General features: G+C 62.1%; 29 protein-coding genes and 1 pseudogene. 12 read left to right on the top strand and 18 right to left on the bottom strand.

From position 1 onward, the window contains the following. Positions 1–103: 103 nt before the first annotated feature. Positions 104–484, bottom strand: coding sequence for a VOC family protein (locus GSQ75_RS05615; RefSeq protein WP_158753489.1), 381 nt, complete (start codon positions 482–484; stop codon positions 104–106). Positions 485–934: 450 nt separating this feature from the next. On the opposite strand from GSQ75_RS05615, the gene GSQ75_RS05610 reads away from it, so the two are divergent. Continuing rightward, positions 935–1,630, top strand: coding sequence for a response regulator transcription factor (locus GSQ75_RS05610; protein ID WP_158753488.1), 696 nt, complete (start codon positions 935–937; stop codon positions 1,628–1,630). On the opposite strand, the gene GSQ75_RS05605 is transcribed toward GSQ75_RS05610, so the two are convergent. Further along, on the bottom strand, positions 1,609–3,438 hold the full coding sequence (locus GSQ75_RS05605; RefSeq protein ID WP_158753487.1) for an ATP-binding protein: 1,830 nt from the start codon (positions 3,436–3,438) through the stop codon (positions 1,609–1,611). The genes GSQ75_RS05610 and GSQ75_RS05605 overlap by 22 nt on opposite strands. A 288-nt stretch (positions 3,439–3,726) precedes the next feature. Between GSQ75_RS05605 and GSQ75_RS05600 the strand changes: the two genes are divergently transcribed. Then, complete coding sequence (locus GSQ75_RS05600; RefSeq protein ID WP_158753486.1) at positions 3,727–7,065, top strand: protease pro-enzyme activation domain-containing protein; 3,339 nt, start codon at positions 3,727–3,729, stop codon at positions 7,063–7,065. Between the two features lie 538 nt (positions 7,066–7,603). Here the strand turns inward: GSQ75_RS05600 and GSQ75_RS05595 are convergent. Continuing rightward, positions 7,604–7,789, bottom strand: a complete 186-nt coding sequence (locus GSQ75_RS05595) for a hypothetical protein (protein WP_158753485.1) — start codon at positions 7,787–7,789, stop codon at positions 7,604–7,606. A gap of 905 nt (positions 7,790–8,694) precedes the next feature. Between GSQ75_RS05595 and GSQ75_RS05590 the strand changes: the two genes are divergently transcribed. Next, entirely contained in the window at positions 8,695–9,666 is a 972-nt protein-coding gene (locus GSQ75_RS05590; protein WP_158753484.1) for an integron integrase, read from the top strand. 3 nt (positions 9,667–9,669) lie between these two features. On the opposite strand, the gene mfd is transcribed toward GSQ75_RS05590, so the two are convergent. After that, on the bottom strand, positions 9,670–13,128 hold the full coding sequence (mfd, locus tag GSQ75_RS05585; RefSeq protein WP_158753483.1) for a transcription-repair coupling factor: 3,459 nt from the start codon (positions 13,126–13,128) through the stop codon (positions 9,670–9,672). A gap of 112 nt (positions 13,129–13,240) precedes the next feature. Continuing rightward, positions 13,241–13,846 carry a GNAT family N-acetyltransferase gene (locus GSQ75_RS05580; RefSeq protein WP_158753482.1) on the bottom strand — a complete coding sequence of 202 codons (606 nt, stop codon included), beginning with the start codon at positions 13,844–13,846 and terminating at the stop codon, positions 13,241–13,243. A gap of 200 nt (positions 13,847–14,046) precedes the next feature. Between GSQ75_RS05580 and GSQ75_RS05575 the strand changes: the two genes are divergently transcribed. Continuing rightward, a complete protein-coding gene (locus GSQ75_RS05575; protein ID WP_158753481.1) occupies positions 14,047–14,448 on the top strand; it encodes an MmcQ/YjbR family DNA-binding protein in 402 nt (133 codons plus the stop codon). Beyond that, a complete protein-coding gene (locus GSQ75_RS05570) occupies positions 14,445–14,837 on the top strand; it encodes a VOC family protein (protein WP_158753480.1) in 393 nt (130 codons plus the stop codon). Before GSQ75_RS05575 ends, GSQ75_RS05570 begins: the two co-directional genes overlap by 4 nt. A 60-nt stretch (positions 14,838–14,897) precedes the next feature. Here GSQ75_RS05570 and GSQ75_RS05565 read toward each other — a convergent pair whose 3' ends face one another. The 4 genes from GSQ75_RS05565 to rlmJ form a co-directional block, all read right to left on the bottom strand. Next, complete coding sequence (locus GSQ75_RS05565) at positions 14,898–16,979, bottom strand: alpha/beta hydrolase domain-containing protein (RefSeq protein ID WP_158753479.1); 2,082 nt, start codon at positions 16,977–16,979, stop codon at positions 14,898–14,900. A 175-nt stretch (positions 16,980–17,154) separates the two neighbouring features. Continuing rightward, positions 17,155–18,063, bottom strand: coding sequence for a cation diffusion facilitator family transporter (locus GSQ75_RS05560; RefSeq protein WP_158753478.1), 909 nt, complete (start codon positions 18,061–18,063; stop codon positions 17,155–17,157). Between the two features lie 64 nt (positions 18,064–18,127). After that, positions 18,128–18,640: a Slp family lipoprotein gene (locus tag GSQ75_RS05555; protein ID WP_158753477.1), complete on the bottom strand. Its 513-nt coding sequence runs from the start codon at positions 18,638–18,640 to the stop codon at positions 18,128–18,130. 300 nt (positions 18,641–18,940) lie between these two features. Further along, positions 18,941–19,897: a 23S rRNA (adenine(2030)-N(6))-methyltransferase RlmJ gene (gene rlmJ, locus GSQ75_RS05550; protein ID WP_158753476.1), complete on the bottom strand. Its 957-nt coding sequence runs from the start codon at positions 19,895–19,897 to the stop codon at positions 18,941–18,943. Positions 19,898–20,037: 140 nt separating this feature from the next. Between rlmJ and GSQ75_RS05545 the strand changes: the two genes are divergently transcribed. From GSQ75_RS05545 to GSQ75_RS05530, 4 genes and pseudogenes are all read left to right on the top strand, one after another. Further along, positions 20,038–20,451, top strand: coding sequence for a hypothetical protein (locus GSQ75_RS05545; protein WP_158753475.1), 414 nt, complete (start codon positions 20,038–20,040; stop codon positions 20,449–20,451). 94 nt (positions 20,452–20,545) lie between these two features. After that, the gene (locus GSQ75_RS05540) at positions 20,546–22,273 is read left to right on the top strand and encodes a copper resistance system multicopper oxidase (RefSeq protein WP_158753474.1); all 1,728 of its coding nucleotides are present in this window, start codon (positions 20,546–20,548) and stop codon (positions 22,271–22,273) included. Beyond that, positions 22,270–23,199 (top strand): copper resistance protein B, encoded by a 930-nt coding sequence (locus GSQ75_RS05535; protein ID WP_254058442.1) that lies wholly within the window; start codon positions 22,270–22,272, stop codon positions 23,197–23,199. The genes GSQ75_RS05540 and GSQ75_RS05535 overlap by 4 nt, the downstream gene beginning before the upstream one ends. A 9-nt stretch (positions 23,200–23,208) precedes the next feature. Beyond that, positions 23,209–23,760 (top strand): annotated as a pseudogene (locus GSQ75_RS05530) (cytochrome c); the annotation flags it as partial. Between the two features lie 71 nt (positions 23,761–23,831). Here the strand turns inward: GSQ75_RS05530 and GSQ75_RS05525 are convergent. Next, entirely contained in the window at positions 23,832–24,473 is a 642-nt protein-coding gene (locus GSQ75_RS05525) for an NAD(P)-dependent oxidoreductase (protein ID WP_158753472.1), read from the bottom strand. Between the two features lie 130 nt (positions 24,474–24,603). Between GSQ75_RS05525 and GSQ75_RS05520 the strand changes: the two genes are divergently transcribed. Next, on the top strand, positions 24,604–25,500 hold the full coding sequence (locus tag GSQ75_RS05520; protein WP_158753471.1) for a LysR family transcriptional regulator: 897 nt from the start codon (positions 24,604–24,606) through the stop codon (positions 25,498–25,500). Positions 25,501–25,515: 15 nt separating this feature from the next. Here the strand turns inward: GSQ75_RS05520 and GSQ75_RS05515 are convergent, their stop codons facing one another. The 8 genes from GSQ75_RS05515 to GSQ75_RS05480 all read right to left on the bottom strand — a co-directional run bounded on the left by GSQ75_RS05515 (position 25,516) and on the right by GSQ75_RS05480 (position 35,253). After that, positions 25,516–26,445, bottom strand: coding sequence for a DMT family transporter (locus GSQ75_RS05515; protein ID WP_158753470.1), 930 nt, complete (start codon positions 26,443–26,445; stop codon positions 25,516–25,518). 159 nt (positions 26,446–26,604) lie between these two features. After that, a complete protein-coding gene (locus tag GSQ75_RS05510) occupies positions 26,605–26,823 on the bottom strand; it encodes a hypothetical protein (RefSeq protein ID WP_077442687.1) in 219 nt (72 codons plus the stop codon). Between the two features lie 104 nt (positions 26,824–26,927). Then, the gene (locus GSQ75_RS05505; protein WP_158753469.1) at positions 26,928–29,075 is read right to left on the bottom strand and encodes an AsmA family protein; all 2,148 of its coding nucleotides are present in this window, start codon (positions 29,073–29,075) and stop codon (positions 26,928–26,930) included. A 122-nt stretch (positions 29,076–29,197) separates the two neighbouring features. Further along, complete coding sequence (locus GSQ75_RS05500; RefSeq protein ID WP_254058441.1) at positions 29,198–29,692, bottom strand: phospholipid methyltransferase; 495 nt, start codon at positions 29,690–29,692, stop codon at positions 29,198–29,200. A 230-nt stretch (positions 29,693–29,922) separates the two neighbouring features. Next, positions 29,923–30,390 carry a hypothetical protein gene (locus GSQ75_RS05495; RefSeq protein WP_158753467.1) on the bottom strand — a complete coding sequence of 156 codons (468 nt, stop codon included), beginning with the start codon at positions 30,388–30,390 and terminating at the stop codon, positions 29,923–29,925. A gap of 14 nt (positions 30,391–30,404) precedes the next feature. After that, positions 30,405–31,361: a peptidylprolyl isomerase gene (locus tag GSQ75_RS05490; protein ID WP_158753466.1), complete on the bottom strand. Its 957-nt coding sequence runs from the start codon at positions 31,359–31,361 to the stop codon at positions 30,405–30,407. A 254-nt stretch (positions 31,362–31,615) separates the two neighbouring features. Further along, the gene (locus tag GSQ75_RS05485; RefSeq protein ID WP_158753465.1) at positions 31,616–32,254 is read right to left on the bottom strand and encodes a response regulator transcription factor; all 639 of its coding nucleotides are present in this window, start codon (positions 32,252–32,254) and stop codon (positions 31,616–31,618) included. Then, positions 32,251–35,253 (bottom strand): sensor histidine kinase, encoded by a 3,003-nt coding sequence (locus tag GSQ75_RS05480; protein ID WP_216840612.1) that lies wholly within the window; start codon positions 35,251–35,253, stop codon positions 32,251–32,253. Before GSQ75_RS05480 ends, GSQ75_RS05485 begins: the two co-directional genes overlap by 4 nt. 706 nt (positions 35,254–35,959) lie before the next feature. On the opposite strand from GSQ75_RS05480, the gene GSQ75_RS05475 reads away from it, so the two are divergent. Further along, positions 35,960–37,816, top strand: a complete 1,857-nt coding sequence (locus GSQ75_RS05475) for a protease pro-enzyme activation domain-containing protein (protein WP_158753463.1) — start codon at positions 35,960–35,962, stop codon at positions 37,814–37,816. 91 nt (positions 37,817–37,907) lie between these two features. Further along, a partial coding sequence (locus tag GSQ75_RS05470; RefSeq protein ID WP_216840611.1) for a hypothetical protein occupies positions 37,908–41,705 on the top strand: 3,798 nt, incomplete at its 3' end.

The raw sequence follows: 41,705 nt of genomic DNA, 5'->3' as shown, positions 1-41,705 counted from the left end.
CAGCATCGGCCCGAAAGCTCAGGGCAAGAGCATCAAGCGCCCGGTATTGATCGGAAGTCTCTTACGAATTGTTAGGCGTCGCTTTCATCACTGCAAGAACTCCTTAATCCCAGCGTGTGGCGTTCATTGGAAATCCCGGGCGCTGAACGCGTACAACGCAGAATCGCTGCCCAGTGGGGGCCTGCATCACCACCCAGCGTTCCAGGCGTTCAACGACCTGGGCTCCTAGTGCCTCCAGGCGTGTTACCTCAGCGGGGATGTTGTCGGTTTCAATATCGACGTGGACCCGGCTCTCATGGTCGACGCGCTGAATCTGGACAATAAGCTCATCAGGAGGTGTCGCCAGCATGCGGTAATTGCCGCGAGTCCCCGGATGTTCGGAATCGATCTCGCAGCCCAGCGCATCAGCCCAAAACTTGGCGGCCTGATCAATATCCGACACGCGGCAATCAATTAGAAGAGCGCAAAGACGAGAAGAATGCATGGCGGTCTCTTTAGGATATCTAGGTGTCGAAAGTATGTCCGTCGATGGGCACGGTTGGGCACCACGCTATACGCGCCAGTGCTCCATAGCAACGGATGAGTGCTTCAAGCCCATCTCGGCAAAGAAGTCAGCTGCCCCTTCGCGACCGGCGCACAGCACCCATGCGATTTCGGGATTCGTGCCTGTTGCAGGCTAGACAAGGAGGCGGTCGATGCCATTGCCGCGATGTATTGATGCATAGCTGTTACGGAGGCCGTGAAGAGACCGTGCTGGTGGCACGTGCCGAGTCAGGGGCATGGATTGCCCGGGTCAATCCACGGCAGGCCCGTCATTTCGCCCGAGCGATCGGGTAACTGGCCAAGACCGGCAATTGTGTGCATAACGACAGGAACAGCCCGCTATGCAGTATGGTTCGAATCTGACGGTCTCATTCCTCTACACAGTCAATCCATGTCTGCCGAAACCTTGCGCCTGCTCCTTATTGATGATGATGCTTTATTGCGGGATAGGGTGCTTACGCCGCGGCTCAGGCAATTTGGTTTCGAGGTGATGGCTATCGGCCATGTTGGGGAAATGGCGCAGGCCATCGAGCGACGCAAGCCGGATATCGTGCTGCTGGATATCGGCCTTCCCGACCACGACGGGTTTGCAGTCTCGCGGACCTTGCGAGCACAATTTTCCGATATCGGAATAGTGATGCTGACCGGTCGGTCGGAAACTACCGACCGGGTGCGCGGCCTCAGCGAGGGCGCCGACGCCTACCTGTCCAAGCCGGTGGAAATCGACGTGCTGGTGGCTACTCTGCACAGCGTCGCGCGCCGGCTCAAGCCGTCGTCGAACCCGGCCACGCCCGCGGGCACATGGAAACTCGATTCGGACGACTGGCTGCTGCTCTCACCTTCCGGTGGCCGGGTGATCCTGAGCAAGACCGAACGGCTGTTGCTAGAGGAGTTGATGAGACAGCCGAACCAGGTTGTCGTGCGCGACACCCTCATCGGTGCCATCACCGACGATATCCATGCGTTCGATCCGCATCGGCTGGATTCGCTGATCCATCGCCTGCGTCGAAAAGTGTTCACCGTCACCGGCGAGCCGCTACCTCTGAACGCTGTTCACGGGCAGGGCTACTTGCTGGCGGTGAGCTGACTCGTTTCCATCGCAGACGCATGCCGCCGGGCTGCAGCGGCAAGCACGCGTGCCAGCAATGTCGAAGGGGGAAACGGTTTCGGCAGGCGCTCGCTATAGATGTCCTCCGGCGCGGCAGCCGAGCCGTCGCTGTCCAGGTAGGCGGAAATAAGGATAGCGGGTACCGAGGGCAGGGTATGCCGCAATCGGCGCAGCAATGAGGCCCCGTCCGTGTCGGACATGCGGTAGTCGCATACCAGCACATGTGGCGGCCGCGCCATGTGTTCCACCAGTCGATCCGTTTCCGCGCCGCTGGCCGCCTCGATCACGGCGCAGCCGCCTTTTTCCAGCGCGGAAGCGAGTACGCCACGCAGGCTGTCGTCGTCGTCAATCAGCCACACGCGGACGCGATCCGTGGGCAGGGCAGCAGGTACCTCCACCGCTACGGGGTCCGCCATCGGTAGCTGGATGCGGAAGATCGTGCCGCCACTAGGTGCGCTGTGCACGGTGATGTTGCCACCGGCGCGGTGAATCAGGCTGTAGACGACGCTGAGGCCGAGCCCGGTACCCCGATCGACCGGCTTAGTGGTGAAGAACGGTTCGAAGATACGATGCCGAAGTTCCTCGGGAATGCCGGCGCCGGAATCCTGGATTGACAGAGTGACGGTCGATGCATCGTGCGAGGCGATCGTGATCGTGCAGCGGCCGCCGTCAGGCATGGCATCACGTGCATTGGACGCGAGATTGAGCAGGGCAAGCTCGAACTGGCTGCGGTCGAAGCGTATCGGCAAGCCATTGCGTGACGTATCGATGGACAGATGGACCGAAGAAGGCATCAGCTGCCGCAGCAGCGGCTGGATGTCACGCAGTGCTGAGACGGCATCGAAGGTCTCCGTGTGCGTCACATCATGGCGACTGAAATTCAACAGCTTGCTGCAGACGGCTGCGCCACGCCGGGCGGCCAGCTCTACGCCTTCCAGTGCATCGGCCATCGCCTGCGCATCCTCGTCAGGCGGAAGATCGGGATTCAGGCGATCCCGTTCCATCGCAAACCCCAGGATGATGCCGAGCACGTTGTTCATGTCGTGCGCAATGCCGCTGGCCAGCTTGCCGACAGCATCCATCTTCTGGGCGTGCAGCAGTTGCTCCTGCGTGCGCTCACGCTCAGCGATCTCGCGCTTCAGTTCACGCCGGTGCGCATTCGACTCGGCGAGGCTCTCGCGCAGGGCATTGATGCTGCGATCAATCACGATGGCGATCAGCAGATAGCTCATCAGTGCTCGGCCGGGAAAGGCGATATAGGTTTCCACCGCGACGCGCCACAGGCGGGCATCGCTGAAGATCTGCGGCGGAATCACGCCGATCGCGAACACCAGCATCAGCACGAAATAGGTGGTCCACAGAGCACGCCGCCCCAGCATCAAGCCGCTCAGCGCCAGCACCACGACCAGGGTCAAGTCGACGAAGTTCTCGTGGTAACCGAAGGTGCCATAAGCCAGCGCTGCCGATGCCAGCACCACCCCCACATACAGCGCTACGGCCGGACGAAAGCGGCCGCGGCGGATCAGCCAAATGCCGATCCAGGCCGCGAGCGTCATGGCGACATCCGTGGCCAGGTCGATGGCGATAGCCACGCGCGGACCCGTGCGTGCTGTGTCGTACAGTGTGTCCCTCATGTAGTTCCAGTTGAATAGCAGCAGATAAAGTTTGTTCAACGGCATCCGCAGGCCTTCAAACAACAGCATCCATTGCATGAAGACACCATTGCGCCGATCGACCGGATCGTCGATCGGGATGCGCTGGAACCAGGAAAGCAGTCGTTGAAGCATTACCGCGGGCACTCCGATGGGCCTTCCAAACGTCCAAGCAACTTCCGTGTGCTGGCATGTCGGCGTATCGATACGCCGCAGTATGTCGTTTGAAATTTAGACGTCTAAATGTAGGTGAGAATTGGGTGATCTTACGTGCATAACGCCGTGTGTGACTAACGCCGATCGCTGACTTAAGCTCGAGAGGTCCGCGGAGCTCTATGCACGCAGACATCATCGAAGCTGGTGCTCGTTGACGGGGACAGTCACAACTTCATTTCATTGCACGATCTCTAGTGGGGATATCACATGTCAAGCAACAGGCCTTTACCGTGGCTGGCGGGAGCAGTCATGGCACTGATGGGGATGCTGTCAACGGGAGCGCGTTCCGCTGTCCCTGCGACCAACGTGCCTACCTACGCACCCGATACGGCACGTATTACCGATGCGATCGACAATTCCAAGCTTTCCGCGGTGGTTGGCAGCAAGCCGGCGTTGGCGCTGGCAAAATACGACACCGGCTTGCTGTCCCCGACGCGCACCATCCGCAACGTGACGCTGCTGCTCAAGCGCAGCGCCGGTAAGCAATCCCAGTTCGAGAGCTATCTGGCCCAGTTGACCACGCCCAGTTCACCGTATTTCCACCATTGGCTGACCGCTGCCCAGATCGGTACGATGTTCGGGCCGGCTTCCACCGATATCAGCAAGGTCGAGCAGTGGTTGCAGTCGGAGGGGCTGCATGTCGAGTCGGCATCCCCTACGGGCATGATGATCAGCTTCTCAGGCACGTCGGCAGCGATTGGCCAAGCGTTCCACACCACGCTGCACGGTTACACGGTAAACGGTGAAAAGCATTTCGCAAATGCCACCGAACAGCAGATTCCGGTTGCGCTGGCCTCGGTCGTGGTAGGTGCGGCGTCGCTGGGTAACTTCTTCCCCAAACCGCAGCACACCGACGTGGGCACGGTGACTCGCGACAAGCGCTCCGGCAAGTGGAAGTTGGTGGCGCGGGCCAAGGGAGCTCCACAGATCACCGTGCCGCCGGGCACGATCGATACGCAGACGACGTATGATGTCGCGCCGCAGGATTTCAACACGATCTACAACGTCACCCCGTTGTGGAACCGCAGCACGCCCGTGCGCGGCGCGGGCCAGACCGTGGCCGTACTGGAACGCACGGATGTTCTGCCCGCGGACGTGCAGACGTTCCGCAATGCTTTCCTGCCCGCCGGTGCGAGTGGCACGGTGAACTACGTAAATCCGCTGCAGGCCGCGGGCGACACCAGTTGCCCGGATCCAGGCACCAATGGCGATGAAGGCGAGGCTGCACTGGATACCGAGTGGATCGGCGCAGCTGCACCGGACGCCAGCATCGTGTTTGCCTCCTGCGATGACAGCCAGAGTGCGACCTTCGGGCCGTTCACGGCCGCTCAGAACCTACTTAGTGGTTACTCCACTCCGATGCCCAGCGTGTTCAGCCTGAGCTACGGAGATTGTGAGGCTGCTGGCTTCGTCGACGGCACCGCTACGCAGGCAGGCGACCTGTGGTCGCAGGCAGCCGCCGAGGGCGTGACCGTGTTCGTCTCCACCGGCGACGCCGGTTCGGCTGGTTGCGATCAGAACGAACCGGCGGCCTACCAAGGCATCGCGGTCAACGGTATGGCTTCCACGCCGTACAACGTCGCTGTAGGTGGTACCGACTTCAACGATTACAACAACGAAACCCAGTACTGGAGTTCGTCGAACTCCGCGCTATACGGCTCCGCCTTGAGCTACATCCCGGAGCAGACCTGGAATACCTCGTGCGCCAGCAATACGCTGGATGCGCTGCTCGGTTTCAGCAACGGCGTGGCTGCGTGCAACAGCGCGGCGGGTCAGCAGTATCTGAATACCGGCGGCGGCGGTGGTGGTGCCAGTAACAACTGGTTCCAGCCGCTGTGGCAGGTCGGCATTTATGGTTCGAACAACTACGGGACACGCCTGATGCCAGACGTCTCGCTGTTCGCGGCCAATGGTCTGTATGGACATGCGCTGGTGTTTTGCATGTCCGATGCGAACGAGGGTGGCACCACTTGCGATTACACCAACCCGGACGATGTGCTGTTCAACAGCGCCGGCGGTACATCGTTCGCGGCACCGGCGATGGCCGGTGTGCAAGCGCTGATCAACCAGGCTTCAGGCCAGACCAGTGGCAATATCCTGCCAGCCCTGTACAACATCGGCGTCAAGGAATACGGCACGAACAATTCGCCCAATACCGCGATGCTGACTGCCTGTAATTCCACCAATGGCACCAAGGTCGGCGCCGGCTGCGTCTTCAACGATGTCACCGTCGGTACCATCGATGAGCCTTGCTATGAGGGCACCAACGACTGTTATATCGGCAAGACCCCGCAGGCGTATGGCGTGCTTAGCGCCGGTGGCATCGACCAGCTCGATCCGGCATGGAGCACCGGCGCCGGCTACAGCATGGCCACCGGTCTGGGCAGCATCAACGCCACCAACCTGGTGAATGCACTGACGGCTTTCTACGCACCGTTCAAGAACGGCTACGTCGCGCCGTCGGATTACCTGTCGTCAGCGAACTATGGCGAAGGCGACGGATTCAGCGACATCGCTGTGCTGGAGCCTTACGTAGGCCTTGGCAAAGGTTCCAATAGCTTCTTGCAGCTGGGCATGAAAGGCTCGATCGCCATGAATGAGGTCACGCAGCCGATGCCAGCGGGTTATTCGATCAGTGCTATCGGCAATTTCTTCTCGCCAGCAGCGAGCAACTTCTCCCGCGACATCGACAGCCTGGCGCTGACCGGTCCGTTTAACCAGCTTTACATCATGCTTTCCGATGGTCTGGGTGGCACGGCTAACTACTACGAGGCCCAAGTGGGCACCCCATATCCTGCGGGATGGAGCATCGCCGGCGCCGGCAGCTTCGACAGCGCTGGTACCGACGAACTGTTTCTGGTGAATACCAAGACCGGTCAGGTCCAGTGGCAGCAGCTGGGTTACATACTTTTCTACATTCTGGGGAGCCCGCACTACATCTTCCATTCCACGTTCTCTCCGGTATTCAACGGACCGGCGGGCTTTGTGCCTCGCCTCGCTGACGTCAACGGCGATGGCTACGCCGACATCGTGTGGACCAGCCCGAACCCCAACAACAGCAACGTGTACCTGTCCATCAACAACCAGCAAGGTGGCTTCGTCACGACGCAGATCGCCAACCGTCCAGCCGGCTTCACCCTGTTCGGTGCAGGCGACGTCACGGGCAATGGAGTCACCTCCCTGTTCTGGACTAACCCGGGTGCCAACGAGCTGATGCTGTGGAATATGAACGGCGCCGACATATCGTCCCAGCAGACGCTACCTGTGCCCGCGGGTTACACAATGGTCAGCATTGCAGACTACGACGGTGATGGCCTGGCGGATATTCTCTGGTCCACTGGGGGGATGACTGGAGTCAACATCCCGTTACCCGGTGTCCTGCAGGAATGGCTCAGCAACGGCAGTGGCGGCTTCACCGCACAGGCCGTGGCTGATATGGACGGAAAGCCGGTGATCGTCAGTCCAAATGCCGTGATCCAGGCCAACCGCCTGCAGGGTGGCAGGGTCACCTCCGGCGTCGATACATCCGTGGGTATCAGTCACTAGTTCGGTAAGGCGCAAGCAAATCTGAGAGTGCGAAGGAGCTGGGCGAGCAATCGCCCGGCTCTTTTTCCTTGCGTGAAAGCAGATATGGGTTTGAGTATTTGCAAGAGAGTTTCTACGAAAAAGTGGATACCCGCGGACACTCCTCTCAGCTGGAGCACCTTGAACTTGAGTCAAACGAATATGTGCCAAGCAAACGTGCTCGAACAGTACATCGGTGCACAGCCTGATCGTGGCATTCGCTGCGCGTTATTCGTCTAACGCAAAGAACCTTCAACAGTAGCCAGCGCGGCGCGTTGCAACGAGCAGATGGCCTGGAACGGTCAGTGAACACATGTCCTCAGCGAAACTGACCCGGAAGCAATTATTGCCGCAATGACTTGCGCAAATGCCATTAGGGCAACCCTGCCGATGAGGAGTCCTTCGCCGAACATTTCCATTGGCTGACGCTAGAGTTAAGCGGCGGCGAAGCCGTCCGCCTTGAACGAAATGTTAGGCCGCAACATAGTGTTGAGGAAGTGCGCTGCGGTCAGAACAACGATTAGCTTGGCTTGCGGAAAAAGTAGTACAGCCCAGCTACGAGCATGAGAGCACCGAAGATAACGGCGGCAGACTGACCGGCCTGATACGCAGATGAGCCGCCGGTCGGCGTGCCCGATGTGAACCAGCGGAAGAGTAGTACACCGCCCCACAGAATGCCGATACCACCGAAGATTTTGTTGCGCATTGCCTAGACTCCTTTCTTGCGGCCTAACGCCTGAGTTAAGTGGCGCGCGGTACGCGCGTCCGCTTGGACGAGTAGTTAGGTGTACTGAACGTACACCGCTGCCTCACCGGTAACAGTTTGGATGTTGCTGCATATTGCGGCAACAATTTGCTCTGCCCGCTCTGAAGTGAGTGAACCTGACTCGAAGACAACCTGAAAACCAGACTGCTCATCCGAGAAGGATATCTCTGCCCCTTCAACGGTAATGCGAGTTCCGTGCTCGTTTGACGGCCGGGAAGGAATGTCGGAGGGTTTGAGAACCTCCGAGTACCGCGCAAATGGGAACCCAAACTCGCCGCCTTTCTTGGGGTGGATCATGAATTCGTGCATTGGATACCTAACGCAAAAGTTGACTGGCTGCGGCGCGCAGCGCTCGATTGTCGCGACATCCTATACCCGCAGTCCGGTCGAACGCGTAGTTCGGGAGCGAGAGTGGCGGATTCCGGATGGGTTGCTCGGGCCTCGTCGCTTCCGATGGCGGACCGCAGCGACGATGTCGTGTGTCTGAAACCAGCAAGGCGCCTGTGGCGGCCGGATCAACACAGTTATCCGACCGCCACAGGCGCCTTGCTGAGTATGCGTGATCGCACGGCTTCGTCAATCCGAGTGCTCCGCTGTCTTACGCAGGGGCTTTCCTATGAAACGTGTCCGCCGCTCTTGCTGCCGAACGCTTATTAGACCCCACATCGGGGCATATGCACTGGATGTTCAGCTTTAGGTCGCTGCTCGTCAAGCGAGCAAATCCTACGGATTGACAAGGGTTTGCCGGCTGACGGTTGCAATGCGGCCGGGCGAGGATGGCCTTTGCATATCTCACGGATCGAGGCGCTATGTCTTATGACCCCAGAAACGCAGGAATAAACCGTATGGTCGGTGGTCCGTCTGCACCGCGTTTGCTTGACGAGGTGAGACGTGTGTTGCGGCTGAAGCATTACAGCATTCGCACCGAGACGGTTTATGTGGGCTGGATTCGTCGCTTCATCCTGGCCAATGGAAAACGACATCCGCGCGACATGGGTGAGGCTGAAGTCGAGGCGTTTCTGTCGGGATTGGCGGTGCAAGGCAACGTGGCGGCGACCACGCAAAATCAGGCACTGGCGTCGCTGTTGTTCCTGTACAAACAGGTACTGGGTATCGAACTGCCATGGATGGAGGGAGTGGTGCGGGCCAAGCGGTCGCAGCATGTGCCTACGGTGCTTTCGCGCGACGAGATCACGCGCGTGCTGGCAAGGATGGACGGGCGGCCCTGGCTGCTGGCGAGCCTGCTGTATGGCACCGGTATGCGTTTGATGGAAGCGCTGCGGCTGCGGATCAAGGACGTGGATTTCGGTCGCAATGAAATCACCATACGCGATGGCAAAGGGGGAAAGGATCGACGCACCATGCTGCCGAGGTCATTGGCAGAAGCGTTGCTCCGCGAAATAGAACGCGCCCGCCTGCTGCATGAAGCCGATCTGGCTGCGGGGTTTGGCGCGGTATGGCTGCCGCATGCGCTGGCGCGCAAATATCCGAATGCCCCGCGCGAAATCGGCTGGCAGTATGTGTTCCCCGCGGCGCAACGGTCCCGTGATCCGCGTGACGGGGCCGAACGCAGGCATCATTTCGATGATGCCATGCTCTCGCGTGCATTGAAGACGGCGTGTCGCGCTGCCGATGTTGCCAAGCCAGTGAGTGCGCATACTCTGCGCCATTCATTCGCTACACACCTGCTGGAAACCGGTTATGACATCCGCACTGTGCAGGAGCTGCTCGGTCACAAGGATGTTGCGACCACGCAGATCTACACGCACGTGCTCAACCGCGGTGGGCACGGCGTGCTGAGTCCGCTGGATCGTTGAGGCTCAGCCGGGTCGGCGCGCGCCCAGCAGGATCAGCACTTCCTGCGCGCTGCGGATGCGTTCGGTGGCACCGGGCAGGTCGAGGGTGATCTTCAGCTTGTCTTGGCCGTCCAGCTTGTAGACGCGTGGCAGTTGCTGGATCAGTTTGATGATCAGCATGGGATCGACGTCGGGCTTTTCGCGGAACACGATGCGGCCGCCGTTGGCGCCGAAGTCGAGTTTGCGGATGCCGAGTGGGGTCGCCATCAATTTCAGGCTGGCGATGGCGAACAGTTGCTTGGTGCTGTCCGGCAGCAGGCCAAATCGATCGATCATCTCTACCTGCAGGTCGCGCAGGTCGTCCTCGCTGCGCGCGCTGGCGATGCGCTTGTACAAGGTGAGGCGTGCATGCACGTCGCCGAGGTAATCGTCGGGGATGAGCGCGGGCAGGTGCAGTTCGACTTCGGTTTCGTGTTCGCTGCTGAGGTCGAAGTCGGGGATCTTGCCGGATTTCAGTGCACGGACCGCACGGTCCAGCAGTTCGGTGTACAGGCCGAAACCGATCTCCTGGATCTGGCCGGACTGTTCGTCGCCGAGCAGTTCACCGGCGCCGCGGATTTCCAGGTCGTGGGTGGCCAGGGTGAAGCCGGCGCCGAGTTCTTCCAGTGAGGCGAGCGCTTCCAGCCGCTTTTGCGCATCGGCGGTAATCGACTTGCGGTCGGGCACCACGAGATACGCGTACGCGCGGTGATGTGAGCGGCCGACACGGCCGCGCAGCTGGTGCAGCTGTGCCAGGCCGAAGCGGTCGGCGCGGTTGATGATGATGGTGTTGGCGCTGGGGATGTCGATGCCGGTTTCGATGATGGTGGTGCACACCAGCACGTTGAAGCGCTGGCGGTGGAAGTCCGCCATCACGCCTTCCAGCTCGCGCTCGGGCATCTGGCCGTGGGCGATGCGGATGCGCGCCTCGGGCACCAGTTCTTCCAGCTCACGCACGGTGCGCTCGATGCTCTGCACCTCGTTGTGCAGGAAATACACCTGGCCGCCGCGCGACAGCTCGCGTTGCAGCGCTTCGCGGATCGTCGCCGGATCCCATGCCGAGATGAAGGTGCGCACGGCAGAACGATGTGCCGGCGGCGTGGCAATCAGCGAGAGATCCCGCAGGCCGGCCATCGCCATGTTCAGCGTGCGCGGGATCGGCGTGGCGGTCATGGTCAGCAGGTCGACTTCGGCGCGCAGCTTCTTCAGCTGCTCCTTCTGGCGCACGCCGAAGCGCTGTTCCTCGTCGACGATGACCAGGCCGAGATTCTTGAACTTGATGTCCGGCTGCAGCAGCTTGTGCGTGCCAACGATCACATCGATCTGGCCGTCGGCGAGGCGCTTCAGTGCCTCGTTCACTTCCTTGGTCGACTTGAAGCGCGACAGCACATCGACACGCACCGGCCAGTCGGCGAAGCGGTCGGCGAAATTGCGGTAGTGCTGCTGGGCGAGCAAGGTGGTCGGCACCAGCACGGCGACCTGTTTGCCGGCTGTGGCGGTGGCGAAGGCGGCGCGTAGCGCGACCTCGGTCTTGCCGAAGCCGACGTCGCCGCAAATCACACGATCCATCGCGCGCGGCGCGGCCAGGTCGGCAAGCACGGCTTCGATCGCGGTTTCCTGGTCGGGGGTTTCCTCGAACGGGAAGGTGCTGCCGAATTCCTCCACCAGCTGGCGGTCGATCGGCATCGACTCACCGCCGCGCGCTTGCCGCTGTGCGTAGATCGCCAGCAGTTCGGCGGCGACGTCGCGCACCTTCTCGGCGGCCTTCTTGCGCGCGCGCTCCCACGCATCGCCACCCAGCGAATGCAGTGGCGCGAGTTCCGGCGCGGTGCCGGAGTAGCGGCTGACCAGGCCGAGCTGCGCCACCGGCACGTACAGCTTGTCGCCCTTGGCGTATTCGATGGTGAGGAACTCGCCATCCATGCCGCCGACGTCCATCGAGAGCAGGCCCTGGTAGCGGCCTACACCGTGATCGACATGCACGATCGGGGCGCCGAGGGTGAGCTCGGTGAGATCGCGGATGATCGCTTCCGGATCGCGCGCAGTGCCGCGGCGACGCTTGCGGTCGCGCTCGCTGCGCACGCGCTCGCCGTACAGCTCGCGCTCGGTGAGCACGGTGATCGCGGGTTTGGTGAGCGCGAAGCCCTGTTCCAGGCTGGCGATGGTAATGGCGAAGCGCGGTGCATCCTCAGCAAGGAACGCGGACCAGCCTTCCGTGCTGGTTGGTTTCAACCCTGCGCCGGCCAGCGTCTCATTCAGCGCCTCGCGCCGTCCCGCCGAATCCGCTGCGATCAGCACGCGGCCCGGATAGCTGGCGAGGAAGTGCCGCAGCGACGTGCCGGGTTCCTCACCCTTGCGGTTAAGTGGCAACTCTGGTGCCGGCTGGGTGCCACTGGTGACGGCGTGCTCGTGACCGCTGTCGACCACTTCCACGCGCAGCCGCTTGTTGAGGCGTTCGCGCAATTGTTCCGGCGGTAGATAGAGTTCGGCCGGAGGTAATACCGGGCGCTCGATGTCGTGTGCGCGCTGGTCGTAGCGCTCGGCGGTCTGTGTCCAGAACTGGTCGGCGGCTTCGCCCGCACCTTCACCGAGCACGAATAGTGCGTCGTCGGCGAGGTAGTCGAACAGCGTGGCAGTCTGCTGAAAGAACAGCGGCAGGTAGTATTCGATGCCCCCGGGCGTCACGCCTTCCTTCATGTCCTGATACAGGGGGCAACGGCGCACGTCGATCGGGAAGCGCTCGCGCAAGTTGCCGCGGAAGTTCTTGGCGGCTTCCTCGGTGAGCGGGAATTCGCGTGCAGGCAACAGCTCGATCTTCTCCACTTGCTGCTGCGAGCGCTGGGTTTCCGGATCGAAGCTGCGGATCGATTCGACCTCGTCGTCGAACAGCTCGATGCGGTACGGCTCGGCCGTACCCATCGGGAAGATGTCGAGCAGCGCGCCACGCACCGCGAAGTCACCCGGCTCGGCCACCTGCGGCACGTTGCGATAACCGGAGGCTTCGAGCCGGCGTTGTTCGGCGACCAGATCCAGCTTCTGACGCTTGGCCAGCACCAGCCCGGAGCCGGTGATATGTGTCCGTGGTGCGATCCGCTGCATCAGCGTCGCCACCGGTACCACCAGCACGCCGCGTTTCACGTTCGGCAATTGGTACAGCGTGGCGATGCGCTGCGAGACGATCTCCGGATGCGGGCTGAACACGTCGTAGGGCAGCGTCTCCCAGTCCGGGAAATGCAGCACCGGCAGGCCACCGGCGAAGATCTTCAGCTCGGCTTCCAGCGCCTGTGCACGCTGGGTGTCGCGGGTCACCGCCACCAACAGGCCATCGTGCGTGCGTGCCGCCTCGGCAATCAGCAGCGCCCGCGCGGAGCCGTGGGGCGGCGTCCAGTAGCGGCGTTGCTTGGGGTTGCTGGGAAGTGGCGGATGCTTGATCAGGCTGGACATAGAAGGCGCATGTTCAAGGCGCCGCCATCGAGCCGCGCCGGGGAAAGCGGGCAAGTGTAACGCGACAGCCCCGGCAAGCCGGGGCTGTCTTCATCGTGGGCGGATGGGGCGATCAGAGCTTCAACGTGATCAGCGCCGTACCTGGCTCATCCGGGATCAGGCGCTGGCTGAAGCCCAGCTCCTTGCACAGTTCCAGCATCGGGCGGTTTTCCTGCAGCACGTAGCCCCACAGCTCATACAGGCCGCGGCGACGGCTGTCGTCGACCAGTCGCTGCATCAGCAATGCGCCAAGGCCGACGCGGCTCCAGTCCTGCTCCACCAGCACCGAGAACTCGGCACTGTCGGTGGCTTCGTCGACATAGATCCGGCCCACGCCACGCATCTCCGCTGGCTTGACCGATTCATCCATCAGTACAAAGGCGGTTTCCAGCGCGGGATCGATGCGGCACAGCCGTTGTGCCATCGGCGCCGGCAGTTCGGACATCGCATGCAGGAAGCGGCGCCGGATGTCCTCCGGCGACAGCCGGGTGAAGCAGCGCTGCATTGCCGCCACGTCGCCCGGCTCGATCGCACGCAATACCAGCTCGCGGCCGTCATGGGTGCGCACCCGTTCGCCCTCGCTGGTGAGCGCCACGCGCGGGCGCGCAAAGCGCTCGCTGCTGCGTGGCGGCAGTGGTGCAAATCGGTCGGGGGCCGAGAAGTCGATGGCAGGGATCATGATGGCTCCATACTTTTGCGTATTGTGTGCAACGCAACATGAATTTGCAATGACGGGCGGTTCCCTAGGCCGCCATGCATTGCCCTGACTGGCGCCAGCGCCGAAACGGCGCATGCTGCAGTACGGGGCATTTGTTTTCGCGGAGACAGTGTCGACCGGCACACGGCACAATGTGCGTCGGATTCCGGCGGAGTAGCGGTATGACCAGCAAACAGGCCAGCGGCCTCACCGCCATCCAGCTGGAGGCGCTGTGCGGCAAGTGGCCCGGTGTGACGCGCGACATCAAATGGGGCGCGGACCTGGTGTTCAGCGTCGGCGCCAAGATGTTCGTGGTGACGCCCTCGGAAGGTAGCGAGGGCGGTCGACTCTCGTTCAAGGTGGCGGACGAACGCTTCCTGGAACTGACCGATCAGCCCGGCATCATCCCCGCACCGTACATGGCGCGTGCGCACTGGATCTCGGTTATCGAGCCGCAGCGTTTCAGCACCGCCGAACTTTCGGGGTTCATCCTCGACGCTTACGTCTTGGTGCGCGCGAAACTGACCAAGAAGCTGCAGGCGGAGCTGGACCCGTTACCGACATTGAAGGCAGGCAAGAAATGAAACAGCATCTCGGCGCATTGGCGCTGCTGGTTGCCGATTACGACGAGGCGATCGCCTGGTACACGAAAGCCCTGGGCTTCGAATTGATCGAGGACACCGACATGGGCGGCGGCAAGCGCTGGGTGTTGCTGGCGCCGCCAGGTTCACGCGAAACCCGCCTGCTGCTGGCCCAGGCCAAAGGCGACGATCAAGCCTCGCGCATTGGCAACCAGACCGGCGGCCGCGTGTTCCTGCTGCTGCATACCGACGATTTCCAGCGCGACTGGCAGCGCATGCGTGCGGCCGGCGTGCACTTCCGCGAGGAACCGCGGCACGAGGCCTACGGCACGGTCGCGGTGTTCGAGGATCTGTACGGGAATGGCTGGGATCTGCTGGAGTTGAAGAAGTAGCGCTATCTATTCAGGCGGCTGGCTGAGGTGTGTAGTGCTTACTCTTCGGATGTCCAGGGTTCACTGGGGAAAATCAGGCCACAGGTATTTGCAGCTCAAGTCGCCTGGCGAGTGGGTCATGATGCGATCGTAGAACGCAGCTTGCATCGCAACGACATCGTCGACGTCTTCCGCCAGAAGCTCATGCGCTGCGACAGCCTTGTTCGCTGCCGACCGCGTCTTTTCAATGAAGGCCGCACGCGATGCGTAGCGAACCTCAAGGGATGGGCGTGGATCTCCCGCCGATTTGCGTTCGGCTTCCGTGCGCGCAAAGGGTTGGAATGAGCCTTCAAACCGATCGAGTGCCCAGCCAAGACCGGAGGCTGCGCTGCGTTGGTTCCAGCCCGTATACGTACCGAGGGGGACTTGCACTTCGACGGGCCGCAGACCGGTCGAGTCGGTGCCGTCTTTGTCCGGCGCTGGAACGAGAACCGTGTATGGCTGGTCGCGGGCTGGCGGCAGGCGATCGACGATGCCCTGCGAGGCGAAGCGAGGCCCGAAGTCCATGCGATCAGGAACGAAGGGTTTGTCCGGCGGAGTCAGGCCGATCCCTTTGGGAAACAGTTGCCGGTATCGTGTCGCGGATACCAGCATGCCACCCGCCAGCGTGGGATAGTCACTCGCTGGTGGCGTGCCCTCATTGCGCACCCAGCGGTCCAGGTCGGTCAGCAGGGCTCGCAAGCTCGGGATATCGTCAATGGGATCGGAGCAGTTGACGGTACTGCCCCGGGTGGGATCGGGCGTCAGCAAGTGCTGCATGCCTGTGAGCAAATACAGGCGCGTGTTCGGGTCTGTCGTCACGTCGGCGCTGCCATCGGGCAGTGTCTGCAGCAGTGATGCCGAGCGTCCCCAGAATTCGGTCGATTTGTTGACGAAGAAGAGCTTGGGGCTCTTTCCGTTCGCGTCGCGTGCGCGCGCCAGCAGGGAGCCGGTTTGTTGGGAAATGCTGTCGTGTTCTTCTCCCGTGGTGAACGGGAACAGGTCCGTCGGATAATCCCGATCCAGCACCAGACTGGCAGCCCGTGTCGGAAAGGCGAAACGATGATTGAAGCTGCCCCTGCCGCTGCCGCCTACGAGGTTTAGAGCGCCGTCGAAGACGAGTTTCTGCTGCTCGTCGAGAGCGAAGCCGTCGTAAAGCATCTGCTCGATCAGTCGTCCGGTCTGGCTGGCGCCGAAGAGCAGGACGCGCTTGGGAGCGGGCGCACCTGCGAACGGATGAGCCCGGAACCAGGACAGCAGATCGCGAATGCCGGCGATGCCTGTGCCGACAATGTACGGGTCACGCGCGATGTAAGTGAGTTCGTAGATCAGGCCCGGTTTGAATCCGTCCTGCATGCGGAGCTGGGTGGATGCGTGGCTGTCGGTCGCCGGTACGAAGCCCCACAGGCTGCGCTGCACAGGAACACGTGGATCACCCGGCCGAGCCCTCACGGTCAATACCGCCAGGGGATCGTCCTTGACCGCGACGGGATAGGCGCGCCCGTCGATGCCAGTGAAGGATGCCGTGTCCGACGGCTTGTCCACGGTGAATTCGTTCGCCACCTTTCCGGTAATCACGCGGCCATGATCGGTGGCGATGGGCGGGGTGAACACCAGGGGATGGTCGTCCGGACCCTCAGGCTTGATGTCCCATTGCCAGGCCGAGGCAAGCACCGTGAAGCCGTTGCGCTGCAGGAACCCGGTATCAACGAATGGGGGCGTCTTGGTCGGGTCGATCGCAAGATTCAATATCCCGGAAACTCGACCGCCCCGGTTGTTGACGTCGTAAAGCAGGGTGGAATCGACGGCTTTGGTCGGTCGCAGGAGCACGAATTCCGTGGAGAACTCGACCCGTCCTTCGCTATCGCGTGGCGCGTACCTGAGATCGACGATTCGGGCATTCGCCTTGTTGCCCGGGTCGAGCTTGAACCACGCGCGTCCGTGGATCACTTCGTAAGTCCCCACCCCGGGAAACACCTTGCCATCCTGGTAGGGCTTTCGATCGATGACTTCGATGTGGTCGACAGCGGCAAGTGCTACCTGCGACATGGTGGCAAGTACGAATCCCGCCCATGCCATCCGGGCCAGACATGACAAGCGATGCGTGCGGTCTTTTCGATTCACCAGGCAGTCTCAAATGATTGGGTCAACGATGTATAGGCGAAGAGATCCCGGACAGCAATCGCGCAGGTGGTGATGCATGCCGCAGTGGTGCATGCTCGGTTCGCCTTTGACCTGCAATGACAGACTTGCGCAACGTAGTAGTTGCAGTGCGTTTGCCGAAAATTGATGTTTTGGATCAATCGGTGATATCCGGCTCGAAGAAACTCCAGCGCACATCATCGAACGCGGCTTTCATCGCCGCCTCGACTGCGTTGATCGCGTCGATCAGGGCGCGGTCGCTGGCGGCTGGCTGCATGCGTGCCTTCACCGCCACCATGACGTCGGGGCCCATCTGCAGGGTGATCAGGTTCAGTACTTCGGCGACTTCCGGGCGGCTATTGAGGAAGGCGAGCAGTTCGGCGCGGCGGCGCGGTTCGACGCCCTGGCCGATCAGCAGTGCCTTGACCTCGTTCGCCACCAGTACGGCCACGACGATCAGTAGGACGCCGATGGCGACAGTGCCGATCGCGTCGAAGATCGGGTTGCCGGTAAGCATGGTCATCCCGATCGCCAGCGTGGCCAGGCACAGGCCGATCAGGGCGGCCAGGTCTTCGCCGAAAATCACCAGCAGTTCGCTCGAACGTGTTTCGTGGAACCACGTCCACAGGTTCTGCGTGCCGCGTGCCTTGTTGACCTCCTGCATGCAGCCGCGCATCGAGAAACTTTCGGCGACGATGCCGAACACCAGCACGCCAAGCGCCAGCCACGGCCACTTCAGCGGCTCGGGATTCGTGAGTTTGTGGATGCCCTCGTAGACCGAGAACATGCCGCCGACACTGAACAGCAGGATCGCAACCAGGAAGGACCAAAAGTACAGCGCGCGGCCCCAGCCCAGCGGATATTCGTCCGAGGCTGGTCGCCTGGCCTGGCGCATGCCGAGCAGCAGCAGGCACTGATTGCCGCAGTCGGCGAGCGAGTGCACCGCTTCGGCCATCATCGCGCCGGAGCCGGTGATGACGGCGGCGAACAGCTTGGTGACGAAGATCGCGAAATTGGCGCCGAGCGCGAGCAGGATCGCTTTCAGCGAATTGGCGTGACCGGACATGCGGCGTCGATCCTTGGGGTTGATCGTGCAGTCTACCGATGCCGCAGGATTCTGCGTGAGAGGCTTAGCGGATGCCGACACCCACGCCGACACCGAAGCTGATGTTGCTGCGGCCCTGTGCCATTTCTGCGGGTGTCCAGACATGCGACTGCGCCGCAATGACCAACGGGAACACGTAGTCGGCCTCCCCGACCTTGCCCGCACGGCTGCCGTTGAGCTTGCCGCTGACCGTCATTAGCGCGCCCGGCGGATAGCTGAGTGCTTCCACGTAACCAGGCATCACCACGATGAAGCGGCCGCCACCGTTGTCGGCTACTCGCGGTCGCTGCGAGGAATCCAGCGGATAGGCCAGCAGTTCGACCTCGCTGTGGTCGGCGTAATTCTGTACCCCCACGATGCGGCCGCCCCAGATCACCGCATTGCCGGAATAACGCTCGGGCGACTGCGCCACCTGGGATGGCACGGCGACGATGGCGTTCGGCACGTTCGGGTAGATCGGCGGCGGTGCGCAGGCGGCCAAGGCCAGTGCGAGCAGTGGAGCGGACAGGTGGCGCAGGGAGCGGGCAGTGACGGACATGGTCAAAACTCCAATGGGCTACTGAGCGAGAACGTCCACATGATGGGGGCTAGGTGGGCTGGCTACGCTACAACAAGTCGCGTGGGCAGGTTGTGTAGCGATGCCCGAAGCGGAATATGTGACAGCTCGAATTCTGTTTTTGGCGTCATTCCGGCAACCTCAAACCTCGTCATTCCGGCGAAGGCCGGAATCGCAGTTGATCTTGCGAGAGGCCAAATGGATGCCCGGCTTCGCTCTGGATAAAGCGATTCCAGCCTTCGCCGGAATGACGAGATTGGGAGGGCTTTCGTATTGCTGCCGTCAGCGCTTGCGAGTCGGGCCGGCGCCGCGCACCACCGGACCGCCGCGCAACGGGGACCGCGCTGCTGCCAGGCGCGATGGCGGCAACGGGCTCGGCGCCGGCGGCTCGGCACCTTCCTGTAGCAGCCAGTCCAGCTTCCATTCGGCCGGACGCTCCTGCGACAGCAGGCTGGCCAGTGCACGTAGCGGTTCGCGCAACACGTCGTCGAGGTTCCAGGGCGCGTTGAGGATCACCATGCCTGAGCCGTTGAGGCGCAGCGGTGAATCATCCGGATGCACCAGCAGTTCGGCACGCAGCACACGCTTCGCGCTGCTACGCTGCAGGCCGCGCAGGAAGGGCTGCACCTGGCTGCGCAACTTGATCGGATACCACACGGCGTAGACGCCGGTGGGCCAGCGCAGCAACGCTTCCTTCAGTGCTTTCTCGATCTGCTTGTATTCGGCTTCCTGCGCCTCGTACGGCGGGTCGATCAGTACCAGTCCGCGCTTTTCCTTTGGCGGCACGAGTGCCTTCAACGCCTCGTAGCCATCGCGCTGGTGCACATGCATGCGTGGGTCGCGATGCAGCAGTTCGCGCAGCTTGGTGGCTTCATCCGTATGCAGCTCGCACAGCTGTGCGCTGTCGTCCGGGCGCAGCAGGCGGGCGACCTGCAGTGGCGAGCCGGGGTAGTGCTTCAGGCCCTGCTCGTTGCCTTCGCCGGAGAGGATCAGGCTGCGCCAGCGTTGCAGCAGTGGCGGTACCTTCTCGGCCGGATGCAGGCGTGTGATGCCGTCCTTGTGCTCGCCGGTCTTCTTTGCCTCGAAACCGTCCAGTGCGTAGCTGCCGCTACCGGCATGCGTGTCGATGTAGCAGAACGGCGTCGGCTTGGCCTGCATCGCCTCGATCAGCGCAAGCAGCACGGTGTGCTTCAGGACATCGGCGAAGTTGCCGGCGTGGTAGGCGTGGCGGTAATTCATGGCGGTCACGGCGGGCAGGGTGGCCAAGTATAGACGGGCGGGTGTCTGCTTCCCGTTGCATGGCTTCCGTGACTGGCGGGAAGCCTGATGGATGCAGCTCCAGAGTTGAGGCAGGACAACGCAGCACCTAAGCTGTGCCAATGCCCCGCACACTTCGCCATCTCGTACGCTTGCCGCACCTTCGGGTGCTGGCATGGCTGGCGTGGCTGATGCTGGCGTTGGCGCCGGTGCATGCGGCACCGGGTGGAATGCCGGATATGGCGCCTGCTGCCGGCTACGCCGCACATCAGGCCCATATGTCCGATGGCATGCATCACGCCATGACGATCAAGTCCGGGTGTTGCGACGGTCAAGGCCATGCAGATCACGGCACGACGAATACCTGTCACTGTGCGGCGGCATGCGGCACGGTGTTGCCGGTCATGGCAATGACACTCCTTTCTGCCGTGGCACCCGCTGTCCTGCATGTCGCCTCACTTCGGGTGATCGCGCCCAAGATCGCGCATGCACCACCGCTGCGACCTCCATTGCTCCGGGTCTCCGAACTGACCTGATCCGTCGCGCGCTCTGGCCATGGCCGCTTGCTGCTGCGCGACGGCGGCCATGACCGACTCCGGGGCGCCGGGGCACGCTGTGTGGAGCTGCACCATGAAACCTGTTCACCCCTCGGCAGACACGCTGCCGAGCTACTCCCGCCGTCGCTTTGTGCAGGGGCTTGCGCTGGGCGGCGCGTTTGCCGGCATCGGGATGTGGCGCTCGTCGCCCGTCTGGGCGCTGACCAGCGCGGGCCAGCCGACGGTCCCGGGCGGCACCGATTTTTCACTCGACGTGATCGAGGCGCCGGTGAACTACACCGGCGCGCCGCGACTCGCCACCACGGTGAACGGCAGCGTGCCGGGCCCGGTGCTGCGCATGCGCCAGGGCTCGACTGTCACGCTGCGCGTCACCAACCGGTTGCGCGCGCCCACCTCGATCCACTGGCATGGCATCGTGCTGCCGTTCCAGATGGACGGCGTGCCGGGGATCAGCTTTCCCGGCATCGCGCCGGGGGAGACCTTCGTCTACCGATTCACGCTGCGCCAGTCCGGCACCTACTGGTATCACTCGCACTCGGACTTCCAGGAGCAGACCGGACTCTATGGCGCGCTGGTGGTCGAGCCGGACGGTCCCGAGCGCCATCCCACCGATCGCGACTACGTGGTGATGCTCAATGACTGGACCGATGAAAACCCCGAGCATGTCTACGCGAAGCTGAAAAAGCAGAGCGACTACTACAACCGGGCCCAGCCCACCGTCGCCGATTTCATGCGCGACGTGCATCGCGAGGGACTCGCGCCGGCGTTGGCACAGCGGCGCATGTGGAACGCGATGCGCATGAATCCGACCGACCTGAGCGACGTATCGGGCAGCACCTATACCTATCTGATGAACGGCGCCGCGCCGGCCGGCAACTGGACTGGGATATTCCGCGTCGGCGAGAAGATCCGCCTGCGCTTCATCAATGGCTCGGCGGCGACGATTTTCGACGTGCGCATTCCCGGCCTGAAGATGACCGTGATCAGTGCCGATGGCCAGGACGTGGAGCCGGTGGCGATCGACGAATTCCGCATGGCGGTCGCCGAGACCTATGACGTCATCGTGGAGCCACAGGACGAACGTGCCTACACGCTCTTCGCACAGTCGATCGATCGCAGCGGCTACGCGCGTGGCACGCTGGCGCCGCGGCTGGGCATGGAGGCTACGGTGCCAGCGTTGGATGCACGCGTCTGGCTCGGCATGCAGGACATGATGGGCGATATGGGTGGCGTGCATGCGTCGCATGACATGGCGGGCATGGCGAACATGGGCGCGGCACCGGCGGTGCGGCATGCGCGCACCGAAGTGGGATCAGCTGTCGACATGCGCGTGAACACGCCGCGCACGAACCTCGACGATCCCGGCGTCGGCCTGCGCGACAACGGCCGACGTGTGCTGACTTACGCCGACCTGCGCACGAGCGGCGGCTCGATCGATACGCGTGAGCCCGGCCGCGAGATCGAACTGCATTTGACCGGCAATATGGAACGCTACATGTGGTCGTTCGACGGGGTGAAGTTCTCCGACGCCAAACCCGTGCATTTCAACACCGGCGAACGGCTGCGTATCGTGCTGATCAACGACACCATGATGAATCACCCGATCCACCTGCACGGCATGTGGAGCGAGCTGGAGGATGCCGACGGTGCGTTCCAGGTGCGCAAGCACACCATCAACGTGCAGCCGGCGCAGCGCATCAGTTATGCGGTGACCGCCAACGCGCCGGGGCGCTGGGCGTATCACTGCCACATGCTCTATCACATGGAGGCGGGCATGATGCGCGAGGTGGTGGTGTCATGAGCATGCGCAGGCAGATATCCACCGCTACTCGCTGGCGTCGTCGCATGCTGTTTGCTTGCATGCTGCTTGCGTGGCCGCTGGCAGCTGCGGCGCAAAGTGCCGACACGCCGGCGGATCCGCCGATGCAGATGGATTCCTCGGCCATGCCGGGCATGAACCATGACGTGAAGCCGGAAGCGAATCACGACGCGATGCCGACCATGACCAACAGCGCCACTGCCACGACGAATACGCGCAGTCCGGATTATTCCGATGGCATCGGCCAGAGCAGCATGCCGGGCATGGACATGAGCGACAGTCAGCCGCTGGGCATGCTCAAGATCGATCAGCTTGAGCTCACTGACGGCCGTTATGCCACCGGCCAGTCGTGGGACGTGGAGGGCTGGTACGGCAACGACAGCGACAAGCTGTGGCTGCGCAGTGAAGGTGATGCTGATCATGGCCGCATCGAGGAGGGCCAGGTCGAGGCGTTGTGGAGCCATGCCGTCGCCGCGTTCTGGAACACCCAGCTCGGCGTGCGCCAGGACGTGGGCGAAGGCCCACATCGCCAGTGGGCCGCCTTCGGCATCCAGGGGCTGGCGCCGTACTGGTTCGAGCTGGAAGCGACCGGCTACCTTGGACCATCAGGCCGTGCCGCCGCACGCCTCCGCGCGGAGTACGAGCTGCTGTTCACGCAGCGGCTGATCCTGCAGCCGGAGTTCGAGCTCAATCTCTACGGCAGCGACGATCCAGCCAGTCGTGTCGGCAGTGGCCTTTCGGATACCCGGCTGGGCCTGCGCCTGCGCTACGAAGTCAGTCGGCAGTTCGCGCCATACGTGGGTATCGTGTGGATCCATCGCAATGGCACGACAGTTGACTATATACGGCTGGGCGGTCAGCCGTCGATGGATCGGCAATTTGTTGCCGGCGTGCGCATCTGGTTCTGAGGACAGCCCATGAAACACTTCACCACCATCATCACGACCACGGCGGCCCTGGCTGTCATCGGCATCGTCGGCGTCGGCGCGTTCGTCTACTCCGGCATCTACAACATCGGTGCCGACGATCACCACACGCGGCCGGTCTATGCGCTGATGCAGACGCTGCGGGAACGCTCGATCGAGCGGCGCTCGAAAGGCCTCACGGTACCGAACCTCGAAGATCCGCAGTTGATCCTCAAGGGCGCGGGCCAGTACGCGGCGATGTGCACCGGCTGCCATCTGGCCCCAGGCATGGCCGATTCCGAAATCCGGCCGGGGCTGTACCCGCAGCCACCCGAGCTGTCGAAATTCCGATCCGATCCGCGCGAAGCGTTCTGGGTGATCAAGCACGGCATCAAGATGAGCGCGATGCCGGCATGGGGCTCCAGTCACGACGACGCCACCATCTGGAGCATGGTGGCGTTCTTGCAGAAATTGCCGGATCTGACGCCAGCCGGATACAAGGCGATCGTGGCGAAGGCACCGCCGGACGATGACATGGGGCCGATGGATGACGACCATGGCCACCCCGATGCGAAGCAGCCATCCGGCATGATCACGCCAGCCGGGTCGGTCAGCGCAGCCATGCCGGGCATGGATCAATAGGCGACGGTGATGCGCTGGCGCAGGGCGTCATGCTTCTCGATGCGGTCGAGCAGGGCGACCGCGTAGTCGGGAACCGTGATGCGGCTGACGCCGTTGGCATCGACCAGCAACTGGTCACCGCCGACACGGTACTTGCCACTGCGTTCACCGTCCTCTATCAGGGCGGCCGGGCTGATATAGGTCCAGTCCACATCGGCCTTGCTGGCACGGAACATGTCGAGTGCTTTGCTCTGTGCAATCGCTTCCGGTTTCCAGGCGTCGGGGAAATGCGGGTCGTCGATCACCTTGACGCCCGGTGCCACTTCCAGCGAGCCGGCGCCGCCGACCCACAGCAGACGCTTCACGCCAGCCTTCGGCAGGTTGTCCAGAAATACGCCTGCATTGGCAGGCACGCTCTCGGGGTTGCCATCGCGGCGCGCGGACAGGCTGGCCACCACGGCATCCGCACCGCGCACGGCATTGAGCCAGCTGGCGGGCTGGGCGACGTCGCCGGTGACGACCTTCAGCTTGTCGTTGTGCTGGGTGAGGCGGCTCGCGTCGCGCACCACGGCGACGACGTCATAACCACGTGACAGCGCTTCATTGAGGATGCCCTGGCCGAGATGGCCGGTGGCGCCGAACAGTGCGATTTTCATGGGTAGCTCCGATAGATGCCGCGCAATGGGTAGTCGGCGGCTGATGGACAAAGCATGCGCGTCGCTATTGGTTTGATAAACAGCCCAATGCATAATTCACTGTAAACCCATAGTTGACAGTGGTGAGCCTGTGGCGAATGAAGTCAATCTCAACCGGCTGGCCGTGTTCGTGGCGCTGGTTCGTGCAGGCTCGTTCACCGCGGCAGCCGAGCAGCTGGGGCTGACCAAGGCGATGGTCAGCCAGCATCTGGCCCGGCTGGAACAGGAGCTGGGTGCCACGCTGCTGCTGCGCAGTACCCGGCGCATGTCGTTGACCGAGGCCGGCACGGTCTTCCATGCCGATTGCGTGCGCCTGCTCGCCGACGCCGAAGCGGCGATCGCACGGGTGGGTGGCAATCGCGATACGCCAAGCGGCACGCTGCGCCTCACCACCTCCACTGACTACGGCATGGCGGTGGTGGCGCCGGCACTGGCGAGTTTCTGCCAGCTGCATCCGCAGGTGCAGGTCGACCTGGTGATCGGCGACCGCATCAACGACCTGATTGCCGAGCGCTTCGACCTGGCGATACGCGTGGGTTGGCTGCGCGACTCCAGCCTGCATGCCACCCGCCTGGGCAGTTTCCGCCAGATGGTGGTGGCCACACCGGCGTATCTGGCTATTCACGGTACGCCACGCCGCCCGGAGCAACTGGCGACGCATGGCTGGATTGCGATGTCCGTGCTGGCCACACCGCTGCGCTGGACCTTTGTCAGCAGCGGCGGCGCCCGACGCACGGTGCGCATGAAGCCGGTGGCCCAGGCCAACAACGCCGCTGCAGTGCGTGCGATGGTATTGGCCGGTGCCGGCGTGGCGGTGCTGCCGGATTATCTGGCCGAGGAAGATATCCGTGCCGGACGGCTGGTGGTGTTGCTGGCGCAGTACCGGCTGCCCGAGGGCGGCATCCACGCGGTTTATCCAGGACGGCAGCCGCCGGCGAAAGTGCGCAGCTTCATCGACCATCTGCGCGAGCGACTCGGTGGCGCGTAAGCCATTCGGCAATAGTCAGTCGACAATGCTGTGGCTTTCGGTGGTGCCGAGCAGTTCGGGCTGCTTCGTGCTGCGCTGCCGACGATTCAACAGTGGATGCGCGAACACCGCCGCGAGGATCACCGCCACGCCGGCGTAGAACCAGTGATCCAGTTCATGCTGCTCGCCTAGCAGCACGATCGCCAGCACGATCGCATAGACCGGCTCCAGGTTCGTCACCATCTGCGTGCCGAACGCGCTCATATGACGCAGCGCCACCAGCGCCAGCGTGAACGGCAGCAAGGTGCAGCCGAACGACAGCGCGAGCAGCAGCAGCGCATCGTGCAGATCCGGCAGCATGAAGGCCGGCCCGGCGTGCGGCAGCAGCGGCGCCAGTGCGGTGAGGAAGAGGGTGCCGGTGCCCAGTTCGATGCAGGTGACCGTGAGCGGGTCGCCGTGCTCGACCAGTCGTTTGTTGAGCGAGCCGAACAGCGCCACGAACAGCGCCGATAGCACACCTACCGCGATGCCCAGCCGCATGCCGTGCGGAACGCCGCCGACCACCATCATCACGCCCGGCACCACGGCCACGCCGATCATCAGCTCGCGTGGATCGAACCTGCGCTTGGCGATCCACGGTTCTATGAAGGCCAGGAACACCGGTCCCAGCGCGATGCAGGTGGCGCCAACCGAGGCGTTCGACAGCTTGATCGCCGCATAGAAAGTCAGCCAATGCAGCGACACCAGCACGCCGATGCCGGCATATGCCCAGATCAGTCGGGCCGGCATCGCGCGCAAGCCGCGCCAGACCTTCGGCATCAGCAACAGCGCGGCTACCACCACCAACATGCGCCACCACACCAGCGGCAACGCCGGTAACGTGATCAGCTTGCCGAGGATCGCGGTGAAGCCCCACAGCAATACGCAGAAATGGATCTGCAAGCGGGCCTTCGTGATCGGTGGCATCGGCGGGATTCTTTCGACGTGACAGTGGGCATTCTAACTGTCAGCGCAGCATTGTCCCGTTCGGGGTCATGTGGCCGCGCGCCCGATGTGATGTCTTCGAAGCAGGCAAGCCAATGGTGCGCCCGGGCTGGGCGCACCGGGGTCCAGCGAGTCGGTCAATCAGTGCACGTCGTGCTTGTGCGCGTGCTTCTTGGCAGCGTGTTCGGCATGCTCGATCGCGTGCAGCTTGTGGCCGTGGGCCAGGTGCGCATGATGGCTGGCCTTGTCGTGATTGCCTGCTTCGGCATGTTCGGCTGCTGCGCGATGATGTTTGGCGGCCTCGTCGAGGTGCTTGGCGGCTTCGTGATGGTGATGATGAATTTCGTGCTGGTCGCTCATGGAAAGCTCCTTCATCAGTGGTGATCCCGATCCACAGGAGGACCGGGATCACCGAAGCTAGGCGCATGCAGTGACACTGTTATGACCTTTCACCCAACGATGCTTTAACGATGCGCGTTGCCAGCCGGCATGGCCTTGGCCGGCGCGCGCATCTGTTCGAGTATGGTGCTGCAGGTGTTTGCATTGGCGTTGTCGTGACTGGGTGCGACCAGGGCGAGCAGGGCGGCTGCGGGCGCGGCAACCACACCGAGCGCGACCGCACCGGCGCCACGGATCAGCAACGGTCCCTTTTGCACGCCGACGTCAGGGTTTTTCAGCGTGCCCTTGACGTACAGCGGCGAGCGCAGCGAGAAGATGCGGAAACCCTTGGTGTGGGGAGTGACGTCGAGGTTGAGTTGTTCGCTGGTCATGTTCGCCGTGCCACTGACATTGATGGTGGCATCTTCCGTATCGAACACGAACAACCGTGCATCGAACAGTCCGTCGGTGGCGACCAGGTCCGAAGCGGCGCAGTTGATCTTCACTGTCTTGTCGCCAAAGAGTTTTCCGATGACGATATTGCCGACGTTAAGCCCGGCAGTTTCCAGCAATGTCTTGCTGATCGCGCCATCATTCATCAGCAATTTCAGCTCGCCATTGGCATGGGCCAACAGGGCGGCCACCGAGTTGCCGCGCACGCCGAGATCCGCATCGCCATTGATTTCGCCGAAGCTGGTCTGCATCGGCGCGAATTCCGGGAACAGCTGCTTGAGCTTGAGATGGCGTGCGCTCAGTTTCAGCGCGCCCTGCATCGGCGACTTGCTGCCATCCAGGTGGATATGGCTGCTGATGGTGCCACCAGCCAGCCCGAAATTCAGCGGGTCCAGCTGCAGCAAACCGTCAGTCATGATCAGGTGAGTGCTCAATGACTCGATCGGCAGGCTGGGTCCATGCACGATGCGTGCGGTGCTGAATTGCACGTCCGCATCCATCGCCTGCCAGCGATCGGTGCGGAAGGGTTCGACCGGAAGCGCCTTGTCGACAGGTTGTGAGGTGGCGTCACCTCGTTGCTGCTTTTCGGTGTTGGAGTCGGCCCCGATCAGCGGCGCCAGATCCGCAAATTGCAGCAGTTGCGATTTCACCGTGCCGCTCAACTTCGGCCGCGCGCCACCGGTGGTGTAATCGAGATCGCCAGCGAGGTCGCTGCCGCCGACACGGCCACGGAAATGTTGATAGCTGAAGTGACTGCCGTTGCGGTGAAGCTCGGCCTTGAGGCGCCCCTCGGTGGCATACGGAGGGGTGTCCGGCAGCGTGACGCCGATGATCGGATACAGCTTGGCCATGCTGGAGCCGGTGAACCACAGCTTGAGATCGAGTGCTGCCAGATGCGTCGGGTCGGTCAGCGTGCCAACGAGAACAATATGGCTGTCGCCGATGTGCAACCGGGCCTGCACCGGGAACGGTTGGCCGTTCTGCTGCAAGGCCAGCACTGCGCCGATCCGGCCGGAGCCGTTGGCTGGCACACCCTGATAGGTGCCATTGGCCTTCCACGCGAACTGGTAACTCGTCTTGCTGGCGGCGTGGCTTTCGCTGTCCGTATCGTTATTTCCGGCGTTGGCCACCGCCTTGCCGGCGGCCGCGCCGGCCGTCTTGCCGGCCTGCGTACGCGCATCAGCCGATTCCTGCGCCACGATCTGGTCATAGGGGATCGCCTGTTGCAATGGCTCGACACTGAGCTGGAGCTTCACCCGGCTGGCAGCATCGTCCAGTGCGATCTGGCCACGATCAAAGCCGATCGCGCCGAGGTCGAGCGCCCACGCCGACGGTGCATTGCCCTGCGGCAGACTGAAGTCCCACGTGGCCTGTCCCTGCTTGTTACGCTCGAGGTCGATGCTCGGCTGCAGCAGTTGCAGCGACGTAATGCTGATGCGATGGGCGAGCAGCCCCAGCGGCGACAGGCGAAAGCGCAGGCCATCCAGATGCGCGAACTGCGGCTTATTTGCCCAGGACGGATTGGCAATCTGGATATCGCGCGCGGTGAATTCCGGCCATGGCATCAGTGCCGCCAGTCCGCCTTCGGCCGGTTCGCGCTGCCACGCTACGCTCAGATCGCCATTGATCGCGAACGGCCGGCCGAGGGCCTGGCTGACCTTCTCATTGAGGTAGGGCTTGAGCCGGTTCCAGTCGAAAGTGGCGATGACGATCACCACGACGACGAGCAGTACCAGCAATGCACCCACGATCCAGCTCAATACCTTGCGGCTGCGTTTCATCGGTTGCTTCCCGCGCGACGCCCTGCAACTACGAGCTCTTGCCCGTACTGATAGCGCAGTCAATGGCAAGGTTTTGTGTGGAAACCCTTGAAAGACTCAGCAGTGACTCGTGCACAACGGTTTCACGCCGCGACGCGGTTGCGCTGACGTCGACCGATGCGATACACCGCCGCTGGCGGCAGATTGAACAACACGCTGCCGATGCGTACCGCTTCGAGGTCGAGTCGTTCCAGCAGACGACGCGGCAACGGGCAGCGCGGGCCGTAAGTGAACTGGTAGAACGCCCCGTCGGCGTGCAGCTGCCGCTCGAACACGCCCTGGATGATCGCTGCGACCTGACTAGCCGGCATCGACAGCAGCGGTAGCCCGCTAACCACGGCACTGGCGCGCTCGTCGCCGAACAGCGGGAGTGCTTCGCCCAGCTGCGCGGCATCCATGCTCAATACATGCGCACCCGGATAGCGACGTGCAAGGGCATTCGCGAAGACCGGGTCGGCCTCGATCAGCGCCAGGCGATGGGTCGGTACGCCACGAGCGACCAGTGCGCGGGTGAATACGCCGGTGCCGGGACCCAGCTCGATCACCGGGCCATCGAGATGGTTGACGTGCGTCGTCATCAGCCGCGCCAGAGAGGGTCCTGACGGTGTCAGCGCGCCGATGCTGCGTGGAGCCCGCATCCATGCACGCAAGAAAGTCAGGGTATCGTTCAACGGCATCGTGTCTTCCGAATGGACGGGTGAAGAGTGCACGTGCAAGCGAATGCGCACCCCCGTAAATTAACCGACAAGGCTGAACACAATGTTTTCATGGGATGGTCGATGGCAGCTGCGGCGCATATCGCCTGAAGTCAGGGTACATGCTGGTTACGCTCGAACTGCAAAGCCAGCGTGCTGCCCACAGGAATCAACTGCCATTGTGCCGTCAGCTCCAGGATTCTCTTGCGCAAGGCCTCAAGGTCATCAGCTTGTATGGCCAAAGGCTCGCATTGGCGAGCATTGCAAGTGACTTGATACAAATCCAGCATGTCTGTGGCAGAGCTGCTCCAACCTGACCACCCATCTGCCTGGAACACCTCGACCAGGCGTTCCACGCCATCGCTCTCCGACTCCGCCGCCATCTGGAACGAGGTCCTCTCGCCATCAAGAATTCGGCCAATAAAGCCCCGCTTGTGCAGCGTACTCTCGACAGCGTAGTGGACCATGTCATGAGGAATGATGCCTTGCTTGGGGCATGCAATGCTTTCGGCAAGCACCCCATCCCGCATCACGTCCATCGTGTCGTGCTTTCCCGAACCTTTGGTGAAAATGAGTTGCATGAGATGTGCCCTGACTAGGGCTTGGCAGTTGCGACGGTTTTGGTCGTGCGCACCGGCACATCGATACTGCACAGGTCGACCTTGCCGGCTGGTACGGCATAGAACGCATCGTGGCGGTCACGCTTCGCTTCAATCAGGGCCGTGAACGTGCGGCTGTCGGTACGCAACACTTCCACTGCGGGACGTTGTGCCGGCGGCAGGTCCGCAGCCAGTCGTACGGATTCGATCGTGGTCCGCTGCGCCGGCGTGGCGTAGAAGCCCATCGGACCGGTGCCGCGCGGCAGGCCCGACAGCAGCGGCATGCCTTCCAGCACGCGGCCGATCACGGCCAGGTTGCGGTCCAGCCGGCGTGGTGCCTGGCCGATCACCGCATACAGCGCACTGCCATTGCCGGTTTCAGGGCCGTTGTCGCGTCCCACACCGACCATGCCGTAGCAGTGGGTCAGCCATTCCTGTCCGCTGGCCGGATCGCGCGCGACCGGAAAGCCCTCGGAGAAACCGACTTCGGGCGCATAGACATCGCCATCGGGCAGTGCGCTCCATGCCAGTTTCGGATCGATCGGGCGAGTGAATTCCGGCGGCAACGTACTACTGGCTTTGCCCAGCGAACGCACCTTGGCCGGGTCGCCGCCGTCGTCGCCGGCCGGGTCGTCCCATTGGGTCACGAAATTGTCCTGCACCCGCACGATCGCCAGCCCGTCGAAATAGTGCTGGCGTATCAGGGTGCGGATATTCGCGGCATGCCGTGGGGTGAAGTCGGGCGCCAGTTCGATCAGCACGCGACCGGTGGCCAGCTGCATCACCAGCAGATTGTTCGGGTCAGGCTGGCGCCATTCGGCAGCACTGGATTTGGCCAGCAGCTCCTGGCTCGTCGGCGTCGCTGTGGACTTGCCTTGGTCGGCGAGTGCAGGCAGCGCCAACAGGCTGGCAGCCAGCGCGGTGGTGGCAACGAGATGACGGCGACGAAACATGCGGTTCCCCTTCGGGCGACTGGTCGGCAGAGAGCGCAACTTAGCAGAGCTGGGGCGTGGGCATGAAACCAAGGTGTGTTCAGGTCCATAAGGCAAAGTAGGTGCAACAGAGACGCGTTAAGCACGTACTAGGCTGACGACTGGATGCCTAAGTATGTTCATGAGTAGTCCAAACAGTAGCTTAGGGCGTCGTGACTTTCCGAGCTATTCGCGTTCTGGCAACCAAAGTATGTATCAGCACCAATGCTTACCTGCTACATGTCATCCAATTGCACCAAGCCAGACTTGAGACTCAGCGCAACAGCTTTGCTCCGTGACGCAACACCTAGCTTGCCGAGGATGTTGCCCACGTGGGTCTTGACGGTCTCTTCGGTAACTGCAAGTTTTTTAGCAACCTGAGCATTGCTGAGTCCTCGAACCAGGCAATGCAGCACTTCCAACTCGCGGGCAGTCAAATCAGGATGGCTGGTGGTCTTGTCGAGCTTGCTGCCCACCGCGGGTGATAAATACCGACCGCCGCGAGATACCGTGCGAATCGTCGTCAGAAGCTCATCCGACGTTGCATCCTTGAACAAGTAGGCATGTGCGCCTGCTTGAAGCGCTTTGGAAATGTCGCTGCTGCCCAAATTCGCAGTGAGAACCACAAATTTCGCGAGCGGCGACTTGGCGCGAAGCGTCGCGATAACTTCGACGCCGCTGCGATCGGGTAGCGATAGGTCTACCAGAGAGATATCCGGTGAATGCGCCTCAAACAGCGCGATAGCTTCTGCAGCCGTCGCTGCCTGTCCAACGAGTTCAAGATCACGTTGAGAACTAACGATAGCGCCGAGCCCGGTGCGCACCACTGGATGATCGTCCACTACCAGCACTTTGATTTTCGGTTGCACGCTCATCCGTCAATTCTCGCTGTGCTGTTTCCGCGCAAATGTCGCCATAGTCTCGCCAACGCGCCAAGTCGAGGGACGTACAACGACACCCGCGTACCTCTTCCATCTTCGTTCGTCATCTCGAGCGTCGCACCCAGACATTTCGAACGATGGCGCATATTCTTCAAGCCAAAACCGCGCCCGGGTTGCTCGGAGATGTTCGAATCGATGCCTGTCCCGTCATCGACCACCTGGACTAGCAGCGAGTCAGGCTTATATTCCAGTTTGATCGATATCCTACTGGGGCTGCCGTGTTGGATGGCGTTCGATAGTGCCTCCTGCACAATAAGCACCATATGATGCAGCGCTTCCGGTTGGATGATCCACGCCCTGCCGGACGAATGGATGTCCAGTTCGTCCACACGTCCTCCGGCAAGTTGTCGTGCCATCACCGAGAGCGACTCCAGCAGGCTTTTCTGGTCCACGGCTGGAGGGCTGAGGTTCCAGATCGAGGATCGCGCTTCTTGCAGGCTGCTCCTGGCAAGATCACGAGCCGACTCCACATAGCCTACTGTCGTGCTATGTGTGCGCTTCATACGCAGTAGCGCAGCCTCCGTCTGGAAAATGATGCCGCTAAAGCCTTGCGCCAGGCTATCGTGAATCTCACCGGCCATTCGATGGCGTTCTTCCAAGACCGCGGTTCTTGCGTGCAGCCAATTGACGCGTAAACGATAGATTCCCAACAGCATTAAAATCACGGCGATCGCGCCCAGCAGGCGAAACCACCAGGTCTGATAAAACTGTGGAATGACGACGAAGTTGAGGATGCTCTCCGGTTCGCCCCAACGGCCGGTATCGGCACTGGCGCTGACATGGAATGTGTAATGCCCGGGCGACAAATTGGTGTATTGCGCTACACGCTGGATACCGCCTGATACCCATTGCTCGTCAAAGCCGTCCAATCGATAGCGAAATCGCGTTCGCTCGGGCGACGAAAGGTTGGGAGCGGTGTAACGAATCTCCAATCGACGCGTTCCGGGGGCCAGCCGCACCGGTGCGGCGAGATTGATATCTACCTCGTCAGCAAGCATTTGCTCCACTCGCGCGATCGGCTGACGATCGCTCAAGAAAAGTCGCGTGGGATCGACCACCACCACACCTCGGATGGTGGGAAACCATAGGCGCCCGTCGCGTGCACGCCAACCGGCAGGTTGCGAGCCGGCATTAGTTTCACTGCTCTTCATTCCATCGGCTTTGCCGAAGAGGATGGATTGCACGGTTTTGCCGGTTCCAGCGGCCACGGCATCCAGATCATGGCGGTCGAGGCGGAAAATACCTTTGTTCGATCCGATCCATAGGTTGGCAGCGGCGTCTTCAAGGATGTTGTCGATCGTGTCGTCTGGGAGTCCTTCGTGGGTGGTGTATCGCGTGAAGCGGCCATTTTCGAGTCGGAATAAACCTCGGCCGAAGGTGCCGATCCATAGTGTGTTCTTTGCATCGACATACAACGTGAGCGCCACGGCGTCGGACAGGCCATTGGTCGCATAGCTTTGAACATGGTCATCCCGGATGCTATTGAGTCCGCTGCTGGTGCCGACCCAAAGGGTGCCTGTCACGCCCTGTGCCATGGCGTAGATGAAATTAGTCAACAATCCGTCAGCTCTGGAATACAAGCGAGTGTGACCATCGGCGTAACGCACCAGTCCACCGCCCCTAGTCGAGAACCAGAGCCGATCGGCGCTATCTTCGAGAATCCCCCCGATCATGTAAGCAGGCATGTCATTGCGGGCCGGAAGCGCGGGGGCGAAACGCCCATGGTTCATCCGGGCGAGTCCGCCGGCCGATGTCCCCACCCAGAGATTTTGCGCATGGTCTTCCCACAACGACCAGGTGCTGTTGGTCGGCAGCCCGTCAGCGGTGGTGAACACGCGGACATGATTTCCCTGCAGCCGATTGAGCCCGGCCGCTGTCGTCACCCAGATATCGCCGGCATGGTCCTCGATCACTGAATAGGTTTGATCAGCGGCGAGGCCTTCCTCCTTGGCGTAGGTCGTAAAACTGCCGTCATGGAAGCGGTCGAGGCCGCCTTCATTGGTGCCGACCCAGATGTTGCCGTCGTGGTCCTCGTACAGGCTGGTTACCAGATCGCTGCTCAAGCCGTCCTTTGTCGTGAATCGACTGACCTGCTGGCCACTGATCCGAAGCAGCCCTTCAGTCGCACTGGCAAACCACAAATTTCCATTGCGATCCTCGAGCATGCCAACCATGGGGCCAGCCATGCCTTGAATTTGCCAAGGTTCGAAGCGACCCTGTATCCGGCGCACGATTTCGGAGCTCTGCGTCTGTACCCACAAGGTATCGTCGGTACCGATATGCAAACTGGTGACGTCATTGCTGGGTAGACCATCCTTGGTTGAATAAGCCTCGATCTTACCTTTGATCAGGTGATTCAATCCGCCAGCAGTGGCGATCCAAAGGGATCTATCTTTATCCACGATCAGTTGCCTGACCGGATCACCAGACAATCCATTGGTGGCCGTATAGATCTTGATTACTTTCCCGTTGTTGAAGTGCGTCACGCCGCCATAGCCGCCTATCCACATACTGCCATCGAGGTCCGCGGCAAGAGCCAGCCCGCCGCGTGCACTGATCGCATCCACATGCGAAAAGATGCCATCGTGAAAAGACGTAACGCCACCATTGAATGTGGCGATCCACAGTGTTCCTTGGCGGTCCTCAGCAAGATCGACAATGTAATCGTCGTGAAGCGCAGGGGTATTAGTGTGGTCGAAGACCGTAAAGTGCACTCCGTCAAATCGAGCAATGCCACCTTGCGTGCCGACCCACAGATAGCCGTCCCTGGTCTGAAGGATCTTGTTGACTGAGTTTTCAGGGAGTCCGTCGTCCGTTCGCCATACGGTGTGCACGTATTGGGTGATGGCTTTGGCTGGATCAAGGGCAGTCGCAGATTGAAACGGGATGGCGACCCAAAACAATCCAAGCATCAGTCTTGCTAGTCGGCTCACTGCCGTCTCCACGAATTTCTTGGACCAAGTTTCCGGCGCTAAAGATCGCGCAACGCTTACCGAGCCGGTATCAGCGCGCAGAGTTCAATCTACTCCACTCGATGCGGGTCAACGGCATGTGCCGTGTGAAGTCGCTAAGTGTGTCGTTAGCGCTATCTGCACGTTGTTCGATTGAACATGGGGCCGCTGGTGCTTTCGCTTGCAGCAGCTAAGCGAAGGCATGGGCGCCTGATACGGATGTGGGTTTCGTCATGTCGGTGCGCACGTCCGGACTATTTCTTACCCCATCATCACCGGCACGAGATGCTATATGGCTGGCAGCAAGGGCATTCAGCGCCCGCACCCGTCTCCCTCTTTCGAGTGATGGCGAGTAGCTCTATCTACCGTCGTGCGAGGTTTCCTCATGTGCCAGAGTCCTGACAGGGAAGCTTCACCACAGTTGCCAAGGAAGCTGGGAAATAGATTACGCGGCAGTCCTTTCACGTGCGATGCGTCGCTTCGATAGGTCGGCATAACCGGGTGCCATCGGCAGGGATGCTTGGCACCAGCTACGGGTGATTGTCCCTCGATACCGTTTGACGTCAGCTCATGGCGCGTTGACGCGTGCCGGCATGGCGCCAGGATCTTTATTCGCAATTGCCGTGCGCCATGTTCCCGGAGCCACCTGGGCTGCTTCATCACATACCTTTGTACAGGACCCATGACCATGAAGATGCTTTACAACTCTCGGCTCACGGCGTTGGCTATGACCGTATCGCTGGCACTCGCCGCGGTCACCGTCATGTCAGTTCACGCGGATGGTGTCACTAACGGCATGGGCGCAGCGGTAACGAGCGCCACCAAGCTTCGTTCGGGTGATGCTTTCGCGGGCGTACTGCCGCACACGCAGCCCATGCACGTCGTGATCGCGCTCAAGTTGCGCAACAGCGACCAGCTCAACGGTCTCGTCGCTGCGCACCAAACGCTGACACCCGCTCAACTTTCAGCCGACTATGAGCCCACGGTAGCGCAGGCCCAGGCGGTCGCAACGTACCTGACCCAGTTGGGCTTCACTCACGTGGTGATCGCACCCAATCGCCTGCTGGTGTCCGCGGATGGCACGGCCGATACCGCGCAGGCCGCCTTCCAGACTTCGTTCGCGCGGGTGCAGACCCACGACGGCCGCGCAGCTTTCGCGAACACCAGCGATGCGCACGTGCCGACCCCGCTGCAGGGCAGCGTGCTGTCAGTGATGGGCTTGCAGAATGTGTACGTGGCGCATAGCTTCGCGCAACGTGCGCAAGCGAGTGCTGCCACCGCGCCGCTCGCCGGTCACAACCCGCTCGATTTCTCGCCCATCTACAGCGCCACCGGCGTGCCGACCGCGGCGGGTGTCACCGTGGGCATTGTCAGTGTGGGTGATATGACCCAGCCCCCCATCGACTTAGGTCTGTTCACCACAGCCAATAACTTGGCGACGGTCAATACGCAGACGATCTACGTCGAACCGGACAGCGGCGACACCAGCGGTACCGACGAATGGGATATCGATAGCCAGGACATCGTCGGCGCGGGTGGTGGTCAGGTCGGCCAGCTCATCTTCTATGCCACGCCGAGCTTTTCGTTCGCTGATCTGAATACCGACTTCAATGCGGTCGTCGTGGCCAATCAGGCCAAGGTCATCGACGTGTCGATTGGTGGGTGCGAAACCTCCGCAAAGACCTCCGGCGCGGCTGCTGCGTCGGACCAAATCTTCCAGTTAGCGGTGGCACAGGGCCAGACATTCTCGATTTCGACCGGCGACTCCGGTGCGGACGAGTGCGGTGATGGCGGCATCACGCCAAGCTGGCCGGCCGATTCCCCGTACGTGGTGGCCGCGGCCGGTACCCACCTGACGTCCTCGGCGACGGCGTGGGAGGGGGAGGTCGTCTGGGATGATCTGCCCTACCACGGGGCCACCGGCGGGAGCCCGAGTACGTTCGAGCCAAAGCCAAGCTGGCAGAGCGCGCTCGTCCCCGGAACCATGCGTGGTGTGGCCGATATTGCCTTCGAGGCCGACCCGTTCACGGGAACCCTCATCTATGTCAATGGCGGCATCCAGCTGTGGGGTGGCACCAGCCTGGCTTCCCCGATCTTCGTCGGTCTGTGGGCGCGCGTGATCGCGGTCAAAGGCACCGGTGTCGGCTTTGCTGCTCCGTTGTTGTATCAGCTGCCGGCGACCGACTTCCACGACATCATCTCGGGCAACAACGGCGGCGAGACGGCCAAGGTGGGTTACGACTTTGCAACGGGTCGCGGCAGCGTGATCCTCAGCAGTGCGATCCAGCACATCGGTGTGACTAACCCGCTGGTCGCCAACTTCAGCGAGACCAGCAGTGGGCTGAGCGCCAAATTCACCGACAGCTCCACCGATAGCGGCGGCACGATCACGGCGCACGCGTGGACCTTTGGCGACGGCGGCACGGCCACGGCCGCTAGCCCCAGCCACATCTATCTCAAAGGCGGTACCTACAGCGTCACGGAGACCGTGACTGGCCAGAGCGGTTGGGCCGCAACCCAGACCGCTTCGGTGACGATCAAGTAGAAACGCGCGCGCAGCGATCAGGGCCAGCCGCGATCCCGGGAGGCGGGACGCGGCATCCACGGTTTTCAAAACTTAAAGGGTTGGGTAAGTCATGAATGCGAACACGAATGGCCGTCTAAACAAGGTCCGTCACACGCCGACCCTCACGGTCGCGCCCGTCACCCGCGCGATCCGCGCGGCCCTGGCCATCTCATTCACCCTGCTGGCCTTGGGCGGCAGTGGTGCTGCCTTCGCGCAGACCTGCGTCGCCACGACAGCGACGACGGAGACGTGCGAGGGTGCCTTCACGAACACCGTGCCCGGCACCTTCTTTACCCCCGTCGCGGACCTCACCCTGGTGCTGGGCGACAGCGCGCACAGTGTGCCGACCAGCGTGATTCCGGCGGCCGGCTTGATGGGCATCGACGCCAACTGGGGTGGCAACGTGGGCGTGACCAGTTATGCCGACATCACCACCGTGGGCGCCACCGGAATCTTTGCCTACGGCTCGACCTCGGCCACGGTGACCAACAACGGCGCCATCACCACCAATGTCACGGCGCCCGGCGCTGAAGCGATGGACATCAGCGCCTATGGCGATGTGACCGTGGTCAACACTGGTCCCGTCAAGGCGTACAGCACCGGCGCCTACGATGTGACGGCGGTCAGCGCGTATTCGAGCCACGGCGCGGTCACCGTCGAAAATCTAGCTGCTGGCACGATCACCGCCACCGCCCAGGATGGCAACGCGATTGCGGTCAATGCCACGGCATATGGCGACGCCTACGTCAGCAATGTCGGCGCGATCACTGCCAGCTCGGTCAACGGCACCGCGGTGGGCGTCCTCGCCCAAAGCTACGACGGCATCGAAGCCTTCGTCAACAACAGCGGCAGTATCACCGCGACGTCCACCAATGGTCAGGCCGTGGGCGTGCTCGCGAATGGGGACGATTACGCCATCGTCGTCAACTCCGGCTCGATCACGGCGGCCAGCGGACAGGATGAGGCGATCGGCGTCGAGACGTATGGCAATTTGAGCCTCGTCTACAACTCCGGTTCCATCATGGCGACCTCGACTGGCGGCACGGCCACCGGTGTCGTGGCCCAAGCCTCGGGCCTCGGACTCGCCAAGGTCGTCAATAGCGGTATCATCCAGGCAACCTCATCCTATGGCCAGGCTGCGGGTGTGCTCGCCTCCGCTGCGGGTGGTTACGCCAAAGTCTCGAACTACGGCTCGATCACAGCGACCGAGAATGGCAAGGGGAACGCGATTGGTATCGGGGCGTACTCCCAGTACGGCACCTACGTCACCAATACGGGATCCGTCACCGCCACAACTACCTCCACCACGTACGGCGGAACTGCCACCGGTATCGCGGCCGAGACCAATGACACGGGGGTCTTCTTCGGCACCGCCAGCGTCACCAACAGCGGCAGCATCACGGCGACATCCAACACCACCTCGGCCTCGTATCCCGGCGCAGCCACCGGCGTCCTGGTCAGCGCCCAAAGGGGCAGCGCCGAAGTCACCAACAGCAGCATCGGCAGTATTGCGGCGACCGCCCAGTACCACAACAACGCCATCGGCGTCAGTGCGAGCAGCGCCTTTGAGGGCGACGCGTACGTCAACAATGCCGGCAGCATCTCGGCCAGCACACAGGTCGCGCAGGCCACGGGCATCCTGGCGCAGTCGCACTACGGCACCGCCACGGTCATCAACTCCGGCGACATCAACGCCCTGACCACCGGGCAGGTCAGGACCAGCGCCTATGCCACGGGTCAACGTGACTATGCGCAGGGCATCATCGCCTCCAGTGGTGCGGGAGTGGCCTCCGGGACCACCACCGTCACCAACTCGGGCGGCATCACGGCGCAGGCCAGCTTCTTCGCGGAAGGCGTCGAGGCCTCCGCTCGTTATGGCGCGGTGGCGGTCACCAATACCGCCACCGGCGCGATCACCGTGACCGGCGACCAGTTCGCGATCGGCATCGGCACCGGTCGCAACAACTACAATTTCAGGTATAGCAACTTCGCAGATAACTTCACCCAAAGCGCCGTCATCAACAACGCCGGCAGCATCAGCGCGACGGCGACCGGCAACCCCGACCACTGCGGTGACGGCTACTGCCAATTCCTGTTTTCGGGCGCCGTCGGCATCGGCGTCTTTCTCAACTACGGCAACGACATCACGGTCACCAACTCGGGCAAGATCGCGGTATCCGTCGGGGGACCCAGCTATCTTTCAAGTGCCACCGGTATCCAGGCCATCACTGACCATGGCGACGTGACGGTCGACAACTCCGGCCACATCGCTGTTTCCGCCACCGCAGCCCAATTCAACTGGGGCATCCGCGCGAGCACGATTGATGGCGCGATCGCCATCGACAACTCCGGCAGCATCGCGATGTCCGCAGTCGCGGGCTACTCACCCGGCGACATGTTTGGCATCGCGGCGGAAACTGGTACTACGAATGGCGGCGGGACCAGTACTGGCGGTGGCATCTCCATCGTCAATTCCGGTGACATCAGTATTGCTGGAGGAGAAGGTTACGGCATCAGCGCTCGGAGCAACATCGTGGACGGGGATCCGGTGAAGATCACCAATTCCGGCGACATCACGGTGAGCAGTGATTGGGGCATCTTTGCCACGACCTACGATGGATCCAACACCACGATGTTGATCGACAACTCCGGCCGTATCACCGCCGGCGTAGGAATCGAGGCGCAAATGGAAGGTAGTGGCGCCACCATGATCACCAACTCGGGCGACATCAGTGCCGTAGGCGCATATGACGCCTTCGGTGTGACTGCCCAATTTGGCAACTATGACCTCACCACTAGCAGTCATGCGACGATCGACAACAGCGGCTCGATCAGCACCAACTCGGAAAAGTCGAAGGCCGAATACGGTGCCAAGACATGGGCTGGCGGCGTCTACGCCCGAACCACCTACGGTGACGTGACGGTAGCCAACACCGGCTCGATCACCGCAAACGCCAAATGGGATTACGTCGGTGTTACGGGCGCGGCGATTAGCGATGGCGTCTTCACGGTCAATCAATCCTATTCCGGCAGGGACAAAGGGACCATCGGCAATACTACGGTGACCAACGGCCCCACCGGCTCGATCACGTCGACCGCCGAATTCGCCCTGGGCGCCGGCGCGGCGACGGCCAACGGCATCTACGCTAACCAACACATCAGTGTAAATACATATAACGGCAATGGTGGCCGCGGTTACGTCAGCTCCGCTTCCGGCATCACGGTCACCAACGCGGGCACGGTGTCGGCGACCGCCCTCATCGACGCGGCGGCGTCCGGCTCGGCAACCGCCACCGGTGTCCTGGCCGTCAACAAATTGTCCGGCTTCGCCACGGTCACCAACGACGGCTCGGTACTCGCCACGGCGACCAATTCCGGTGCGATTGTCGCCACGGATCCGACATCCGGCACGGTCACCGCCACCGGTATATCGGTCTCCGCACCTACCGCCACTGCCGCCCTCGACGCCGGCGGGTATGTCGGCGCCATAGCGACCGGTGCCAGCGGCACCGCGACCGGCTTGTCGGTCATCGGCACGACCGTCACCGCCACGGGCCTGCCCGTGGCCGGCACGGTGACCGCCGGCAATGCCGGTACGATCAGGGCGGTCTTCTACGGTGCCGGCAAAGCTTACGGCGCGATGATCACCTCGGCCGGCGACGTGACTTTCACCAACTCAGGGAATATCCACGCGAACGCTGCCCATGCCGTGACGGTCGATCTGACTGCCGCGACCACCGCGACCCTCATTAATACTGGCTTGATCGTCGCCAGGCCGACGGTGCTGAACACCAACGGCATTGCGGTGGAGACCAGTGCGCCGAACGCGGTCATCCAGAACAGTGGAACGATCACCGGAAAACTGCGC

Source organism: Dyella sp. S184, from assembly GCF_009766065.1.
Taxonomy (GTDB): Bacteria; Pseudomonadota; Gammaproteobacteria; order Xanthomonadales; family Rhodanobacteraceae; genus Rhodanobacter.
This window is presented reverse-complemented; position numbering and strand designations above follow the sequence as displayed.

Excerpts from the sequence above, each read along its gene's own strand:
- GSQ75_RS05615 (WP_158753489.1), bottom strand. The coding sequence starts at position 484 with ATGCATTCTTCTCGTCTTTGCGCTCTTCTAATTGATTGCCGCGTGTCG.
- GSQ75_RS05610 (WP_158753488.1), top strand. The coding sequence starts at position 935 with ATGTCTGCCGAAACCTTGCGCCTGCTCCTTATTGATGATGATGCTTTA.
- GSQ75_RS05605 (WP_158753487.1), bottom strand. The coding sequence starts at position 3,438 with ATGCTTCAACGACTGCTTTCCTGGTTCCAGCGCATCCCGATCGACGAT.
- GSQ75_RS05600 (WP_158753486.1), top strand. The coding sequence starts at position 3,727 with ATGTCAAGCAACAGGCCTTTACCGTGGCTGGCGGGAGCAGTCATGGCA.
- GSQ75_RS05595 (WP_158753485.1), bottom strand. The coding sequence starts at position 7,789 with ATGCGCAACAAAATCTTCGGTGGTATCGGCATTCTGTGGGGCGGTGTA.
- GSQ75_RS05590 (WP_158753484.1), top strand. The coding sequence starts at position 8,695 with ATGGTCGGTGGTCCGTCTGCACCGCGTTTGCTTGACGAGGTGAGACGT.
- mfd (WP_158753483.1), bottom strand. The coding sequence starts at position 13,128 with ATGTCCAGCCTGATCAAGCATCCGCCACTTCCCAGCAACCCCAAGCAA.
- GSQ75_RS05580 (WP_158753482.1), bottom strand. The coding sequence starts at position 13,846 with ATGATCCCTGCCATCGACTTCTCGGCCCCCGACCGATTTGCACCACTG.
- GSQ75_RS05575 (WP_158753481.1), top strand. The coding sequence starts at position 14,047 with ATGACCAGCAAACAGGCCAGCGGCCTCACCGCCATCCAGCTGGAGGCG.
- GSQ75_RS05570 (WP_158753480.1), top strand. The coding sequence starts at position 14,445 with ATGAAACAGCATCTCGGCGCATTGGCGCTGCTGGTTGCCGATTACGAC.
- GSQ75_RS05560 (WP_158753478.1), bottom strand. The coding sequence starts at position 18,063 with ATGTCCGGTCACGCCAATTCGCTGAAAGCGATCCTGCTCGCGCTCGGC.
- GSQ75_RS05555 (WP_158753477.1), bottom strand. The coding sequence starts at position 18,640 with ATGTCCGTCACTGCCCGCTCCCTGCGCCACCTGTCCGCTCCACTGCTC.
- rlmJ (WP_158753476.1), bottom strand. The coding sequence starts at position 19,897 with ATGAATTACCGCCACGCCTACCACGCCGGCAACTTCGCCGATGTCCTG.
- GSQ75_RS05545 (WP_158753475.1), top strand. The coding sequence starts at position 20,038 with ATGCCCCGCACACTTCGCCATCTCGTACGCTTGCCGCACCTTCGGGTG.
- GSQ75_RS05540 (WP_158753474.1), top strand. The coding sequence starts at position 20,546 with ATGAAACCTGTTCACCCCTCGGCAGACACGCTGCCGAGCTACTCCCGC.
- GSQ75_RS05535 (WP_254058442.1), top strand. The coding sequence starts at position 22,270 with ATGAGCATGCGCAGGCAGATATCCACCGCTACTCGCTGGCGTCGTCGC.
- GSQ75_RS05525 (WP_158753472.1), bottom strand. The coding sequence starts at position 24,473 with ATGAAAATCGCACTGTTCGGCGCCACCGGCCATCTCGGCCAGGGCATC.
- GSQ75_RS05515 (WP_158753470.1), bottom strand. The coding sequence starts at position 26,445 with ATGCCACCGATCACGAAGGCCCGCTTGCAGATCCATTTCTGCGTATTG.
- GSQ75_RS05510 (WP_077442687.1), bottom strand. The coding sequence starts at position 26,823 with ATGAGCGACCAGCACGAAATTCATCATCACCATCACGAAGCCGCCAAG.
- GSQ75_RS05505 (WP_158753469.1), bottom strand. The coding sequence starts at position 29,075 with ATGAAACGCAGCCGCAAGGTATTGAGCTGGATCGTGGGTGCATTGCTG.
- GSQ75_RS05500 (WP_254058441.1), bottom strand. The coding sequence starts at position 29,692 with ATGACGACGCACGTCAACCATCTCGATGGCCCGGTGATCGAGCTGGGT.
- GSQ75_RS05495 (WP_158753467.1), bottom strand. The coding sequence starts at position 30,390 with ATGCAACTCATTTTCACCAAAGGTTCGGGAAAGCACGACACGATGGAC.
- GSQ75_RS05490 (WP_158753466.1), bottom strand. The coding sequence starts at position 31,361 with ATGTTTCGTCGCCGTCATCTCGTTGCCACCACCGCGCTGGCTGCCAGC.
- GSQ75_RS05485 (WP_158753465.1), bottom strand. The coding sequence starts at position 32,254 with ATGAGCGTGCAACCGAAAATCAAAGTGCTGGTAGTGGACGATCATCCA.
- GSQ75_RS05475 (WP_158753463.1), top strand. The coding sequence starts at position 35,960 with ATGAAGATGCTTTACAACTCTCGGCTCACGGCGTTGGCTATGACCGTA.